We start from the raw sequence: 55,628 nt of genomic DNA on the forward strand, positions 1-55,628 counted from the left end.
ACGCCAGCGAGACGCCGGGTGGCCACAAACAAGGTCGCGCCCACGGGCAAGGCAGGGGGCGAGACCGGTGCGGAGTCAGCCCGTCGCTGCAGCAAGACAAACTGTGGCGAGAACGGGTCTTCCGCGGCAGGAGGCCAGGGCTCCCTGAGCAGGCCCGCCGGCAGCAGCCATCCGTTGCCGGTGCCCCGGTCATCGAACACCGCGATGGCGATGTCACGTCCCAGTGCCAGATGCTGCAACCCATCGTCGCACAGCAGCAGGTCCACCTCGGGGTGCGCCGCCAGCAGTGCACGGGCAGCGTGCGCACGACGCCTTCCCACCACGACCGGCACGCCTGTGCTCCGGTGAATCAGGGTGGGTTCGTCCCCAGCCTCCGAGGCCGTTGTCCCGGATGTGAGCTCCAGCAGTCCTTCACCCAGCCTCCCGTGCCCCCGGGACACCACGCCCGGCGACCAGCCCCGCGAGCGCAGATGGGAGATCAGCGCCATCACCGTGGGCGTTTTGCCCGCGCCACCGACCACCACGTTGCCGATCACGATCACCGGCACGGGCAGGCGTTCCACTGGCCATTGACCCTGTGCGTAGCGGCGCCGCCGCAAGCCGACCAGCGCCCGGTAGATCTGGGACATCGGCCACAGAAGGCGGGCTTTCCAGCCCCGCTGCGCCCAGATCGCTTGCCACCGGGCTTCGGCGTCCGGGCGTGTCATGGCGGGGGGGTCAGGACTTGCCGCGCGAGGGGGCCGAGCCGGACTGCTGGGTGGCGAAGGTGATCTGCACCAGCCCGGCGCGCCGCGCCGCATCCATCACGTTGATCACCGACTGGTGGGTGGCCGCGGCATCTGCGCTGATGATGATCACCATGTCGCGTGTGTCCTGCGTTGCTTCTTCGAGCGCACGGGTGAGCGACTCGACGGACGAGCCGTCCAGCATCGACTGGTTGATCGCGTAGCGGCCGTCGCTGCTGACCGAGACGATGACTTCCTTCGGGGCGCTGCGCTGGGCCTCGGAATCGGCCACCGGCAGATTGACCTGCAGCTGCGTGTACTTGCTGTAGGTCGTGGTCAGCATCAGGAAGATCAGCACGACCAGCAGGATGTCGATGAAAGGGATCAGGTTGATCTCCGGCTCATCACGGGTTCCAGGACGGAAGTTCATGCGGGGTTCCCGGGCGCTGCTTACTTGTTGCGCAGTGTCACCAGGTGGCGGACGAACCGCTCCGTGGCGACTTCCATGGCCAGCAGGTAGTCGTCGACCCGGGCGCGGAAATAGCGCCAGAAAATCAGCGCGGGAATGGCCACCATCAGGCCAAAAGCGGTGTTGTACAGGGCGATCGAGATGCCGTGCGCCAGCTGGGTGGGATTGCCGCCGCCCGGCATGGTGCCCATGCCACCGTCGCCACCCTGGGAGCCGAAGATCTCGATCATGCCGATCACCGTGCCCAGCAGACCCAGCAGAGGGGCTGCGGAGGCGATCGTGGCCAGCGCCCCCAGGTAGCGTTGCAGCCGCGAACCGGCGATGCGTCCCGCGCCCTCCAGTGAAGATCTCAGGTCGTCTTCGGTGGCCCTGGGGTTGTTGTTCAGGGTCCGAAAGCCGCTGGCGAGCACCTCGCCAAACACCGAGTTCTGCTCCAGCTGGGTGACCACATCCGGGTTGGGGACGCCGTTGCGGGAAACCATGATGGCTTCCTCGAGCAGTTGTGGAGGCAGAACCTTGGCCGCCTTGAGGCTGACAAAACGCTCGATCACGAGGGCGAGAGCGATCACTGAACAGAAGATGAGGGGCCAGATCGGCCAGCCAGCGGCTTGTATGATGGAAAACAAATCAGGGCTCCGGTGCAATCTTTTGATTATGTCTCAGCCCCTGCGACCGCCCGCAGCAGTCCTGCGCCGATGCACCAGCCTCTCCACCCGAACCCGACCCTGGGGTCCATGCACAGATTCTGTGGATAACTTTGTGCAGAACCGTGCCTCGATGGCGGCGCATCCCGCCAAACGTCTGCGTTTCAACAGTTCGATGACAAAACAGGCAGCCCAAAGTGCTTTGAAATCAAGCCACTTCCCGCAGGTCCTAGATGACACGGGGGTAGAGGGCACGGATTCCAGCAACGGCGCGCCTTGTGGACAGGTTCGCCCCGGAGATGCCAGTGTCTGAGCCGTTTTTCACCCAGGACGACGGCTCTGCGCGGCGCGTGTGGGCGGTTGGGCCGCTGATGCAAGCGATTGCGGACGCCTTGTCTGTGCGCTTCAACCCCGTGGCAGTTCGTGGCGAGATCTCGGGCTTCTCCCGTGCTGCCAGCGGACACTGCTACTTCTCGCTGAAGGACGAATCGGGGCAGTTGCGTTGTGCCATGTTCCGCCGTGCGGCGGATCAGTTGCAGTTTGTTCCGCGAGATGGACAGCTGGTGCAGGCTCAGGGCCGGCTGGATGTCTATGGTCCGCGTGGGGATCTGCAGCTGATCGTTGAGGCGCTCAAACCGGCGGGGCAGGGCGCTTTGTTCGAACAGTTCATCCGGCTCAAGGCGAAGCTGGAGGCGGAGGGTCTGTTTGACCCCCGGCGCAAGCGGGTTCTGCCCTCGCAGCCCCGGAGCATCGCGGTGGTGACCTCGCAGGGAGCGGCCGCGCTGCGCGACGTGGTGACCGCCCTGCGGCGGCGGGTGCCCCACATTCCGGTGCTGGTGCATCCGGCGTCGGTGCAGGGTGCACAGGCGCCGCAGGAAATCTGCCGGGCGCTGGAGCAGGCCTACCAGCGCTTCAGGGACTCCGGCGAAGGCGATGTGCTTCTGCTGGTCCGTGGTGGGGGATCGCTGGAAGACCTCTGGGCGTTCAACGACGAATCGGTGGTGCGCACGGTCGTGCGCGCGCCCATGCCGTTGGTCTGCGGCGTCGGGCACGAGACCGATTTCACGCTGTCCGACTTTGCGGCCGACCTGCGGGCCCCCACGCCTACGGCGGCGGCCGAGCTGTGCGCACCGGCCCGGCAGCAGCGGCTTGACGAGCTGGAGCAGCTCGAAACCGATCTCAGGGATGTGGTCTGGCGGGGGCTGGACCTGCGGGTGCAGCGGCTGGACCGGCTGGCCCAGCGGCTGGGGCGCCCCTCCGGCCGCCTGCACGACGGCAGCCGGCAGCTGTCGGCCCTGCAGCACCGGCTCACGTCGGCGGTGCAGCTGCGCCAGCAGCGCCACGCCCTCCATCTCGAGCGGCTGTCCTCCACGCTGCCCCAGGCGGTCGCACGCGCGCTGTCGGCGCACGTGCAGCGGCTGGATCGTTGCGGTGCGGCGCTCGGCCTGCTGGATCCGATGCTGGTGCTCGAGCGCGGCTATGCATTTCTCACCGACCGTGATGGGCGAGCCATCACCAAGGCCGCGCAGGTGCAGCCCGGCCAGTCCGTCACGGCGACCCTGGCGGACGGTTCGGTGGATCTGACTGTGGACCGTTGAGGGGCGGACCTCTTTTCCCCTGAGGGCAGCAGCGGTTCAATGTGTTGCCTACAATGCGCCGGACTTTTCCCACTCAACAGACGAGGACCCCACATGGAACACACCCTGCCCGCACTGCCGTACGCCATCGATGCCCTGGCACCGCACTACTCCAAGGAAACGCTGGAGTTCCACCATGGCAAGCACCACAACGCCTATGTGGTCAACCTGAACAACCTGCAGAAGGGCACCGAGTTCGAGTCCATGGACCTCGAATCGATCGTCAAGAAGTCCAGCGGTGGCGTCTACAACAACGCCGCCCAGATCTGGAACCACACCTTCTTCTGGAATTGCATGAAGCCCAACGGCGGCGGTGAGCCTTCCGGTGCGCTGGCCGCTGCGATCAACGCCAAGTGGGGCAGCTACGCGGCTTTCAAAGAAGCCTTCGTCAAGTCCGCCGTGGGCAACTTCGGTTCCGGCTGGACTTGGCTGGTCAAGAAAGCGGACGGCACCGTCGACATCGTCAACATGGGTGCCGCAGGTACGCCCCTGACAACCGGCGACAAGGCCCTGCTGACCGTGGACGTCTGGGAGCACGCCTACTACATCGACTACCGCAACCTGCGCCCGAAGTTCGTTGAAACTTTCCTGGACAAGCTGGTCAACTGGTCGTTTGCCGAAAGCAACTTCGCCTGACGGCGACGGACCAATCCGGTTCGGCGAAGCCCGAAGGTGTCGTGCCTTCGGGCTTTTTTCATGGCCTCGGACCCATGCGGTCAAGGCAACGGTGAAAAAAAGTTGGAGTTTTTGATGTTCAATTTTGTTATGTGAGATAACACTTCGAATTTTGAAGCCGAGGTCAGAGGACTGAAAGCAAAATCCCACACCATCGACCGCTTGCCCCGAGTTCGTCGGGAGCGGCGGATTTCCAACAACGACATCAGGAGCCATGCCATGAGCCAACCGTCCTCGACCATCGTTTACACCCTCACCGACGAAGCGCCCCTGCTGGCGACGGCGTCGTTCCTGCCCATCATCCGCACCTTTGCCGCCCCTGCGGGCGTCAATGTGGCCACCAGCGACATCTCCGTCGCCGCCCGCATCCTGGCGCAGTTCCCCGAATACCTGACCGAAGAGCAGCGTGTGCCGGACTACCTGGGCGAGCTGGGCAAGCTGACGCTGCGCCCCGAGGCCAACATCATCAAGCTGCCCAACATCAGCGCCTCCGTGTCCCAGCTGGTGGCGGCCATCAAGGAGCTTCAGGCCAAAGGCTACAAGCTCCCCGACTACCCTGAAAACCCGAAGAACGACGAAGAAAAGGCCATCAAGGCGCGTTACGCCAAGTGCACCGGCTCGGCCGTGAACCCGGTGCTGCGCGAAGGCAACTCGGACCGCCGCGCCCCCCGTGCGGTGAAAGAGTTCGCCCGCAAGAACCCACACAGCATGGCCGAATGGAGCCAAGCTTCGCAATCGCACGTGTCTCACATGCACGCCGGCGACTTCTACCACGGTGAGAAGTCGATCACGCTGGACAAGGCACGCGACGTGAAGATGGAGCTGATCACCAAGAGCGGCAAGACCATCGTGCTCAAGCCCAAGGTTTCCCTGCTCGACCGCGAAGTCATCGACTCGATGTTCATGAGCAAGAAGGCCCTGCTGGCTTTCTACGAGAAGGAAATCGAGGATGCCCGCAAGACCGGCGTGATGTTCTCGCTGCACGTCAAGGCCACCATGATGAAAGTCTCGCACCCCATCGTGTTCGGCCACTGCGTGAAAATCTTCTACAAGGAAGCCTTCGAGAAGCACGGCGAGCTGTTCAAGGAGCTGGGCGTCAACGTCAACAACGGCATGGTCGATCTGTACAACAAGATCGCCAAGCTGCCGCAGTCCAAGCAGGACGAGATCAAGCGCGACCTGCATGCCTGCCATGAGCACCGTCCCGAGCTGGCCATGGTCGACTCGGCCAAGGGCATCACCAACTTCCACTCGCCCAATGACGTGATCGTCGACGCCTCGATGCCGGCCATGATCCGCAACGGCGGCAAGATGTGGGACGCGAACGGCCGCCTGAAGGACGTCAAGGCCGTGATGCCCGAGTCGACCTTCGCCCGCATCTACCAGGAGATGATCAACTTCTGCAAGTGGCATGGCGCTTTCGATCCCAAGACCATGGGCACGGTGCCCAACGTCGGCCTGATGGCCCAGCAGGCCGAGGAATACGGCTCGCACGACAAAACCTTCGAGATCCCCGAGGACGGCATCGCCAACATCACCGACCTGGAAACCGGCGAGGTGCTGCTGAGCCAGAACGTGGAAGAGGGCGACATCTGGCGCATGTGCCAGGTCAAGGATGCCGCGATCCGCGACTGGGTCAAACTGGCCGTCAACCGCGCCCGCAATTCCGGCATGCCGGTGGTGTTCTGGCTGGACGCGTACCGCCCGCACGAAGCCCAGCTGATCCGCAAGGTCAAGATGTACCTGCACGAGCACGACACCAACGGTCTGGACATCCAGATCATGAGCCAGGTGCGCGCGATGCGCTACACGCTGGAGCGCGTGATCCGCGGCCTGGACACCATCAGCGCCACCGGCAACATCCTGCGCGACTACCTGACCGACCTGTTCCCCATCATGGAACTGGGCACCTCGGCCAAGATGCTGTCCATCGTGCCGCTGATGGCCGGTGGTGGCATGTACGAAACGGGCGCCGGTGGTTCGGCACCCAAGCACGTGCAGCAGCTGGTGGAAGAGAACCACCTGCGCTGGGACTCGCTGGGTGAATTCCTGGCCTTGGCCGTGTCGCTGGAGGACCTGGGCCTGAAGACCGGCAACAGCAAAGCCAAGCTCCTGGCCAAGACCCTGGACAGTGCCACGGGCAAGCTGCTGGACAACAACAAGAACCCGTCCCCCAAGACCGGCCAGCTCGACAACCGGGGCAGCCAGTTCTACCTGGCGCTGTACTGGGCACAGGAACTGGCCGCGCAGACCGAGGATGCCGAAATGGCTGCCAAGTTTGCGCCGCTGGCCAAGCAGCTGGCGGACAACGAGCAGGCCATCGTCGCAGAACTGATCGAGGTCCAGGGCAAGCCGGTGGACATTGGCGGTTACTACAAGCCCGACTTCGACAAGCTCTCCACGGTGATGCGTCCGAGCAAGACGCTCAATGCTGCGCTGGAACTGGTGGCCTGATTCTGGTTTGGCCGTTACCCACCATCCAAAAAGCCCGCCTCACGGCGGGCTTTTTTATTGGCGTTGTGGTTCAGCGCCGTCCTTCGAAGGGCAGCCCGCCAAGACGAGACCCCGCCTGAATGCCGCGCTTGGCGAACCAGCCCTGGTGCATCTCCAGCACGTACCGCACCGGCTTGGCGGAACAGTGGGAGTCCAGCGTCCTGGGTTTCATGTCCGCCAGGTTGACGATGGTGCCGTCGTCGGCCACAAAGGCAGCGGTGAGGGGCAGCAGGGTGTTCTTCATCCAGAAGCACTGCCCCGCGGACTCCTCGAAAACGAACAGCATGCCTTCGTTGGCGGGCATCTCAGAACGGAACATGAGACCCGTCGCCCGCTGTTCAGGAGTGGAGGCCACCTGGGCGTGAATCAGGTGCATGCCCGCCTTCAGCGTGACCTTGGGCAGGTCGAGTTGCGGAGCAGTCTGCGACCAAGCAGGAGAGACGAACAGGGCCAGCAGGCCGAGGAGGGTGGTCCGGCGAATCATAGGGAGGTTCTCGTGTCGTGCAAGCGCGCATTGTGCGCGATCAGTCTTGTCAGGCGGAATAGAATTTCCGGCTGTCTGAGCCGATTCCGGCCTCAGAGTTGCCGCATCCATCATTCCACCGGAGATCGTTTTCCATGTATCAGCACATCAAGGTGCCGGCCCAGGGCCAGAAGATCACTGTCAATCAGGACATGTCGCTGAACGTGCCGGATGAGCCTATCGTTCCCTACATCGAAGGCGATGGCACCGGTCTGGACATCACACCGGTGATGCTCAAGGTGGTTGACGCGGCCGTGGAGAAAGCCTACGGCGGCAAGCGCAGGATCCACTGGATGGAGGTGTTCGCGGGCGAGAAGTCGACCAAGGTGTATGGCCCCGACGTCTGGCTGCCGGAAGAGACGCTGGCCGCGCTCAGGGAGTATGTGGTCTCGATCAAGGGCCCTCTGACCACGCCGGTTGGGGGCGGGATCCGTTCCCTGAACGTGGCACTGCGGCAGGAGTTGGACCTGTACGTGTGTCTGCGGCCGGTGCAGTACTTCAAAGGCGTGCCGTCGCCGCTGAAGGAGCCTGAGAAGACCAACATGGTGATCTTCCGAGAAAACTCGGAAGACATCTACGCCGGCATCGAATACGCCGCCCAGAGTGACAAGGCGAAGAAGCTGATCAAGTTCCTGCAGGACGAGATGGGCGTGACCAAAATCCGCTTCCCTGAAACCTCGGGCATCGGCATCAAGCCGGTGTCGATCGAGGGCACCGAGCGGCTGGTGCGCAAGGCGATCCAGTATGCGATCGACAACGACAAGCCCAGCGTGACCCTGGTCCACAAGGGCAACATCATGAAGTTCACCGAGGGCGGTTTCCGCGACTGGGGTTATGCCCTGGCCCAGAAGGAATTCGGCGCCGAGCCCATCGACGGAGGCCCGTGGTGCCAGTTCAAGAACCCCAAAACCGGCCGCAACATCGTGATCAAGGACTCGATTGCGGACGCCTTCCTGCAGCAGATCCTGCTGCGGCCGGCCGAATACTCGGTGATCGCCACGCTCAACCTCAATGGCGACTACGTCTCTGACGCCCTGGCGGCCCAGGTGGGCGGCATTGGCATCGCCCCGGGCGCCAACCTGTCCGACTCGGTGGCCTGCTTCGAAGCCACCCACGGCACCGCGCCGAAATACGCCGGCAAGGACTACGTAAATCCCGGATCCGAGATTCTGTCGGCTGAAATGATGTTGCGCCACATGGGCTGGACGGAGGCCGCCGACCTGATCATTTCGGCCATGGAGCAGGCCATTCTCTCCAAGAAGGTGACCTACGACTTCGCTCGGCTGATGGACGGGGCCACCCAGGTGTCCTGTTCCGGTTTCGGGCAGGTCATGATTGACCACATGTAGGTCCGGTCTTTCCCCCTCCGGGGAAAGGGCACAAAAGCCGCCAGGAATTGCCATTCCTTGGCGGTTTTTTCTTGGCATCCAGGCGGACAATGGCGCCATGGAAAGGGTCAGCAACAGAGACACCAGGCACCCGGCAGGCGCAGCCCGCCCGCCGGAACTTGCCTGGACATGTCCACAGCCCGACTTGCGAGTCAGCTGGCCGCTAGAATCATTTTCATGGCCACGCAGATACCGAAGAAACCCCCAGTTCCAGCCGCTCCGACAGGCGTCGGCAGCGATGACTCGGTGGTGCTTGAGCGGCGCACCCAGCGAACCAAGCCACCACAGATGTTTCAGGTCGTGTTGCTCAACGACGACTTCACGCCCATGGAGTTTGTCGTGCACGTGATCCAGGAGTTTTTCAGCAAGGACCGGGAGACGGCCACCCAGATCATGCTCAAGATCCACCTGGAGGGCAAAGGCATCTGCGGCATCTACACCCGGGACGTGGCCAGCACCAAGGTCGATCAGGTGCTGGCGGCATCCCGAGCCGCTGGTCACCCGCTGCAATGTCTGAGTGAACCGGTTGAATAAAGGCGGGTCTACCCCAACTGATGGTCTCTTCCCTGTAAACCTCTACCCGAACGCTTGCGTTTCAGATTCTCACCAGCCCAAAGGAAGCGTCCATGATTGCCCAGGAACTTGAAGTCAGCTTGCATATGGCCTTCGTTGAGGCTCGCCAGCAACGACACGAATTCATCACGGTTGAGCACCTGCTCTTGGCGCTGCTGGACAACCCCAGCGCGGCCGAGGTGCTGCGCGCCTGCTCGGCCAATATCGACGACCTGCGCAAGTCCCTGACGAACTTCATCAAGGACAACACCCCCCAGGTGGCCGGCACCGACGAAGTGGACACGCAGCCCACGCTGGGCTTCCAGCGGGTGATCCAGCGAGCGATCATGCATGTGCAATCCACCGGGAATGGCAAGAAAGAGGTGACCGGTGCGAACGTGCTGGTGGCCATCTTCGGCGAGAAGGATTCGCATGCCGTGTACTACCTGCACCAGCAAGGCGTGACGCGCCTGGACGTGGTGAATTTCATCGCCCACGGCATCCGCAAGAGCGATCCTCCCGAGTCGTCCAAGCCTGGCGAAAGTGCTGCGGACAATGAAGAGCAGGGTGCTGAGGCCAAGAGCAACGAAAAACAATCACCGCTGGAGCAGTTCACCCAAAACCTCAACCAGGCGGCCAAGGAAGGAAAGATCGACCCGCTGATCGGCCGCGAGTACGAGGTCGAGCGCACGATCCAGATCCTGTGCCGCCGCCGCAAGAACAACCCGCTGCTGGTCGGCGAGGCTGGCGTGGGGAAGACGGCGATCGCCGAAGGCCTGGCCTGGCGCATCACCCAGAACGATGTGCCCGATATCCTGGCCGAGGCCACGGTGTATTCGCTCGACATGGGCGCACTGCTGGCAGGCACCAAGTACCGGGGTGATTTCGAACAGCGCCTCAAGGCGGTCCTCAAATCATTGAAGGACAAGCCCAACGCCATTCTGTTCATCGACGAGATCCACACGCTCATCGGGGCCGGTGCGGCTTCGGGCGGGACGCTGGACGCCTCGAACCTGCTCAAACCGGCGCTGTCCAGCGGCCAGCTCAAGTGCATCGGCGCCACCACCTTCACCGAGTACCGCGGCATCTTCGAGAAGGACGCGGCGCTGTCCCGCCGCTTCCAGAAGGTGGATGTGGTCGAACCGACGGTGGAGCAGACGGTGGATATCCTGAAGGGGCTCAAGAGCCGTTTCGAGGAGCACCACAGCGTCAAGTACGCGGTGGCCGCCCTTCAGGCCGCCGCAGAGCTCTCGGCCAAGTACATCAACGACCGCCATCTGCCGGACAAGGCCATCGACGTGATCGACGAGGCCGGTGCGGCGCAGCGCATCCTCACGCCTTCCAAACGGAAGAAGACCATCGGCAAGGCTGAGATCGAGGAAATCGTGGCCAAGATCGCGCGCATTCCGCCTGCGAACGTGTCCAATGATGACCGAGGCAAGCTGCAGACCTTGGAGCGCGACCTCAAGAGCGTCGTGTTCGGCCAGGACAAGGCGCTGGAGGTGCTGGCCGCCAGCGTCAAGATGGCGCGCTCGGGGCTGGGCAAGGCCGACAAGCCGATCGGCGCCTTCCTGTTCAGCGGCCCCACCGGCGTCGGCAAGACCGAAGCCGCCAAGCAGCTGGCCTACATCATGGGCATCGACCTGATCCGCTTCGACATGTCGGAGTACATGGAGCGGCACGCGGTCAGCCGCCTGATCGGCGCGCCTCCGGGCTATGTCGGTTTCGACCAGGGCGGTCTGCTGACCGAGGCCATCACCAAGAAGCCGCATTGCGTGCTGCTGTTGGACGAGATCGAGAAGGCGCACCCCGACATCTTCAACGTGCTGCTGCAGGTGATGGACCATGGCACGCTGACGGACAACAACGGGCGCAAGGCCGACTTCCGCAACGTCATCATCATCATGACGACCAATGCGGGCGCCGAGACCATGAACAAGGCGACCATCGGCTTCACGAACCCGCGTGTGGCCGGCGACGAAATGGGCGATATCAAACGCCTGTTCACGCCAGAGTTCCGCAACCGGCTGGACGCCATCGTCAGCTTCAAGGCGCTGGATGAGCAGATCATCATGCGCGTGGTGGACAAGTTCCTGCTGCAGCTGGAAGGCCAACTGGCCGAGAAGAAAGTGGAGGTCACCTTCACCGACACGCTGCGCAAGCACCTGGCCAAGAAGGGTTTCGACCCGTTGATGGGGGCGCGTCCGATGCAGCGCCTGATCCAGGACACCATTCGCCGCGCGCTGGCCGACGAGCTGCTGTTCGGACGCCTGACCGAGGGCGGGCGCCTGACGGTGGACCTGGAGTCCAAGGTCGGCGAGGACGGCAAGGAAACGCAGGAGGTCAAACTCGACATCCAGCCGCTGCCCAAGAAGGAAGGCAAGGCCAAGCCCGAAGAGGCCACAGCGGGCTGATCGCCGCCGGCATGTTCAAAAAGAAACCCGGCAATGCCGGGTTTCTTTTTGGGCGCAGCGAGCCGAAGACCCGGCGATCACTGAGTCCGCCAGGCGAGCACGGCGTCCGCCCAGCGGTTGCCCAGCTTGGACTCCCCGCTGACATTGGGATGGACGCCGTCGTAGTTGTCGCCGGTGGAATACCCACTGGCCTGGTTGACCACCGCGATCGGCGATGTGGCGCTGGACCGGCCGGACGCGACGCCGTCGATCAGGCGGTTGAGGGCTGCGGTGCCGGAGGGGTCGGGTGCCGCCGGGATGATTTTGGCCAGCAGGATATGGGCGTCCGGCTTGCCTGCGCGGATCGCGTCGATGACGCCGCCGAGCTCGGCGGCGATGCCACTGGCCGACTGGCCTGCGAGCACGTCGTTGGTGCCCAGATGCACCAGAACGACATCGGGCTGTGCCTGGGCCACCAGCCCGCCCACCCGGGGCGCGAGCTCGTTGACCGAATAGTCCCAGTAGCCTTCGTGGTCCAGGTCGAAGTCGGCGTTGGGTGGGTTGACCGACCCGCTGTCGCGTGAGCCTCTGGACACGCCCGATTTGCTGCCGACCAGGTTGACCGAGCAGCCCGCGCCGTTCAGGCGCTGCCACAGCACCCGGCGGTAGCTGTTGTGGCCGGCTTCGCCCTCGGTGATGGAGTCGCCCAGAGGCATGATGCGCAACGGGCCGCCACTGAGGCCACAGCTGGCCACCTTCTCGGCCGAGCTGCCACCACCTCCGGCGTCGTCGCCACTGTCGCCGCCGCCGCAGGCGCTCAACAGGGCACTGAGGCCGACCAGGCAGGCATGAGCTAAAAAGCGCTGGGGCATATGTAAGGTCCTTGGCGAATGGTTTGAAGGTTCAGCGCTTGCCGCCGAGCAGACTGCCCAGCACGCCGCGCACGATCTGGCGACCGATGCCGCTGGCCACGCTGCGGGCGGCGGTCTTGGCCATGGTCTGGACGATGCCGTCGTACTGTCCACCGCGCGGGCCGGTCCGACCAAACAGCGCTTCGTTCAGCATGCCGCCGATGCCGCCGCTTTCCGCTTCGGCTTTCTTGCCTGCAGCGCCGGGGATGCGAGGGGTCTTGGGTGCATCTTGCGGTGCGGCGTCGGCATCGTCTGCGGCACCCGCATGCTTGCGGAACATCTCATAGGCGCTTTCGCGGTCCACCACCTTCTCGTACACGCCGGCCACCAGCGAACCCTGGAGCAGCGCTTTGCGCTGTTCGGGGGTGATGGGCCCGAGCTGGCTGCCCGGGGGCAGCACGAACACGCGCTCCGTCTCGCTCGGGCGTCCTTTGCTGTCGAGCAGGCTGACCAGCGCCTCGCCCACCGCCAGCTCGGTGATGGCGGCTTCGATGTCCAGTCCGGCTTTTGGGCGCATGGTCTCGGCGGTCGCCTTGACGGCCTTCTGGTCGCGCGGGGTGAAGGCGCGCAGCGCGTGCTGCACGCGGTTGCCCAACTGCCCGAGCACGGAATCCGGGATGTCCAGCGGGTTCTGCGTCACGAAATACACGCCGACGCCTTTGGAACGCACCAGGCGCACCACCAGTTCGATGCGCTCGACCAGGATCTTGGGCGCTTCGTCGAACAGCAGGTGGGCTTCGTCGAAGAAGAACACCAGCTTGGGTTTCTCGGGGTCGCCGATCTCGGGCAGGCTCTCGAACAGCTCCGACAGCATCCACAGCAGGAAGGTGGCGTACAGGCGCGGCGCGTTCAGCAGCTTGTCGGCGGTCAGCACGTTGATCACGCCCTTGCCACCCACGGTCTGCATGAAGTCGCTGATGTCGAGCATGGGCTCGCCAAAGAACTTGTCGCCGCCTTGCTGCTCGATCTGCAGCAAGCCGCGCTGGATGGCGCCGATGCTGGCGGCGCTGATGTTGCCGTACTCGGTGGTGAACTGCTTGGCGTTGTCTCCCACATGCTGGAGCATGGCGCGCAGGTCTTTCATGTCCAGCAGCAGCAGGCCGTTGTCGTCCGCGATCTTGAACACCAGGTTGAGAACGCCGGCCTGGGTTTCGTTGAGGTCCAGCATGCGCGAGAGCAGCAGTGGGCCCATGTCGGACACGGTGGCCCGCACCGGATGGCCCTGCTCGCCGAACACGTCCCACAGCGTGGTGGGGCAGGCTTGCGGTGGGGTGGGGGTGAGGCCCCGGTCGGCCAGGATCTTGCGGACTTTGTCGGGCAGGTTGCCGGTCTGGCTGATGCCGGTGAGGTCGCCCTTGACGTCGGCCATGAACACCGGCACGCCGATGTTGGAGAACTGTTCGGCCAGGGTCTGCAGTGTCACCGTCTTGCCGGTACCGGTGGCGCCGGTGATCAGCCCGTGGCGGTTGGCCAGACCGGGCAGCAGGTGGCACTGTGTACTGGCGTTCTGGGCGATCAGCATCGGTTCGGCCATGTCGGGCATCCTTGCAGAGAGAGGAGAGGGTGGGTCGTAAAATCGAGAGTTATTACACCAAATTCTGGTCAGAAAAAAGGACTCTCTCGTGGCTGGACACAGCAAATGGGCCAACATTCAACACCGCAAGGGCCGGCAGGATGAGAAGCGGGGAAAGATCTGGACGCGCGTGATCCGAGAGATCACGGTCGCAGCCCGCACGGGCGGTGGCGACCCGGCCATGAACCCGCGCCTGCGGCTGGCGATTGACAAGGCCAAGGCGGCCAACATGCCGGCCGACCGCATCAAGTACAACGTCGACAAGGCTTCGGGCAACCTCGAAGGCCAGGCGCTGGAAGAGATCCGCTACGAGGGCTACGGCATCGGTGGCGCCGCCATCATCGTCGACACCATGACCGACAACAAGGTGCGCACCGTGGCCGAGATCCGCCACGCGTTCAGCAAGTACGGTGGCAACCTGGGCACCGAAGGTTCGGTGGCCTTTCAGTTCAAGCACTGCGGTCAGATCATCTTTGCGCCCGGCACGAGCGAAGACAAGGTCATGGAAGTGGCGCTGGAAGCCGGGGCTGAAGACGTGATCACCGACGACGATGGCGCCATCGAGGTGCTGACCGCCTACACCGACTTCGAAGCGGTGAAGAACGCGCTGGAAGCGGCTGGCCTCAAGCCCGAAGTGGCCGAGGTGACCATGCGGCCCGAAAACACCATCGAGCTGACCGGCGACGACGCCGCCCGCATGCAGAAGCTGCTGGATGTCATCGAAGACCTGGACGATGTGCAGGACGTGTTCCACAACGCCGAGATCAACGAATGAAAGTCCTGGTGATTGGCGGCGGTGGCCGCGAGCACGCGCTGGCGTGGAAGCTCAAGCAGTCTGAAGGCGTGGAGCAGGTGTTTGTCGCACCGGGCAATGCGGGCACCGCGCGCGATGTGCAGCTGACGAACCTGCCCATCACCGACAAGGTGGCGCTGCGCGAATGGGCGCAGGCCAACGGCATCGGCCTGACCGTGGTCGGCCCCGAGGCGCCGCTGGCGGCCGGTGTGGTGGACGAGTTCCGTGCCCATGGTCTGGCCATCTTCGGTCCGACGCAGAAGGCCGCGCAACTCGAAAGCTCCAAGGCCTTCAGCAAGGCCTTCATGCAGCGCCATGGCATTCCCACGGCCGAGTACCAGACCTTCACCGACGCGGCGCAGGCCCATGCCTATGTGGACGCCAAGGGCGCGCCCATCGTGATCAAGGCCGACGGGCTGGCAGCGGGCAAGGGCGTGGTGGTGGCGATGTCGCTGGTCGAAGCGCACGAGGCCATCGACTTCATGCTGCTGGACAACAAGTTGGGCGTGGCGCACAACGAAGGCGGCGCTCGTGTGGTGATTGAGGAGTTCCTCGAAGGCGAAGAGGCCAGCTTCATCGTGCTGTGCGACGGAGTGAACGCGCTGGCGCTGGCCACCAGCCAGGACCACAAGCGCCTGCTGGACGCCGACCAGGGTCCGAACACCGGCGGTATGGGCGCCTATTCGCCTGCGCCGGTGGTGACGCCCGCGGTGCACCAGCGCGCCATGGACGAGGTGATCCTGCCCACGCTGCGTGGGATGGCGGCCGACGGCATTCCTTACACCGGTTTCCTGTACGCCGGCCTGATGATCACGCCCGATGGCCGTGTGAAGACGCTCGAATTCAACTGCCGCATGGGCGACCCGGAGACCCAGCCGATCATGATGCGGCTGCGTTCCAACCTGGCCCAGGTGCTGCTCTCGGCCACCCGCGCCGAGCTGGACCAGGTGACGCTGGACTGGGACCCGCGCGTGGCGCTGGGCGTGGTGCTGGCCGCCGCCGGTTACCCCATGAACCCGCGCAAGGGCGACGCCATCAGTGGCCTGCCAGCCGACGAGGCCGACCGCATGGTGTTTCACGCCGGAACGGCCGATGCCAACGGTCAGGTGGTGGTCTCGGGCGGCCGCGTGCTGTGCGTGACGGCGCTGGCCGACACGGTGGCCGCCGCGCAGCAGAAGGCCTACGGCGTGGTCGATGGCATCCGCTTCGACGGCATGCAGTGCCGCCGCGACATCGGTTATCGGGCGCTCTGACCATGAAAAATCCCACCCAGAGGGTCCGCGACTACCTCGTCAACCTCCAGGACCGCATCACGTCCACCATTGCCGTGGTGGATGGCGGGAGCTTCGTCGTGGACCACTGGAAAAAGCCGGCGGGCGAGCGCCTGCAGGGCAGCGGGATCACGCAGATCCTCGAAAACGGCCCGGTGTTTGAGCGGGCGGGGTGCGGGTTCTCCCATGTCACAGGGCTCGCCTTGCCGCCATCGGCCACCCAGCACCGGCCGGAACTCTCGGGGGCGCCTTTCGAGGCCGTGGGCGTCTCGCTGGTGTTTCACCCGCGCAACCCCATGGTGCCGACGGTCCACATGAACGTGCGCATGATCGCTGCCACGCCGAAGGGCGGGCAGCCGGTGTGCTGGTTCGGCGGTGGCATGGACCTGACGCCGTACTACGGTTTCGAGGAAGACGCCGAACACTTCCACCGCACCTGCAAGGCCGCGCTGGACCCGTTTGGCGTTGACAAGTACCCCCGCTTCAAAAAGTGGTGCGACGAATACTTCTACCTGAAGCACCGCGACGAACAGCGCGGCATCGGTGGCGTGTTCTTCGACGACTTCTCGGAGCTGGGCTTCGAGGGCAGTTTCGCCATGATGCGATCGGTGGGCGATGCGTTCCTGGACGCTTACCTGCCCATCGTGGACCGTCGCAAGACGCTTCCTTCTGGTGAGCGTGAGCGGGAGTTCCAGCTCTACCGCCGTGGCCGCTATGTGGAGTTCAACCTGGTCTGGGACCGTGGCACCCACTTCGGCTTGCAATCTGGCGGGCGCAGCGAGTCCATCCTGTTGTCCATGCCCCCCCTGGTGAGCTGGTCCTACCAGCGCCAGGAAGCGCCCGGCTCCCACGAGGCACGGCTCTACAGCGACTTCCTGGTGCGCAAGGACTGGGTTTGATGTCTTCTGGGCGGTCGAACGACCGGACGGTGCCCGTACGAAGGGTCGGCCTGTTCGGCGGCGCATTCGATCCGCCGCACCGTGCGCACCGACTGTTGGTGGAGTCTGCGCTGGATGTGCTGCGGCTCGACCGCCTGCACATCCTGCCCACCGGGCGTGCCTGGCACAAGGCGCGCGCGCTCAGCCCGGCGGAGCACCGGCTGGCCATGTGTGAGCTGGCCTTTGGCGACCTGGGGCGCGTGTGCGTGGACCGCCGCGAAATCGATCGCCCGGGCGACTCGTACACCATCGACACCCTGAACGAACTGGCGCGTGAATATCCGGGTGCCGAGCTGTTCCTGATCATCGGCGAAGACCAGCTGGCCGCATTCAGGACCTGGAAGCGCTGGCCAGAGGTGCTTGACCTGGCGCGGCTGGTGGTGGCGGGACGTCCCGGCTTCCCGTCTCCTGCGACCCGCGTATCTGGTGATGCCAGCGACGACCCGCCCGTGCCCCACCTTCGGCTTCCGTTGCCGCTTTTGCCCATCAGCTCCACCGCCCTCCGCTCGATGGCGTCTGCCGGCGCGGCGCCCCAGGAACTGGCCGCGCTGGTGCCCGAAGCCGTCGCCGGCTATATTTCCACCCATTCCCTTTACCAACAGCCTTCATGACCAGCGAAACCACCGCCAAAAAAGACATCCAGAAACTCCAGCGTGCCATCGTCGACGGTCTGGAGGACGTCAAGGGCCAGGACATCGTGGTCTTCAATACCGAAACGCTGTCCCCGCTGTTCGAACGCGTGATCATCGCCAGCGGCACCTCCAACCGGCAGACCAAGGCGCTTGCGTCCAGCGTTCGCGACGCTGTGCGGGAGGCCGGCTTCGACAAACCCCGCATCGAGGGCGAGGACAACGGTGAGTGGATCATCATCGACTGCGGTCAGGCGGTCGCCCATGTGATGCAACCGGTGATCCGGCAGTACTACCGCCTCGAAGAGATCTGGGGCCAGAAGCCGGTACGACTCAAGAGTGCTGCCGAGAAGGCCGCCGAGGCGCGCGCGGCCGCCAAGCCGGCGAGCAAGACCACCCGCAAGGGCGTCGAGAAAGAGGTCAAGCCGGTGGACGCCAAGTCCGTGGCCCGCAAGCAGGCCAAGGCGGCCGCTGCTGCGGCGGCACCCGCGAAAGCGCCAGCCAAGAAGGCCACAGCCAAGACTGCAGCCGTCAAGACACCCGCGGCCAAGGCGACACGCAAGACCGCTGGCTCGGCCAAGACGGCCCAACCCAAAGCGGTGCTGCCCAAGCTGGTCGTGAACAAGCCCAAGCCGGCGGCGAAAAAACCCGCCGCCGCGAAAAAGGCCGCGCCCAAGAAGAAGGCATGAAGCTGGTGATCGTCGCAGTCGGGCAGCGCATGCCCGACTGGGCCCAGACCGCCTACGACGACTACGCCAAGCGCTTTCCGCCCGAGCTCCGGGTGGAACTCAAAACCGTCAAGACCGAGCCGCGCGGCGCCAAGACGGTGGAAACCGTTATGGCCGCCGAACGCGAGCGCATCGTGGCCGCGCTGCCCAAGGGCTGTCGCGTGGTGGTGCTCGACGAACGAGGTGCGCAGCTGACCACCAAGGCGCTGGCCCAGCAGCTCAAGGCCTGGCAGCTCGGTGGCGACGATGTGGCGCTGGTGATCGGTGGGCCGGACGGTCTCGAACCGGCGTTTCGGGAGGCGGCCCACCAGCGCATCCGCCTGTCGGACATGACGCTGCCCCACGCCATGGTCCGGGTGCTGCTGATCGAGCAGCTCTATCGCGCATGGTCGATCAACGCCAACCACCCTTACCACCGGGAATGATCCGCCGTGAGTGACTTCATCTACCTGGCTTCCCAGAGCCCCCGCCGCAAGCAGTTGCTTGAACAGTGGGGTGTGCGCTGCGAGCTGCTGTTGCCCGATGCCGACGAGGATGTCGAGGCCCTGGAGGCGGTGAAACCCGGCGAGGCGCCTGCCGCCTACGTGCAGCGGGTCACCGCTCTGAAGCTGGAGGCGTCCGTTGACCGGCTTCGGCGCAGGGGATGGCTGCTGGCGCCGGTGCTGTGCGCAGACACCACCGTGACGCTCGGGCGCCGCATTCTGGGCAAGCCTGCCGACGCCGCCGAGGCCCGGCGCATGCTGTCCGATCTGTCCGGCCGTCGCCATCGCGTGCTGACGGCGGTGGCGGTGGCGCGACCCGGGGTCCGGGGTCCGGGCCGCCAGTGGGCGGCGCTGTCCACCTCGCAGGTCGAGTTCGACCCGTGGAGCGGCGCGGACATCCGGCGCTACGTGGACAGCGGCGAGCCCATGGGCAAGGCTGGTGCCTATGCCATCCAGGGCGCGGCGGCCCTGCACATCCGGCACATCAGCGGCAGTTACTCGGGCATCATGGGTTTGCCGGCCCATGAAACCGCGCAACTCCTGCGGTCTGCGGGCGTGCGGCTGGCCTGCTGAACCCTGAACACAATCACGAGGCATCGATGAGCCAGGACATCCTGATCAACTGGGCACCCCAGGAAACCCGCGTGGCGGTGGTGGAGCAGGGCGCGGTGCAGGAAGTGCACCTCGAACGCACGCTGGAGCGCGGCCTCGTGGGGAACATCTACCTGGGCAAGGTGTCTCGCGTGCTGCCGGGCATGCAATCGGCCTTCATCGACATTGGCCTGGACCGTGCGGCCTTCCTGCACGTCGCTGACCTGATGCCCAACATCAACGCCAAGCACGCGGCGCCGCGCGAGCGTGCCGCCGCCCAGCCGGGGTCCGAGGCCCCCAACGGCGGCGCCAACCGCGTGCTGACCCCTGACCCGGTGCAACCGATCGAGCGGCAGATCTTTGAAGGACAGGCGCTGATGGTCCAGGTCCTGAAGGACCCGATTGGCACCAAGGGCGCGCGCCTGACCGCTCAGATCAGCATCGCGGGCCGGCTGCTGGTGTTTCTGCCGCAGGACAACCACATCGGCGTGTCGCAGAAGATTCCCTCGGCTCAGCGCGAGTCGCTGCGCCAGCGCCTGCTGACGCTCACGGCCATGCCCGATGGCAGCGCGGCCGGTGGCTTCATCCTGCGCACCAACGCCGAGGACGCCAGCGACGAAGAACTGGGCGAAGACATCGCCTACCTGCGCAAGACCTGGCAACGCATCAAGGATGCGGCTTCGCGCCAGCCTGCGGCCACCGTGCTGCATGTGGACCTCAACCTGATGCAGCGGGTGTTGCGCGACCTGGTGGGCGCGCAGACCCACTCGATCCGTATCGATTCCCGCGAGCAGTTCGGGCTGCTGCACTCCTTCGCTGCGGAGTTCATGCCCGATACCGCCAGCAAGCTGCAGCTCTACACCGGCGAGCGACCGATCTTCGACCTGTTCAACATCGACGAGGAAATAACGCGCGCGCTCAGTCGTCGGGTCGACCTCAAGTCTGGTGGTTATCTGGTGATCGACCAGACCGAAGCGCTGACCACGGTCGACGTGAACACGGGCGGGTTCGTCGGGGCCCGCAATTTCGATGACACCGTCTTCCGCACCAACCTGGAAGCCGCGCAGGCCATTGCGCGGCAACTGCGGCTGCGCAATCTGGGCGGCATCGTCATTGTGGATTTCATCGACATGGTGCGCGAAGACCACCGTGACGCCGTGCTGACCGAGTTCCGCAAGCAGTTGTCGCGGGACCGCGTCAAGACCATGACCGGCGGCTTTTCGCAGCTCGGTCTGGTGGAGATGACCCGCAAGCGCACCCGCGAGTCCCTGGCCCACATGCTCAGCGAACCGTGCCCGTCCTGCGATGGCAAGGGTGTGGTGAAAACCGCGCGCAGCGTGTGCTACGACATCCTGCGCGAAATCCTGCGCGAGGCGCGTGCCTTCAGCCCACGCGAGTTCCGGGTGGTGGCTTCACCCCGGGTGATCGAGCTTTTTCTGGACGAGGAGGGGCAGCACCTGGCGGGTCTTTCGGACTTCATCGGCAAGCCCATCTCTCTGCAGGCCGAGAGCTCGATGACCCAGGAGCAGTACGACATCGTCCTGCTCTGAGTCCAGGTTCACGCCGCCTCGGGCTCCGGCGAGAAGCCCTGGGCGTGCAGACGTGCGTAGAGGCCGCCCGCGCGCAGCAGCACCTGGTGGGTGCCTTGCTCCTCGATGCGGCCGTTGGCCAGCACGACCACGCGGTCGGCGTGCTCGATGGTCGAGAGCCGGTGGGCGATCACCAGCGTCGTGCGGCCTTTCATGAGGCGGGCCAGCGCTTCCTGCACCAGCCGCTCGGACTCGTTGTCCAGCGCCGAGGTGGCTTCGTCGAGGATCAGGACCGGCGCATCCTTGTAGATCGCCCGGGCAATCGCCAGGCGCTGGCGCTGTCCGCCCGACAGCTCGGCGGCGTTGTGTCCGACGCTGCTGTGGATGCCCCTCGGAAGCCTTGCAACCAGTTCGCCCAGGTTGGCCGAATGCAGGGCGGCGAGCACCTTCTCCTCGTCGATGGCACCTTCCGCGGCCCCCAGCGCCACGTTGGCGGCGAGCGTGTCGTTGAGCATGATCACGTCCTGGCTGACCATCGCGAACTGCCTGCGCAGGCAGTGCAGGTCCCAATCCGTCAGGACCACACCGTCGAGCAGCACGTCGCCGTGCAGCACCTCGACAAAACGGGGCAGCAGGTTGGCGAGGGTTGTCTTGCCGGAGCCGGACGGGCCGACCAGCGCCAGGACCTCGCCGGGCTGCACCTGCAGCGACACGCCGCACAGCGCCGTGCGGTTGACCTCGTCGTCGCTGGTGTTTTCGTCGTCCCGCGACGGGTAACGCACCCAGACGTCCTTCAGCTCGATGGCGCCCTGGACGCGCTCGGCCTGGTGGGTGCCGCTGGACTGTTCGGGTGTGTCCTCGATCAGCTCCAGTCCGCGCTCCAGGGCCGCCAGGCCCCTGGTGATGGGGCCGGCGATCTCGGCCAGGTGCCGGATAGGCGCCACCAGCATCAGCATGGCCGTGACGAAGGCCACAAAATTGCCGACAGTGACGCCGCTGCGGCTGCTCTGCCACAAGGCCACCGCGATCACCGCAGACAGCGCCACCGCCGCCAGCATCTGCGTCAAGGGTGTCATTGCGGCCTGCGCGATGGTCGACTTCAGTGCCAGCCGCCGCAGGCGCACGCTCAGCGACTCGAAGCGCTCGGACTGACGCTCCTGCGCGCCGTGCAGACGGACCATGCGGTGGGCGAGGGCATTCTCCTCGACCACATAGGCCAGCTCGTCGGTGGCTTGTTGGCTGGATTTGGTGAGGCTGTAGAGGCGGCGCGAGAGCACCCGCATCACCACCACCAGCGCCGGGAACAGGAAGAGCACGATGAGGGTGAGCTTCCAGTTCAGATACATGAGATAGCCCAACAACGCCAGCAGTGTGAGGCTGTCCTTGGCCAGGGTCAGCAGTGCGTTGACCAGCAGGGTTGAGCCTGTCTGCACTTCGTAGACCAGTGTGTTGGAGAGCTTGCTGGCGCTCTGGCGGGCGAACAGCGTCAGCTGCGCGTCGTTGAGCTTGGCAAACATGGCGCGTCGAAGATTGAGCAGGCCCAGGCTGGCGGTGTAGGACAGTGCGTACTGCGCGAGGAAGCCGGCCAGCCCGCGGATGCCGAACAGTCCCACCAGAGCCACAGGGACCATCCAGAGGTCGATGTTTCCTTCAGAGAAGCCACTGTCCAGCAGCGTCTTGAGTAGCGCGGGAATCATCGGCTCGGTGAGTGCTCCGATGATGGTGCAGATCACCGCCAGCACGATGCCCGCCGACGCCGAGCGGAAGTAAGGCCAGAACCTCACCAGGCGCTCACGGATGGTGGCGGAGGGTGGTGCAGCAGGGGTGGAAGGCGAGGTCAAGGCGGCGGTCGGTGGTTCGTGAGGCTCGGCGAGAGGGCTCCGGGCCCGGGTGCAGCAAGGATATGGCACATCTTGTCACGGTCGGGGAATGCGCTTCCGGTATTATCCGACGGCAGCGCTTTCTGTCGCTGACACCAACACCCGACGCATGCTGGATTTGAATCGACCCGAATGGCTGCCCACGCGGCGGCATCTGTTGTCCCAAGCCGCCGTCCTCCCGCTGGCGGCACTTCCCCTCCAAAACGCTCTGGCGCAGTTTCGCGTCGAAGTCTCCGGCGCTGGTGTGACCCAGATTCCGATTTCTGGCGTGGCTTTCCGCGACAACGGTCTGGCCAATCAGGACATGATCGCGATTGTCCGGGCCGACCTCGAGCGCAGTGGGCAGTTCAAGTTCATCGAGCCGCTGCCGGTCCGTCTGGACGAGACCTCGAGACCCGATCTGGCTGCCTGGCGCGAGAAAGGCACGGACGCTCTGCTGACCGGCAGCGTGTCCAAGCTTGCCGATGGACGCTTCGACATCCGCTTCCGGCTCTGGGATTCGGTTCGCGGACAGGACCTTGGAGGGCTCAGCTACCCGGTCAACGCCAGCGATCTGCGTTACGCGGCGCACCGTATCGCCGACTACGTGTACGAGAAGCTCACGGGTGAAAAAGGGGTGTTCGCCACCCGCATCGCGTACGTGACCAAGAACGGTCCGCGCTACACCCTGCTGGTGGCCGACTCCGATGGTGAAAACGCGAAGGCCACACTGAGCAGTCCTGAACCGATCATTTCCCCGAGCTGGGCGCCCGGTGGTGGGCAACTGGCCTATGTGTCGTTCGAATCGCGCAAACCCGTCATCTACTCGCACGATGTAGCCACCGGAAAAAGGCGCCTGCTGGCCAACTTCCGCGGCTCCAACAGTGCGCCCTCCTGGTCGCCGGATGGTCGCCAGGTCGTGGCCACACTGTCTCTCTCGGGCAATGCGCAGGTGTATGCCATGGACGCCAATGGCGGCCAGCCGCGCCGGCTGACCCAGTCGGGCAGCATCGACACCGAGCCAGTGTTCAGTGCCGATGGTCGCTCGATCTTCTTCGTGAGCGACCGTGGTGGCTCGCCCCAGATCTACCGCATGGGTGCCGGCGGCGAAAACCCTCAGCGCCTGACCTTCACCGGCAACTACAACATCTCTCCGGCACCCAGCCCGGACGGGCGCTGGCTGGCTTTCATCTCCCGCGTGGGCGGGGCATTCCGCCTGCACGTCATGGAGCTGTCCAGTGGCAATGTCACTGCGCTGAGCGATGCGAGCGCAGACGAAAGCCCCAGTTTTGCACCCAACAGCCGACTCATCGTGTACGCCACCCGTGATCGAGGCCAAGAGGCTCTGATGACGTCGACCGTCGACGGTCGTGTCAAGACGCGGCTGACCGGTGCCCAGGGCGACATCCGAGAGCCCGAGTGGGGTCCGTTCGTCCGCTGACCCCTGCCGCTTTGGTGCCTTGCCTCTTTTCAAAACCAACCAACCCGATTCAGAAAGGGACCTGTCAATGAACAACACCTCGACCCCGGCTGCGCAACGCAAAACTTCCCAATGGGCCTCCCGGCTCGGCGCCTTGATCCTGGTGGCATCGCTCGCGGCCTGCGGCTCCAGCGTGAAGCTGGATGAAGCGCCGGTCGAAGACCGCAACACCACCACTGGCCAGGCCGGTCAGGATGGCACCGGTTCCGGCGTCGATCCGCGTGGCGTCACCGGGGTGCAGGTTCCTGGCATGGACTCTGAGCAGCCTGCTGCGCTCTCCCGCATCGTCTATTTCGACTACGACAGCTTCGAGATTCGTGCCGAATACACCGCGGCTCTGGAAGCCAACGCCCGCTATCTCAAGGCCAACCCGAACCGCAAGGTGGCGCTAGAAGGTCATACCGACGAGCGCGGTGGCCGTGAGTACAACCTGGCGCTGGGCCAGAAGCGCGCAGAGGCCGTTCGCCGTTCGCTGGCGCTGCTGGGTGTGAGCGAGTCCCAGATGGAGCCGGTGAGCTTCGGGGAAGAGAAGCCCGCCGCGATGGGCATGGACGAGACGTCCTATGCCAAGAATCGCCGCGTGGAAATGACCTACCGCTGACATGACCGTGCGCACATCTGCTGTCCTGTCTGTTCGAGTCGCAGCTGCCATGGCGCTGGTTGGCGCTTGCCTGTGGCCGCTGCAGGCCCATGCCTTGTTCGACGACGATGAGGCGCGCAAGGCGATCCTGGACCTTCGGCAGAAATTTGACGCTTACAAGCTGGAAATCGATGCAAAGCTCAATCGCATGGCAGCAGAGTCGCGCGATGCGGGCTCGGCCGGCCAGCGGAGCCTGCTGGAGCTCTCCAACCAGAACGAACAGCTCAGGTCTGAGATTGCCCGTCTGCGTGGCCAGAACGAGCAACTGGCTCGCGAGGTGTCCGAGCTGCAGCGCTTGCAGAAGGATGTCCAGGCGGGTGTTGATGCGCGTCTGAAACAGGTTGAGCCCAGCAAGGTGTCGGTCGACGGCGCGGAGTTCTCTGCGTCACCAGAGGAGCAGCGCGAATACGACGCAGCCATGGAACTGCTGCGCAAGTCGGACTTCGCCGGAGCCGCCTCCGCCTACTCGGCCTTCCTGCGGCGTTTCCCCGGCAGTGGTTACATCCCTTCTGCCCTGTACTGGCAGGGCAATGCCTTGTACGCCACCCGTGCCTACAAGGAGTCGATTGACAGCCACCGGCGTCTGGTGAGTCAGTACCCGACCCACATGCGCACCCCTGAAGCCATGCTCGCGATGGCCAACAGCCAGGTTGAACTCAAGGACAGCAAGTCGGCCAAGCGCACGCTGGAGACCCTGGTCCGGACCTATCCCCAGTCCGAAGCAGCTGCAGCGGGCCGCGAGCGTCTGTCGCGTCTGCGCTGATCCTGCCAGAAGCCTCCACCCCGCCTGGGGTGGAGGGCCGCTTCTACAATCGCCGGATGGACCTCGCCGGCATTCAAACTCTTCAAACCACTGTTCTCTGGGCCGCATTCGCGGCCTCTTGTCTTTTCGGCTTCATCGCCCAGCGGACGCAGTTCTGCACCATGGGGGCGGTGAGCGACATCGTCAACATGGGGTCCTGGACCCGCATGCGGATGTGGGGCATGGCGGTGGGTGTGGCCATGATCGGCTTCTACGGCATGGGCTGGCTGGGCTGGATCGACACCGGCAAGACCATCTACAGCTCCGGGCGCATCATCTGGCTGTCCGCGCTCGTGGGCGGCCTGCTGTTCGGCTTCGGCATGGTGCTGGCCTCCGGCTGCGGCAGCAAGACGCTGGTGCGCATCGGAGCGGGCAGCCTGAAGTCGCTGGTGGTGTTCTTCGTCATGGGCTTTTTTGCGTTCGCCACCCTGCGCGGAGTTTTTGCCGTGCTGCGCGTGAATACGGTTGACAAGGTCGCCGTGGACATTGCTGCTGGCGGGAGTGTGCCCATGTGGTTGACGCAGTTTTTCGGTTTTGCTCCCGACGTGTCCGGTCTGGTTGCCGCGCTGCTGGTGGGGGGCGCGCTGATGTTCTGGGCGCTGCTAGGGAAGGACTTCCGCACGCCGGACGGATTGCTGGCCGGTGTCGGGCTGGGCGCGGTGATCGCATGGATGTGGTGGATCAGTGGCCACCTTGGCTTTGTGCCAGAGCATCCCGAGACGCTGGAATCGGTGTATCTCGCGACAAACAGCGGGCGCATGGAATCGCTGACCTTCACGGCGCCGATGGCCTACCTGCTGGATTGGCTCATTTTCTACAGTGACACCTCCAAGGTGCTGACACTGGGCGTGGTGACGGTGGTCGGCGTGGTCGTTGGCTCGTTCGTTCAGTCGCTGCTGTCTCGCAGCTTTCGCTGGGAGGGATTTCGCGACACCCAGGACACGGCGTTGCACCTTGCTGGAGCCGCCTGCATGGGTGTGGGCGGCGTGACCGCCATGGGTTGCACGGTCGGCCAGGGACTGTCGGGTCTGTCCACGCTGAGCCTGACCAGTGCCATTGCAGTGACCGGCATCATGATCGGGGCTGTACTGGGCTTCCGTTTCCAGATCTGGCTGCTTGAACGCGAATGAACGCAGATTTCGACAGGCGCTTCGGCGGCATGCGCCGCCTCTACGGCGTTCAGGGCGCACAAGCGGTGTTTGACGCGCATGTGATGGTGGTGGGCATTGGAGGGGTGGGGTCCTGGGCCGTGGAAGGCCTCGCGCGCAGCGGCGTGGGGCGCCTGACGCTGGTCGACATGGACCATGTGGCCGAGTCCAATATCAATAGACAGATCCATGCGCTGACCGACACCTTGGGCATGGCCAAGGTCGCGGCCATGCGCGAGCGGATTGCGCAGATCAACCCTGCATGCGTGGTCGAGACAGTCGACGACTTCGTGACGGAGGAAAACTGGCCTGTGCTCGGCGCTAGGCTGCTGGAGCATGCAGGACCGGTCGCAGTCATCGATGCCTGTGATCAGGTGCGTGCCAAAACGGCCATGGCGGCGTGGGCCATGGCGTGCGGGGCCAACTTTGTGTCCGTGGGCGCAGCGGGGGGCAAACGCAAGCCGCAGGCCGTCGAGGTTGGAGACTTGGCCGAGGTCACCCACGACCCGCTGCTAGCCCAGTTGCGGTACAGGCTGCGCAGGGCACACGGCGCGCCACGCACCCGTCGCATGGGTGTGAGCTGTGTGTTCAGCCGCGAGGCCGTGGCGCCGCCCGATGCGTCGTGCAATCTTTCGTCATCCGATGGATCGCTCAACTGCCATGGTTACGGGTCGGTGGTCAGCGTGACGGCAAGCTTCGGGCTGTGTTCGGCGGGGAGCGTGCTCAACGCTCTCGCAGATTGCGCATCAAACAAACTGGGCATGCTTTCGAAACGGCCTGAAATGACGCTATAATTTGAGGCTTCGCGCTATCCGATTCGTAAGACAACGGAATGTGTGCGGGGCGTTAGCTCAGTTGGTAGAGCAGCGGACTCTTAATCCGTAGGTCGAGTGTTCGAGTCACTCACGCCCCACCAGTTTATTTGGTATGTGAAGCTCCTGGCTGAAGTCAGGGTCACCGTTCGATTTGATGGGACGTTAGCTCAGTTGGTAGAGCAGCGGACTTTTAATCCGTTGGTCGGCAGTTCGAGCCTGCCACGTCCTACCAAAATCCCCTTGTGGGACAAGGAAAGCCCGCTACTAAAACGGTAGCGGGCTTTTTTGTTTGTTGCTCCGTTACCAGAGCATTACCAGTTTCGCGACGAGTGCTCCTGTGTGTGGCATGGGCGCATCACACTCGTGTGGTGTCTTCCTTCGCTCAGCGCGCCAGGGGCAGCGAGTCAATCAGGGCCTCGATATCCGACGCCCTCCAGGCCACTGAGCGCTCACCGAGCTTGACCGGGGCAGGGTACTTGCCTGCTCGCACTCCGCTGTACCAGTCAGAACGCGAAACGGGGAATCGCTGAAGCACCTTGGGCAGGCGCAGCAAGGTTTCAGGATTGATGATTGTTTGGCTCATGGGGCTCCGTGTTGAATGCCCGAAGCCCGGAAGATGTTCCGCGGGCAGACCCACTCCGCGCCGCCACAACCACCACGTTCTCACGCCCAGCCTCAGGCCACTGGTGTAGCCCCTGCCTTTAAACGCTGGCAGGGTGGTTCTGCGAAAGCCTCCCACAGTGGCCCGTCCCACGAAAAGACTCAACCACCTGTTTTCATGAAAGGCACTTGTGCCAAAATGTTTCTAGGATCAACCGAGGGAGGGAACATGCGCAAGCTAGCTTTGACACTTGTATCGGTGGTCGCCTTGTCTGCATGTGGCGGCGGTGGTGACGACTCGAAAGACTTGTTTAGCCTGTGGACCCGAGATGGTTCAAACACTCCGCTCGACTTGAGCACCGCAGGCTTTGGTTCAGAGAACCACCTGAACCTGTACACCGCAGACGGAACGCGCTGCATCTGTGACCTTGCCATTATCGGAACACAGGACAGCGGGTCTATTGCCATCACTGGATGCATCTCTGTTCCCTACAACTCAACCAGAGACAGGCAGTGCCAAGCAGCGAACGGGTCAGGGACCTACAGCAAGACGAGCAACGTTTTGACGATTACGCGTAACGGCCAGACAGGAACGTTCCGCTAGGTCATCAAAGCCTTCCTCTTGCGTACTCTTCAAGCGCCTGAGGAGGTAAGCGAGACGCGGATTTGCTGGACGCAGTTGCTCCGCGAACAGGCGCCAGGCGTGGAAGATCAGCGACCTCCGCTGCAACGGACGCAGAGCGCCCTTCCAATCGAGAAGCTGTTCACCTGATGTCTAAAGAGAGCCGCAAGTCTTCTCCGCAAGGTGACACCGGATAGTCTGTTCGTACGCGAATATGGGAGGTTGAATGAGCAATCACATCAGGTCGTCCGCACTCGTCTTTGCGGTGACTGCACTAGCGTACGGTCCGGTCTGGGCGGTAAACAAGTGCATTGATCCAAGTGGGGCTGTAGTTTTTCAGGACGCACCTTGCGTTGGAAAGGGTGAAACCCTGACCGTTAGACCCGCCAGTGGTGCTGTTCCGAAGGCTCAATCTGCTGATGCGGCAGGACCAGATGGGTCGTCCCAATCGAAGCCTATGACGGAAGCTCAGCGCATCGAACGCCAAGTGGCGGCGAGTCAACAAGACCGACGAAAGCAGGAACTGGAAGTGAGACTTGTGCCTGATGCCGAGGGTGCAATCCTCCGCCACCGCGCCGCCTGTGACCGCGACATGAAAGCATTGCAGGCAAAGAAGGCCTTAGCAAACAACAACCTTGCGGGTGCTACCTGGGAGGGGTCGATCTCAGGAGAGATGACCGCTCTTGCGACTACCTGCGACACCAGAAATCGAGAGTTGCGAGAGGATGCGGCAGCACTTCGAGCCGAATGTCAGAAGCTCGGCGGGTGCAGGTAGCGCCTGTCTTTTTGGCCCAAGATTTGAGGATGCGCGGGGGCAGCACCGCATGCGACACTTCGGCTTCCTCCTAAGGTGTGACAGCCTTTGGTTATGCCCGGCAAGTCCGGGCTTCTTTTTTCCTCGAAATACTGTATAAACACACAGTACAAGATAGTCCCGTGAAGTCCCGTGCAAGCCACTGTGTACCGCCTCCGCGACCGAGGCATCAAGCTGCCCAGGCCGTTCCCGCCTGTCGCTGGTGATGTGCTCTTGGCAAAGGTTGACCGGGGGGATTTGAAGTACCTGCAGGCCCGGCTAGTTGTGGACTCAAGGGAGGTACTACCCCCACTGCATCAAGCGGTGGTGTCTCGGGTCACAAGAAACGGGATGGTGATCCACGGGGCAGAGATGGTGCAGCGTGTCCCGGGCAGTGGAAAAACGCAAGTGTCGAAGCATCCCCAAACATGGTGGGTGCTAGTGATGGCAGAGGCACCTGTCGGCGTTGATGTTCTAGAGGAGATGGCAAATGGAGACGATCCAATCAGCGGCTTGCCCTACGCTGCTTCGTTGCCCCCGGCTTGGCAGCGCGCTAGGGGCACAAGAGACGATGATTCCAGGTGATCCTGCCGACTACGTTATCCAGCAGCACGGCGCCTGGTGGATGGTCACTCGGCAAGACAACCAAGAGACGATTTACGCAGGCCCTGGTCCCGTTGAGCTTCTGCGCTCGCGAGCCCCGTTTTAGATCGGGAGGCGCAGTGCATACGCCTTTTCAGGCTCGGCGGGTCCATGGCGGAACAGTTCCACAGGAGGGACGCGGATCAAGGCTTCCGCTGCTTCCTTCGGGCCATGCAGCCACAGGTCCCAATCCTCCAGCTCGATGGGCACCACAGTCCGTTTGTCCTGCTTGTCGGGCGGTTTCGTGGGGTCTGGCCTATGCATCAGCGCGAGCAACGGGTGGCCGTCACAGTTCTGGGTCAGCATTGTGTAGTTCGGCACCACCTCGCCGGTTACCGGGTCGGTCCATTCGTTCCATATCCCTGCCAGCATCCACGGCTGGCCATCTGCGCGCCAGAACCGCCACCAGGTGTTCTTCGTCATCCCCATGGGGTCGGTATGCGAGATTCCCCAATAGGGCTCTTGAAACCACTCCGCAGGTATCAAACACCGCTGTCCGCGTGACCACGGGAAGCGGAACGTCCAAGCGGTCGCCACAGTCTCGCGCCTTGCGTTGTTCGTGCTCAGGCGTCGCCCCTCGCGTGTCTTGGGGGTGCGCTCCTTCGAGTTGGGCGGGATCATTCCCCATTGCCCCACCTGTGCGCGGTTGTCTTGCCGGATGTAGACCCCTTTCCCCAATGGGGCGACCGTCTGATCCCAGCTCAGATTGTCGAGGTCGAGAAACAACTGTGAGCGCAGCGTCTGCGCATCAGTTGACCCTGTCAGGTTGCACATGCTCAGCAGTCCTCGAACATCTCAACCACATGCACAGGCACGGTTGGCGGAAGATCATGCGAAAACCAGTTTGCAGGCTTCCAGTCAGTCGGAGGGGCCTTCGCGATCTCTTCTGCAGAGCGGTTTTCAAGAAGGTCATTCAAAAGGCTAGGACCAAGCGCAAACGGGACGTTGTGCCCCATCTCTGGTTCGTAGTTCAGGGACCTTTTGGAGATGTGATACGTCTCGTCCCACGGGCCGACCAAGTCACCGATGCCAGCACGGACTCGAATGTCCATAGACCCATTGTCATTGAACAGTGTCAGCCACTGAAACCGCAGACCACGGTAGTTCTGGACTGCGCTAAGCACGGCGGATTTGATCTTCATGAAAAAAGCATACGCCAGGAGCAGCCCACGGCAAACCGGAAACCTCACCCGCAGCACTTCTGCACGCACCACCGAAAGGAAGCACCATGAGCACGGAAGAAATCAAGGAACTTGACGAGAACCTCAAGCTCCAGACAGCGGCACTTGTCTCGACAAACCTCATGCTAGGGGCGTTGATCTCTGTCATCACAGAGGAACAGTTTTTGAAGATGGCCCATCGCTACGTGCTAGACACACAGCAGCACAACGCAAACTTGATGGCCTCCAAGAGGCCAGATGCGAAGGAGTGGCATGCACTCATGGAAAAAATGCAGCAACAGCTTTTCGGCCAAGTTATGTTGACGAGAGAGCAGCACAACTCTTCAAGGAACTAGAGGCCTGAGCGCCTTTGCTTACGCCAGTCCCAAGGGGCAACAGGATCAGGGCTCGACCACAGGCCACGCCGGTCAGCCTTCGCGCCACTCTGCAGGGGGTACAGGTGCTCATAGCCCTCGGAGTACCTATCAAACACCCAGGCCATCCCTGCACGCACCTGTGACGTTGCAACGTCCTTCCCCTGGCATTCAACGTCGGCCAGGGTGCGGCGGTACTTGTCACGCGCGTTCGCTCTGATAGTTGCTGTCTCCCGAAAGCAGAGGTCGGACAGGGCTTGCTTAGAACGCTGCCCAAACGCCTGGGCCTTCTCAGGTGCATCGATTCCCGATATGCGCACCTTCACCTGTTCATAGGCTCCCGGCTCTCCACAGCGGGCTGTGAGGGTGTCCCCATCGGCGATGGCAACGATCAAACAAAACAAAACAGCACTGGTCACTTGACTACACCTCAAACGGTCGAAGTGTCGCCACAAACACCTCGCGCGCCAGTGCCAGAGCCTCCTTGGCATCCTCTTCCAAGACGACATAGGGGCTCATAGATGCTTTCTTCGCTCTCGCGACGATTACGTTTTCATCCCGTCCCAAGCGGAAGTGGGCTAAAGCGTTGCGCTTCTCCCTCAGTGCATCGCAGCGGTTCAGCAAGTCCTTCGGTAGCGTTCCTGCTTCCTCTGCAAGAGGGATTGCATATCGCTTGCGCTCGCCCTTTTTGGGCTTGTCTGCCGAGGTCTTGCCAATTGCGAAGAGCGACTCTTCATCGAGAGAGTGCTCAACCACCGAGAACGAGAGGATGAGTGTGGCGGCGTACAGGCCTTCGATGTAGCAGCTACGCGCCTCGTCCATTAGTCGGAACTGCTCGAAACGCCCCACCATCGCAGACGGCAGGCGCGGGAGAAAGTTCGCCCAGACATACCTATCCGCTCTTGCCTCTCTGGACTTGTTGTCTTGGACTTCTAGTCCACTCAGAACTCGTTCACGGAACTGTTCTCGTGTTTCATTTGGATCAATCATTCCAGTAGCGTACACCTGGGGCGTGGCTCACAGCACTGAATGTTTGTGGCATATTCGCAATTGATTTCGTATTCTGAAAGGCTGCATATGCCAAAAGGCGGTTATCGGTTTGGAGCGGGACGGCCATCAACTAAAGCCAAAGCTGAACAGCTTCCGAGGATCGACCTAAGAGAGCTTAGGCAAAAGGGATTGCTTAACTTTGGGGATGCCTTTACCTGGCGATGGTCGAAATTTGGGGAAGTCATTGGCTCTGTTTCGGCGACATTCACAGACACGCATAGCCTCGCCCTTAGGAATGCCTCTTGGACTCAGAGAATAGAACTTGATTACACCGAATGCCATTTCGGTGGACGCCGCCTTTGGATGCGTTGCAATCAGTGCAATTGCCGGTGCTCAGTGGTGTATTTGAGAGGTCAATCCTTTTCATGCAGGAAGTGCTCCAAAGTCTCTTACACATCACAGTCAGAGGACTATTGCGGCAGACTCTGGCGCAAGCAGGCGAAGCTAGAAAGCAAGTTGGGAGGTGGATGGTCAAGACCGAAGGGAATGCATCGGAAGACGCACAATGCCGTCTTTGAGAAGATCGTTAACTGCGAGGAACAAAGAGAAGAGGAGTTTGTGCGCTTCGCTCAAAGAATCATGCAGTCCGACCGCTATTAGATTTGCTAATTACACGAACGATAGCATTAGGGAATCGGAATTGACTTTCTGTTAGCAATTGCTAGTATCTAGGTGCTGAGTTTCGGCCCGCCAGCAGCCACGCAATTAGTGAGGCTGCAATGCTTGTCGAACAGAGTCAGCGAATTGAAATTGATCCGGACGCACTAGAGACCTATCTCGTCACTATGCCGCAGGCGCCGTGCCCTGTGGTACATCACTTTGGCCCCGGCGTCTATATCCGCGAAGTCACCATTCCCAAGGGTGCTATCGCGATGGGGCACAAGCAGCGCCATGAACACCTGAACATTGTCCTTAAGGGCTCAGTCGCCATCATTGGCGATGATGGGCAAGTCAAGGTCATTTCTGCGCCTGCAATCTTCGTCGGTCAACCTGGGCGCAAGGTTGGCGGCTGCATTGAAGAATGTGTTTGGCACAATGTTTATCCGAATCCTGATAACTGCCGAGACATTGAAACGCTGGAGGCCCGCTGGCTTGAAAAGTCAGAGATTGCGCTTGAGTATGAACGGCTTTACGTTGAGTGTCTCTCAAGTCATTACGAGAAGGATCGTCAAGACTACGCTGTAATGCTGGAAGAGCTTGGTCTTTCGGATGAGTTTGTTAGGGCGGAATCCGAAACAGTTCAAGACTTGATCGAACTTCCGGGCGAGTACGCAACTCGCATATCTGTTCGCAGTTCGGCGATTGAGGGGAAAGGGCTGTTTGTCTCCTGCCCTGTAAATACGGGTGACTTCATTGCCCCAGCAAGGATTGGCCGCTTCAGAACCATTGCGGGACGCTATACAAATCACGCCGCCATTCCGAACTGTGAGTTTCGAGAAGCCCCTGATGGTGATCTCTATTTGGTTGCGCTCGCTAATTTGAACGGTTCAATTGGTGGGTCGTTCGGAACGGAATTGACGGTCAACTATCGCGATGCATTGAAGTTGTCTCGTCACAAGGAGGCACTGCAATGAGTGCCATCTATACCGCAGTTGCGACTGTTGCTGTTGGAGCCTACTCAGCAGATCAAGCACGAAATAGCGCGAACCGAGCAACAGCAGCGGGCCTAGAGGCCAATGCAGCAGCACTCGCGCAGAGCCAACAGCAATTCGAGGCTTCCCAGCGCCTGCAGCAATTGATTGCAAGCCAGCAGATGGCGACACAGCGTCACATCGCAGGAATGCAGATCGGTGAGTCTCGCAGGCAATTCGCGGAAGTTCAAAAGGTCCTGGCACCGTTTATTACGGCAGGAAACGAGGCGCTTGGCCCTCTGAGGCAGTACCAAGCCACCGGCTTGGAGGCCATGGGCGACCAGCGCGATTTGCTGGGGATGAATGGATCGCAAGCCCAGCAAGCGGCTATTTCTGCGCTGTCCAACTCGCCAGAGATGGCGGCTTATCTCCAGCAAGGGGAGGGCGCGATTCTCCAAAACGCTGCCGCTACCGGTGGTCTACGTGGCGGGAATACACAGGCCGCACTCGCTGAGTTTCGCCCGTCTTTGCTGGCGGGGATGATTTCTCAGCAATACGACCGCCTGGGAGGGCTGACTTCGCTCGGAGCTAATACATCATCCATGTTGTATCAGACTGGTCAATCAGCAGCGGCTGGACAGGCTAATGCAGGCATGCAGGTTGCCGGTCAAATCGGTTCTGCACTGGCGGGATATTCCGAGGGTGTTGGTAACGCGTATGGGACCCTGGCGCGGACCACTTCCGCCAACAGCGCGGGGATGGCCGGGGCATACAACCAGTATTACAACAACCTCGGTTCCATGAACGCCGGGAACGCTCTCGCCATCGGCAGCGCCAACCGAGACTTTGCGAACACGGTGGCTGGTGCCCTAGGGTCCTACTCCTTCATGCAACAGATGAAGGGCAACGGGATGGGAAGCAACCCAAGCACCGCAGGCCTAGCAGCCTCCTACACAGGAGGGGGAGGGTACTCCCTTGCGAGTGGCTACCAGGGCGGCGGCCTTGGCCTAAAGGCCAGTTTTTGACCTTCCAAGCGCCCTCGCACTTGCAGTGCTCGGATACCTCTTGAAGTAGTCCAGTAAGTCGGCCTTGTCCTGTGCGGGGGTACTCAGAATGTCCTGGCGCATCTGTTCGCGGGCAGCTTCTGAGTCTCCCCATTCTTCGCATGCGGTCATGGCCGCTTCAACGATTTCACCCGTCAACGCGTGAGCATCAACAATGAAGTCGTGAAGCGCATCCCGGTTGGCCCGGATCAATTCTCGGTGGGTGTCGGTCAGGTGCGCGGCCGGCCATGCCCGCAGAGTTCCGTCCTCGCGTAGATGCAGGGCGATGCCATCGGCCGCGAGTTTCTTGAGAATGGTTTTTGCATCCATTTCAGAACACCTCGCTATCTTCCGATGGGTCCGATGAGGCGGCGGCAAGAGTTGGGACAGACGCGCCATTTGCGAACTCCGCCACCGAAGAACCCGAAGACCGCCACTCTCCAAGGGTGGCATTCTTCGCATTCTTCGTGGCGTTCTTCGGCAGGCTCCAGTACCAACCGCCGTCCATGCCGTGTTTTCGCTTTTCGATGTCCAGGTCCTTCGAGGCCCGCTCGATAGTCCTCCAGGCATGCCCGGCCGTCGTCGCCTTGCTCTTGACCGTTGCCGATGGGATCGGCCCGCCTTGAAGCAGGTTGAGCAAGAAATCAGACGCTCCGTCGCGGGAGGTCTCTGGTTGCTCTGCAGCGTCGGCCAGCAGCTCCCGCGCTGATCCTTCAACCTGCTCCATCCACTCGACCCGCGAAGCGTAGATTCCTGGCAGGGCTTCAACCTGCCTGAGGTCATACCGCACGCCCCCGTCATCCGGGCCAATATTCGACTTCGAGCGGGCGAGAATTCGGCGGTCGTCGCCGTCCTCCTGCTTCACCTTTGCCGCGACCAGAACAACCCGCGCAACGGCAGCGAAAGCGATTGAACCCACCACCCGTTGAGCCGGGTCGTTTCCTGCACCTCCTTTGCTGAAGTGGGAGATACCCAAGACCGCACAGCGGCATTTCGCAGCCAGGTCAACCAAGGGTTGCAAAGAGCGGCGGACCACGTTGTTACTGTTCCCGTCCCCTGTGACTGCCGAGACGACGGGATCAACCACCAGCAGTCGGACATTGCCGATGCGCTCCAACTCTGCTTCGAGGTGTGGGAGGTCGGTTGATGGGTCAAAGGCCGACACCCCATCAGCTCGGCGTGTTCCCTCTACGAAAAACACCCGGTTGCGATCCCCACCGCTTGCGATGAATCGGGGCAGCAGGGTGTCCGCGGGGTCGTCTTCTCCGCTCCAGATGACAACGTTTCCGGGCTCTGTCACCCACTCTCCATCCGGCCATCTGCCCCCGACAGTCACAGTAGCGGCGAGGGCTCCGGCTGCAATGGTTGTCTTCCCCTGTCCGGGCATCCCCGCGAGGACATGGAGCTTTCCAAGCGCCAGCCAGTTGGGCCAGAGCCATGAAACCGGCTCAGGGTTCAAGTCTGCGCCGCTTGTGAGCACAACAATTGGATGGTGGTCGTGCATCGATGGCGCAGAGTTTCCAGGCGCGAAGAGTCGGTCAAGGTCTGGTGGACTAGCTGCAATGTCCTGATCCAGCGCAGAGAAAGCCCGCTCTAGTGATTTGCGGTCATGAGTCATGCGAACACCTCCGACACCCGGGCAATTCGGTTCGCGGCCACGAGCAAACGCAGTCGGTCGTCCTTCGTCAGTGCCTTCCCGTCCGCAAGGCCGGCAGCAGTGATAGCCACGAGGTTTGATTCCTCGGTGAGCACCTGAAGCGCCGCGCGTGCAGATATCGGGGTTGGCTTGTGCTGGGGGTTGGGCTTCCCATCCTCAACCCAGGCACCCAGGTCCTTTGCCGCCTCGACAAACTCAAGACCGTGGGCGTCCATGTGGTACGCCAATACATCCCCGCCAGATGCACCGCAGCCCGCCATGCACACATACCCTCCGGTGTCGAGGTTGATGCGCATGGAGTCGCTGCCCCCGTGAAAAGTGCATGCAGCGGTGCGCCACTTTCCGCGTCCGGTCGGGATCAGTCCTTGACTCTCGAAATAGGCGAGAGGGTCGGGAAGGTGTGAGCGTTCAAACCCCATGACTCACCCCCACCAGCTTGGCGAAGTCCTGCAGGGCTTCGAGGTCCTTGCAATACCGCGACAGGCCATATCGCGAGACGTAGAAGCCGCCGTCTTGCCCTTTGTGGACTGTGTGACCCTTGAGGGCAAATGCAGCGCTCAGTGATGCCTCAGGTTTCGTCAGGGCGAGTTCATCCCTCGCGGTGAAGCGATGTGCATTCATCGTGGGGACTCCTTACGCCTTGGACAGCGAGGCGATCAGCGCGGAAATGTCCGACTCTTTCCAGGCCACGGCGCGGGGGCCAAGCTTCACCGGCTTGGGGTACTTGCCGTCTCGAATTCCTTCGTAGAACGCTGACTTGGAGACGGGGAGGCGCTGCAGAACTTTGGGCAGCTTCAGCAGGGTTTCAGGTTGCGCGTCTTGGGCCATGTTGGGCTTCCTTTCGATCAAGCACCCGGACGAGCGGGGTTCTGACCGTCAGGAACATGCAACATGCAGACTAGCTACCGCGCATCTTCTTGTGCTAAGGTCTCAGAGTCGGTTCAAGACACCTCGGCCCTAGTGGTCGAACCCCTGACACCCCATTCGATTGCTCTGCGAAAGCAAACGTTTGGGGTGTCGCCTTTTGTGGGTCCGAAAATTCCAACAAAAGGACTGACATGGAGTCTATTTGACTTCCTCGGAACGACCAATCAGGCACCCAATGGTTTGACCTATCGTCTTGCATGGGCTGGATGCATGATCAGTGCCCCCCGGAAATCGCGGCCGATGGTATGCGATGTGCTGCACCGTGTAAATAGGGCGGCTGAAAAACTATCAAGACCGCTAACGTCCGGGATGGTTGAGCGACATTTGGCAAGCAAGACAAGTGGGAAAAAACGTTCAAAATCAATAACTTATATGATTTGATTGCGAACGTTTGGCGAATGAAGTGCCACTAATCACTTGCCAGTTGTTGTGTCGTTATGCCTCCACGTGGGTAGCATCTCCACCACTTTTCGACAAGATTGCTGCCAGTTGTGCGCGCATAAATAGAGAGGCTGTCAAGGTTGGTGCAGATCTCTCCGTCCTCTTCGATCTTGCCTCGCCTGTAATTGCTTAAGTTGTCTTGGTTCTCGCCCATGTTGGCGTCTTAGTTCTAGCCTTCGTCTGCGAAATGCTTGGGATAGATGCGAGCATTTTCTGGAGCCCGGAATCGGTAAGTGCGGCCTTACGCAGCTTCAACGCTTGCACGCCATCGGGCCGGTGGGTGACAGCGCCCACGCGAAGAAGGGTCCTGATTTCGCCGACCTTCTCTTCTATGGCGTGAGCGATGCCGGGTGCATATGCCCAAGCGTGCCCGCTCCGTAGATCATTCTGACAAGCTGTCCAGCCAAGCAGAACGTGCCGCTCCAACTGCGCGCGAAACTCTGTCTCGGTGAGGTCAAGGGCGCGCAATTCCCGGTCAATCTCCTTCACCTCTTGATCGACGCGCCGTTTGTTTGCTCGTGCCCGTTTCTCTTCGGGGAGGGCATGGACAACAAGGCGGAAGTGATCCGCCGTCCCGTCTCCTTTCGACAGGACAAAGCGGCGGTTTTCACCGTTGCGCCACCGCACCCCGCGAGGTGCCTCGCATTCGTCAGGGAAGGGCGTCCCTGGCGGGATCAGGCCGGACACTTTCAGCAGGTCACGCGACCCCAACAGACCCACGCTTTCAATGTAGTTATGAAGCGTAAGCCCCTTTGGAGGATCTGAGCGCAGATCGTCCAGTGAGGTGATGTGCCGGTCACTTGGAAATACCTGGGTGCCTTTGGGTTGCGTACCTTCCTTTCTCATGATCCACCTCAGTCCCGGAAGAGGATGCAATTGCGCTCGCCGTACTTGGCCTGCATTAGTGCCAGTGCTTGTTGAGCGCGTTCGGGCGTGTAGAACCATGGAGACTGCTTCTCACGCCTGTTGACGACATACAGGACGCAAAGCTTGTTGCTTGATAGCGGCGCCTGGCATGCGGTGCGCATCCGGTCACGGGCCCGCAAGTGTTGAAGGTGAGTTATCTCCCGGCGTCGCGTGACCCACTCGCCGCTTTCGTCGACGAAACCGCCGCAGACCTCGAAGTACTGGCGGGTTACATTTTGCTTAGCCATTTCAATGCTCCTTCATTGCTGTGGTTAGGGGAGGGAGGGTGTTCCACCACCTTCTCGCCCCGACTTGTCGCCTCGGATGATCTGCGCCGAGGCGTCGCAGCCGTTACGCTTTCTTGCGCTTCGGGAACTGGATGACGGTTTCTTTGGGTTGGTTCAGCAGGCGCAGCAGCTTTTCCATGCTTTGCCGCTTTTCGTCCAAGTAGTCGTGCCCGTCATAGTGGGTTGCCTGAACGCCCGTGATGCCGTGAGACTGAAGGCGACCGCGAAGGTCTTTGGATACCTTTGCGGCGGCAAGGGCGGTCTCGACTCCACTACGTACCCTCTTGAGCAGGAACCCCGGAATCTGCGTGCCTACAGCTTCAGCAGCCCATTTGCCGAGGTTTCCGGGCGAGATGTGCGTCTTTCCGCCATCGGTTGACAGGCGATAGGGCGCATTGCCTTCGCACGTATCAAGCTCCCTTTTCAGTGCCTTGGTGATGGGGATGGGATGGGCTCGCGGCGGCTTTCCTGGCCGTCCTTTGCCGTCGTAGATGGTGAAGCAGTCTTCAGACACCTTGTCATCAAGCAGGCGGACAAGCTGGGCCACCCGCTGCCCACCTGACAAGAGGTGGATGCGCAGGGCTACTCCCGGCATTCCTTCCACAGTCTGCAGAACACCCCAATAGGTGCGCAGTTCATCGAGAGAAAGAGGGTGCTTGTCCGGGCGGTTGGCAGACTCGTCCGGGCTGGTCTCAGCGGCCGGATTGGAGTTGATGTTGTAGCCTTTGAAGGCAAGCGGAATGCTCGGCTTGGACTTTGCCGCCTTTGCTACTTGGTAGGCCGCCCGGACATAGCTGCGCAGCTTGTTGGCGGTTCGGTCTTTTCCTGCCTCAATGAGCTTGCGCATCATGTCGGCTATCTCTTCGGTCGTGACCTCTGATGCAGGCTTTGCCGATGTGGTCGGGTAGGCGTCGAACACATGGTTCTTGAAGATGGACAGGGCGTCAGTGTGGGACTGCCTCCCCAGGTTCTGCAGGTATCCGCAATAGTCCCTGAGCAAGGCTTCGAGGGTGAACTTTGAACGGGCCTCAACTTGGCGGCGCTGCTCTTCAAGCGCGGCAAGTTCTGCCGCTTTCTCCTTCTCCGCGTCGGCCTCTTGCTGCCTGCGTAGAGCTGCAATCCCGCCAATAGAGAGGTATTGCCGGTGAAGAGTGGCAATCTCTGCTGCCTTGATGGCAGCGGCGCGGCGAGAGTAGCCGAAAGCAGTTGGCTCAACGGATAGGGGTGGGCTCTTCGGGTCGAAGACGCCTATCAACTCACGGGCGTCACGCTCGTTCAGCGTGTAGCGCCAGAAAAAAGCGACAAGCCCATTTGCCTGCTTGCGAGCTTGAAGCGTCCCTGAGGGGTGAATCTTCTCAAGGGTGATGAATTTGCCGGGCTCAAGGTTGCTCAGCGATTTGGGGGTGGTAGCCATCCGATCCTTTCGTTACCAGTTGATTACCAGTCTAGTAACGGATGCTATCGGACTTTGTTGGATGGCGCTACACCATAAGTGAATCAAATCAACGGGTTATGACTTGTACGTATGTCCAGTGTCATCCAAAGTCGTCCAAAATATCGGACTTTTAATCCGTTGGTCGGCAGTTCGAGCCTGCCACGTCCTACCAAAATCCTCTCTCTGAGGACATAGAAAGCCTGCTACTTTTTTTGGTAGCAGGCTTTTTTTGTTGGCGTTCCCGCTGCCTGCGCAGGAATGGCCGGGTTTGGCTGTGCTCATTCGGCCTTCAGTCCGTGCCAGGGTGTCCGATATTCCAGAAACCCATTGCCATCTTGGCGTGCTTCCACCATACAGAGGCATTGTCGGAGTGGGGAAGGTGGAGCTGCTCCTTGCGACGCATACAGCTCTGTTCGGACGGGCAGTGAATCAAACGGGGACACCACATGGGACTGATCATCAAGGCCCTGCGCCAATGGCGAATCCGCACACGCATGGTTGCCCTGCTTGTGATCGCACTGACTCTGGTGTGCCTTGTGGCCGCGGCCGGGGTCCTGTCCCTGCAACTGCAAAGCCAGCGCACCGACGAGTTCATCAACCGCTCGCTGCATTTGTCTCACCAGCTCAGTGAGATCAACCGAAAGGTCGGGGACATCAATCGGGCGGAAAAGGACATGGTCATCTACTACGACGACCGCATCACGCTCAACCAGCACCGGGATCGGTGGACAGCCGCGGTGGCTGCGGTGCAGAAGCAACTGGGCGTTCTGCTGGACGGCGCCGGCGAGAAGGCGGCCCCACCGCTCAAAGAGGCGCTCACCAGGCTGGAGGCGTATGAAGCCGCCACCAAACAGATCGTGTTGCAGGTAGAGGACGGTGCCTACGACAACAGCCACACGGCCGACAAGATGCTGGGACAGGCCAAGGAACAGATGCGCCTGATCGAGGCGGCGTTGCAGGCGCTGGCGCAGGTGCTGGATACCGATGCCGTCGAAGCGCGCGCCGCGCGAGAGCAGGGCGTCCAGCAGGCCACCATGATCAGCCTGGGCGTGCTGGTTGCCGTGGCGCTGCTGCTGGTGCCATTCGTCTGGCTCAACATGCGCAGCATCTGTGTCCCACTGGACCAGGCGCGCGAACTGGCCAGCGCCATTGCCCAAGGTGATCTGACCCGCCATGTGGACACTGATGGGCGCGACGAAACCGCCGCCATGTTGACCTCGTTGCAGTCCATGCAGGTGTCGCTTCAGGCGGCTGTGACGCAGGTGCGCCAGGCCAGCGACAGCATCGGCACGGCGAGCGCGGAGATTGCATCGGGCAACCAGGACCTCTCCAGCCGCACCGAGCAGGCGGCCAGCAACCTGCAGCAGACCGCGGCCTCCATGGAGCAGCTGACCAGCACGGTCAAGAACAGCGCCGATGCGGCCCGCCAGGCCAACCAGCTGGCCGCCAGCGCCTCGGAGATCGCGGTGCGTGGTGGTCAGGTGGTCGACCAGGTGGTGCACACCATGCAGGAGATTCACCGCAGCAGCCAGAAGATCAACGACATCATCGGCGTGATCGATGGCATCGCCTTCCAGACCAACATCCTGGCACTCAATGCGGCGGTGGAAGCGGCTCGGGCCGGCGAGCAGGGCCGCGGCTTTGCGGTGGTGGCGGCCGAGGTGCGCAGCCTGGCGCAACGCAGCGCCGAGGCGGCCAAGGAAATCAAGGGGCTGATCAGCGCCAGCGTGGACAGGGTCGAGACCGGCAGCCGTCTGGTGGGCGACGCGGGCCAGACCATGGGCGAGGTGGTGGCCAGCGTGCAGCGGGTGACCGACATCATCGGTGAGATCAGTGCGGCCGCGGGCGAACAGAGCGACGGCATCGGCCAAGTGAACGTGGCGGTGGCGCAGCTGGATCAGATGACGCAGCAGAACGCCGCGCTGGTCGAGGAAAGTGCAGCAGCGGCCCAGAGCCTCAAAGACCAAGCCACTGTGCTGACCCGCACGGTGCAGGTGTTCCGGGTGCAATGACCACGGTCAGCCGCAGGAGCGGAGTCTTTGCGGTCGCGGCCTTCGCTCTCGACCGGGCGCCTGCGCTCAGGCCTTCTTCTTGAGCAGGCCGTAGAGCGCCAGCAGCACGATGGCGCCGACGACGGAAGCGACGAATCCCGCCGGTTGACCCGGCGCATAGAGCCCCAGGGCGGCGCCTGCGTAGCTGGCCAGAAACGAGCCGGCGACGCCGAGCAGGGCCGTCATGATCCAGCCCATGCTGTCATCGCCGGGCTTGAGCATGCGTGCGACGAGGCCTGCGATCAGGCCGATGAACAGGGTGCCGAGAATGGACATCATGCGAAAGGCTCCTTTCAGAACGCAGAGACAGGCCTCTGAGTGTCGGTCACTGTAGCGCCATTCTTTCGATGGCGCAGCCTGTACCTGGCGCCGTCGCCCGGTGTGTGCAGGACGTCATCCCGCAGCAGCCTTCAGGCGACAGAGTTCGCCGCTTCAATCGCTTCGGTCAGTTCAAGCCACCGCGCCTCGACCGTCTCGATCTCGTCGTTCACCGCCTTGAGCTGCCGACCGGCGTCGGCCAGGGCTGCGGGCGTGGCCGGCTGGCTCAGGGTGTCTTCCAGCCGCTGCTTGTCCTGGGTCAGCGCGGCGAGACGTTTCTCCGCCTGTTCCAGCGATTTCTTCAGCGGTCGCAGGCGCTCGGCCAGTTGCTGGCGCTTCTGTGCATCGAGCTTGCGCTGTTCGGCGCTGCTGGGCGCCGGTGCGGCGGCCACGGCCGGGGCGGGGGCTGACGCCACCACCGGTGCCGGGGCCGGTGCAGTCTCTGCCCGCGCCTCCTGCCGGCGCGCCTCGCGGGCCTGCTTGGCCACGTCCAGCAGGTAGCGCTGGTAGTCGTCGAGGTCGCCGTCGAACGGGGCGATGCCGCCCCGCGAGACCAGCCAGAACTCGTCGCACACCGCGCGCAGCAGGGCCCGGTCGTGGCTGACCAGCATCACCGTGCCTTCGAACTCGTTGAGCGCGACCGACAGCGCCTCGCGCGTGGCCAAGTCCAGGTGGTTGGTCGGTTCGTCCAGCAGCAGCAGGTTTGGGCGCTGCCAGACGATCATGCACAGCACCAGGCGCGCCTTCTCGCCGCCGCTCATGCTGCCCACGGCCTGCTTGACCATGTCGCCGCTGAAATTGAACCCGCCCAGGAAGCTGCGCAGGTCCTGCTCGCGCGTGGCCTGGCCACTCAGGCGGCCTTGTGCCGTGCAGTCCTTGACCAGTCGGATCATGTGCTCCAGCGGCGTGTCGGCCGGGCGCAGCACGTCCAGTTCCTGCTGCGCGAAGTAGCCGATGTTCAGGCCCTTGCCCTCGATGATCTCGCCGCTGATCGCGGCCAGGTCGCGCGCGATGGTCTTGACCACGGTGGACTTGCCCTGGCCGTTGGCGCCCAGGATGCCGATGCGCTGGCCGGCCAGCACCGACTTGCTGACGCCGCGCACGATGGTGATCGGGTCGCCGCCGTCCACCGCCGGCGGGTAGCCGAAGCTCACGTCGTGCATGGCCAGCATGGGGTTGGGCAGGTTCTGCGGTTCGGCGAACTCGAAGTTGAACTCCGCCTCGGCCAGCACCGGGCCGATCTTCTCCATGCGCTCCAGCGCCTTGACCCGGCTCTGCGCCTGCTTGGCCTTGCTGGCTTTGGCCTTGAAGCGGTCGATGAACTTCTGCAGGTGTGCCATCTTCTCCTGCTGGCGCGCGTAGGCCGTGGCCTGCAGCGCCATCTGCTCGGCGCGCATGTCCTCGAAGCGGCTGTAGTTGCCGCCGTAGCGGGTCAGCAGGGCGCGTTCGATGTGCACGGTGACATCGGTGACCGCGTCGAGGAATTCGCGGTCGTGGGAGATCACCAGCAGCGTGCCCTGGTAACGCTTGAGCCAGTCTTCCAGCCAGACCAAGGCGTCCAGGTCCAGGTGGTTGGTGGGTTCGTCGAGCAGCAGCAGCTCGCTCGGGCACATCAGCGCGCGCGCCAGCTGCAGGCGCATGCGCCAGCCACCAGAGAAGCTGTTGACCGGGCGCTCCAGTTCGTCGCTGCGAAAGCCCAGGCCCAGGATCAGGGCCTGCGCCCGCGCCGGCGCATCGTGCGCGCCCGCGTCGTGCAGCGCCATGTAGGCGTGGGCCATGCGCTCGCCGTCGTCGCTGGCCTCGGCCGCGGTCACTTCCTGCTGGGCGGCCAGCAGGGTCACGTCGCCTTCGATGACGAACTGTGTCGCGGGCATGTCGGTCTCGGGCATGTCCTGCGCCACCTGGGCCATGCGCCAGTGGGTGGGCACGCTGAAGTCGCCCTTGTCTTCGTGCAGCGTGCCGTCGAGCAGGCGGAACAGGCTGGATTTGCCGGCGCCGTTGCGGCCCACGAGGCCGACTTTCTCGCCGGGGTTGATGGTGCAGGAGGCGCCATCGAGCAGGACCTTCGTGCCGCGACGAAGGACCAGGTTTTTCAGGGTGATCATGGGGAAACGGAAGCGGGAGAAGTGGCGGCGCGCAGGGCGTCGGCGGTCAGCAGCAGCACCTGGTCGTCACCGGCGCTGGTCGAGAGCCAGACCACCTCCAGCTGCGGGAAGGCGGCTTCAAAGAAGGGGCGCTCGTGGCCGATTTCGAGCACCAGCACGCCGTGCGGGGACAGGCGCGGGGGCAGGTCGCGCAGCAGTGCGCGCACGAAGTCCATGCCGTCGGCGCCACCGGCCAGCGCCAGCTCGGGCTCGGCGCGGAACTCCGGCGGCAAGGCGGACATGCTGTCGGCGTTGACGTAGGGCGGGTTGCACAGCACCAGGTCCCAGGGACCCGGGCAGGCGGCAAGTCCGTCGGACTCGATCAGGTGGACTCGATCCTGCAGCCCGTGGCGGTCGACGTTGATGCGCGCCACCGCCAGGGCTTCGGGGGAGAGGTCGGCGCCGGTTACCTGCACCTCGGGCCAGGCCATGGCCGCGAGCACGGCCAGGCTGCCATTGCCGGTGCACAGGTCGAGCACCTGCCGGGTGTCCTCACCGAGCCAGGCGTCGAAGCCGCCGTCGGCGATCAGCTCGGCAATGAAGCTGCGCGGCACGATGGCGCGTTCGTCGACGTAGAAAGGCACGCCTTGCAGCCAGGCTTCGCGCGTGAGGTAGGCGGCGGGCTGGCGGGTTTCGATCCGACGCCCGATCAGGGCCTCGGCCTCGCCGACCTGGGCGGCCTGCAGCTCCTGGCACCCGATGGCGTCCAGATCGCTGTCCAGCGGCATGCCCAGCGACCAGAGCACCAGCCAGGCCGCTTCGTCGCGCGCGTTGGTGGTGCCATGGCCGTAGACGAGGCCGGCGGCCTCCAGCCGGTCCTGGGACCGGTCCAGCAGTTCCTGCAATGTCATGGTGTTCAGCCGGCCAGCGCCGCGCTGCGGTTCAGGCGTTCGAGCACGCCGCGGTAGATGGCCGTGAGCGGCTCGATGTCGGCCACGGCCACGTGCTCGTCGACCTTGTGGATGGTGGCGTTGGGAGGACCGAGTTCGACCACCTGCGGGCAGATTTGCGCGATGAACCGGCCGTCGCTGGTGCCGCCGGTGGTGGAGAGCTCGGTCGCGATGCCGGTGGCGTCCTGGATGGCGGCGCGCACGGCATCGACCAGGGTGCCTGGCGTGGTGAGGAAGGGCAGGCCGCCCAGGGTCCACGCGAGGTCGTAGTCGCTGCCTGGCCGCAGACCATGCCGCGCCAGCACCTCGGCCACGCGGCCCTGCAGGCCTTCGGGCGTGGACTCGGTGGAGAAGCGGAAGTTGAAGTCGATGACCACGGTGCCGGGAATCACGTTGCTCGCGCCGGTGCCGCCGTGGATGTTGCTGACCTGACAGCTGGTGGGCGGAAAGAAGGCGTTGCCTTCGTCCCAGACCGTGGCCGCCAGTTCGGCCAGTGCAGGGGCCACCAGGTGGATAGGGTTCTTCGCCAGCTGCGGGTAGGCGATGTGGCCCTGGATGCCCTTGACCGTGAGCTTGCCGCTCATGGTGCCGCGGCGGCCGTTCTTGATCATGTCGCCGGTGCGCTCGACCGAGGTCGGTTCGCCCACGATGCACCAGTCCAGCCGTTCACCGCGTCGCTGCAGTTCCTTGCAGACCACCACCGTGCCGTCGTTGGCCGGGCCTTCCTCGTCGCTGGTGAGCAGGAAGGCGATGTCGATGGCCGGCCGCGGCGTGGCGGCGAGGAACTGTTCGCAGGCCACCACCATCGCCGCCAGCGAGGTTTTCATGTCGCTCGCGCCGCGTCCGAAGAGCCTGCCGTCGCGGTGGCTGGGCACGAAAGGGTCGCTGGTCCAGGCGTCCAGCGGGCCGGTGGGCACCACGTCGGTGTGGCCCGCCCAGACGAGGGTGGGGCGCCGACCGGTGCCGCAGCGCGCCCACAGGTTGGCAACGCGGAAGGCGTCCGGTCCGCTGTCCATGCGCTCGCATGCAAAGCCCAGCGTTTGCAGCCGCGCCGCGATGATGTCCAGGCACCCCGCGTCATCGGGGGTGACCGAGGGGCGGGCGATCAGTTCTTCGGCAAGGCGCAGCGTGGCGGTCATCAGAATTTGACGTCGAGCGTGAACTCGGTGAAGGTGGCCTGGTCGCTCTGGTCGTCGTCCGACGGCGTCGCCGCCTGGCTGGCCTTGGAGGCGTTGAAGTCGTTCTGCAGACGCCAGAGCAGGTTGTTGGGCGAATCGGCATGCACCAGTGCCTCGTTGCGCGTGACCAGGCCGTCGAGCACCAGACGCGCGAGGTCCTGCTCGAAACTCTGCGAGCCGACCGCCAGCGACTTTTCCATCGCCTCGCGCACCCCCGAGAAGTCGCCCTTCTGGATCAGGTCGGCCACCAGGGCGGTGTTGAGCAGCACCTCCATCGCAGGCACTCGTCCGCCGGTGTGGGTGCGCAGAAGGCGCTGCGACACGACGGCGCGCAGCGCCGCGGCCAGATCGCCCAGCATCGTCGGGCGCACCTCGACCGGGTAGAAACTCAGGATCCGGTTGAGGGCCTGGTAGCTGTTGTTGGCGTGCAAGGTGGCCATGCACAGGTGGCCCGACTGGGCGTAGGCAATGGCGGCCGACATGGTCTCGCGGTCGCGGATTTCGCCGATCAGGATCACATCCGGCGCCTGGCGCAAGGCATTCTTCAGGCCGACCTGCAGCGAGGCGGTGTCCCGGCCGACCTCGCGCTGGTTGATCACCGACCGCTTGTTGCGGTACATGTACTCGATGGGCTCCTCGATGGTGAGGATGTGGCCGGTGGCGTTCTCGTTGCGGTGGTCGATCATGGCCGCCAGCGTGGTCGACTTGCCTGCGCCGGTGGCACCGACCATCAGCACCAGCCCGCGCTTTTCCATCACGATCTCGTTGAGGATCGGGGGCACGTTCAGCGAGTCCAGCGACGGCACGTCCGCCGGAACAAAACGGATCACCACCGCGTAGTTGCCGCGCTGACGCATGGCACTGACCCGGAAGTTGCCGATGCCGTCCAGCGGCACCGCCATGTTGAGCTCACCGGTTTCCACCAGTTCCTCGATGCGGGCCGGCGGCACGATTTCGGACAGCAGGTTGCGCGGCGCCTCGGGCGGCAGTACCTGGCTATTGATCGGGATGGTCTGGCCGTTGATCTTGATCATCGCCGGCGCATGGGCCGACAGGTAGACGTCCGAGGCCTTCTTGTCGGCCATCAGGCGCAGGATGCGCTCCATCGTTCCGCTGCTCATGTCGGCTCCCGGGTCAGGCGTTGAGATCAGTCGCGCAGCAAGTCGTTGATGCTGGTCTTCGAGCGCGTCTGGGCGTCCACGCGCTTGACGATGATGGCGGCGTACATGCTGTAGTCGGCGCCGTTGGCGGCCTTCTTGGGCAGGTTGCCGCTGACCACCACCGAGCCCGAGGGCACGCGGCCGTAGCTGATCTCGCCGGTGGCGCGGTCAAAGATCGGGGTGCTCTGGCCGATGTACACGCCCATGCCGAGCACCGAGTTCTCTTCCACGATCACGCCTTCGACCACTTCGGAGCGGGCGCCGATGAAGCAGTTGTCCTCGATCACGGTCGGGTTGGCCTGCAGCGGTTCCAGCACGCCGCCGATGCCGACGCCGCCGGAGAGGTGCACGTTCTTGCCGATCTGTGCGCAGGATCCCACGGTGGCCCAGGTATCGACCATGGTGCCCGAGTCGACATAGGCGCCGATGTTCACATAGGAGGGCATGAGGATCGCGCCCGACGCGATGAAGCTGCCGCGGCGGGCCACGGCCGGGGGCACCACGCGCACGCCGGTGGCCTTGAGTTCGGCCTCGGAGAGGTGGGCGAATTTGGTCTGCACCTTGTCGAAGAAAGCCAGGTCGCCGGCCTTCATCACCGCGTTGTCCTTCAGGCGGAACGACAGCAGCACAGCCTTCTTGATCCACTGGTGCACCGTCCATTGGCCCACGCCTTCGCGGGTGGCCACGCGCAGCTTGCCGCTGTTGAGTTCGGCAATCACGTGCTCGACCGCGTCCAGCACTTCTTTCGGGGCGGAGGCGGGCGAAAAGTCGGCGCGCTGTTCCCAGGCGTTGTCAATCAGGGTTTGCAGTTGTTGGGTCATGAGACGGGTCGGCTTTGGGGTTGAAATGGGTGATTCAGCGGTACTGTTCGCGGCAGAAGCGCACGATGCGTTCGGCGGCTTCCAGGCATTCGGCGGGTTCGGCCACCAGGGCCATGCGCACGCGGCCGGCGCCGGGGTTGGCGCCACCACTGGCTCGCGCCAGGTAGCTGCCGGGCAAAACGGTCACATTGTATTGAGCCAGCAGTTCCCGGGCGAAGGCCTCGTCGGCGCTCAGGCCGGCCACCTTGCCCTCGAACGAGGCCGGCACGCCGGCCCAGAGGTAAAAGGCCGCATCGGGCAGCGCCACATCCAGCACCTCGGCCAGCATGGGTGTGACGGCGGCGAACTTCTCGCGGTACTGGCGGCGGTTGTCGATCACATGCTCCTCGTCGCCCCACGCGGCCACGCTGGCGGCCTGCACGGCCGGGCTCATGGCGCCGCCGTGGTAGGTGCGGTAGAGCAGGAAGCTCTTGATGAGCGCGGCATCCCCCGCCACGAAGCCGCTGCGCAGGCCGGGCACGTTGCTGCGCTTGGACAGGCTGGTGAACATCATGAGGTTCTTGAAGTCCGGACGGCCCAGTTTCACGGCGGCTTCAAGGCCGCCCAGCGGCGGTTCGTCGCGGAAATAGATCTCGCTGTAGCACTCGTCGGACGCGATCACGAAGCCGTGGCGGTCGCTCAGCTCGAACAGCTTCTGCCACTCGTCCAGCGGCATCACGGCGCCGGTGGGGTTGCCGGGCGAGCAGACGAAGATCAGCTGCGTGCGCGCCCAGACCTCGTCGGGCACGCTGTCCCAGTCCACCGCGAAGTTGCGCGCCGGCACGCTGGGTACGTAGAAGGGCTGGGCGCCGCCGAGCAGGGCCGCACCTTCGTAGATCTGGTAGAACGGATTGGGAAAGGCCAGCGTGGCGCCGGGCTTTGAGGCGTCCAGTACCGTCTGTGCAAACGAGAACAGGGCCTCGCGCGAACCGTTCACCGGCAGCACCTGGGTGGCGGCGTCGACGGGGACGCCATAGCGGCGCTGCATCCAGGCGGCGCAGGCCTGTCGCAGGGCGGGTTCGCCGGCGGTGGCCGGGTAACCGGTCAGGCCGGTGTCCAGCGCGGCGGCCAGCGCGTCCTTGAGCATCTGCGGCGTGGCGTGTTTGGGCTCGCCGATGCCCAGGCTGATGGGACGCAGGTCGGGGTTGGGCGTGACGCCCGCGAAGAGCCGGCGCAGCCGTTCGAAGGGGTAGGGCTGCAGGCGGGAGAGCAGGGGATTCATGGGCCGCGATTATCGGCCATGGCCTGCGGCCCGCCGGCTGCAGGTCTTACTGTTTGGGCAGTCCCAGCTTGCTGATCATGGCGCCCCATTCGTCGTGGGTTTTCTGCACGAGCGCGGCGAATTCCTGCGGTGTGTTGCCGCCCGCCTCGTAGCCGCCATCCCGGTAGAACTTGGCGACTTCGGGCATGGCCAGCACCTTCACCAGCGCATCATTGAGCTTCTTCACGACGGCGGGCGGCATGTTGGCCGGGCCGAAGAAGCCAAGCCAGCTGGGCAGGTCCATGCCGGTGTACCCCTGTTCGGCAAACGTGGGCACGTCGGGCAGGGCGCTGACGCGCTGGGACGCCGCAATGGCCATGATCTTCACCTTGCCGCTCTGTGCAGCAATGATCGCGGAGGGTGCGGAATCGAACATGTACTGGACCCGACCTCCGATCAGGTCCTTGGCCGCGTCGGAGCCACCCTTGTAGGGGATGTGCACCGAGTCGATCTGGGTCTGACGGGTGAACGCCTCACCGTAGATGTGCGACGAGGTGCCCAGTCCGAAGGATGCATAGCTGGTCTTGCCGGGATTCGCCTTGATGTAGGCGACCAGTTCGCGCACGTTGTTCGCCGGCACGGAGGTGCTCATCGACAGCACCAGCGGGCCCCGCCCGCCCACCGACAGCGGGGTGAAGTCCTTGAACGGGTGGTAGGGCACCTTGGCAAACATGTGGGGGTTCTGCGCAAAGGTGGAGGATGGCGAGTACATGAGCGTGTAGCCATCCGGTGCGGCGCGGGCGACCTCGCTGGCGGCGAGCATGGTGCTGGCGCCTGGCCGGTTGTCCACGACCACATTGGTGCCCAGCACCTCGCCGAGCTTCTGGGCCACGGTGCGGGCCTGGGCATCGGTGCCGCCACCTGCGGTGAAGCCCACCACCAGGCGGATCGGACGGTCTTTTGTCGGGAAATCCTGGGCGAATGCGGGCAGCGTGCTGCCGGCCAGTGCGGCGGCTGCCAGCAGCGTCACGACCTGACGGCGTGTGCGCGAGGCCGTACGAGAAGGGGTGGTGGGGCCAAGTTCGGGCATGTTGTCTCCTGTTGTGGTTGCGATGAAAATGGACTGTATATCCATAAAACACTTTCAGTAAGCGTGTTTTATCGGTGTTAACCCTTATAAACGCCTATTTGGATTGTAAAAATGAAAACACAGTCCATAATTAGAGCAACCAAGGAGAAGATATGAAAGTGCAGACCCTCACGCGGACCGACGAACGCTTCCTCACCTCGGATGTGTTCGATCGCGACCAGCGGGTGGCGCGGCCGGATCACGGCACCTGGGACGAGCCCGGGCGGCGCATCCCGATTTACCACCGTTGTGGTGTGCTGGTCGTGGGTGGGGGGCCTTCGGGTACCGCCGCCGCCGCCTCCGCCGCCGCCGCCGGTGCCGACGTGGCACTTCTGGAGCGCTACAACCACCTGGGCGGGCTGTCAACCGGCGGGCTGGTGATCTGGATCGACCGCATGACCGACTGGGAAGGGCAACTGGTTGTGCGAGGTTTCGCCCAGGAGGTGTTCGAGCGGTTGCCGGCGGATGCCATCGCCGGGCCGACCCGGGAGGACTGGGGGTCCCAGGAGCCCGACAAGGCGGGCTACTGGTCGCACCGCACGGCGGGCTTCCACGGCGTCGTGACCTGGTCGCCCACCATCGACCCCGAGCGTCTGAAACTTCTGTCGCAGGAAATCGTGATCGAGCGTGGCGTCAAGCTGATCTACCACTCATGGGCCGCGCTGCCCATCGTGGATGAAAAGGGGGTCGTCAAAGGCGTGGTCTTCGAGAGCAAGGAAGGGCGCATGGCCATCATGGCCGACGTGGTGGTCGACGCCACCGGCGACGGTGATCTGTTCGCGCGCGCCGGTGCGGCGTTCGTCAACGACATCGAACAGGCCGACGTGCACCACTGCATGAACACCTCCTGGCTGTTCGGGGGCGTTGACATGAACCGCTGGATCGACTTCAAGACTGGGCGACCCGACGATCACGCGGCCTTCATGGCCCGAGGTCGTGAGCAGCTCAAACTGTTCGAACGCCCGTTTGTGTCCTGGCGCAACGACATCGCGCTGTTCATGGGGCCGCGGCAGTCGGGGTACTCGGCGCTCGATGTGGACGATCTGACGGCGGTTGAAGTGCGTTCGCACCGGGCGATGGCCGCCCATCTGGACTATTTCAAGGCACACGCGCCGGGCTTCGAAGACGCCTATCTGCTGCAAAGCGCGCCGCAGATCGGCGTGCGCCACGCGCGCCGGCTGGTCGGCACGGACGGCGTCTGGCGCCACCGCTGGCCCGAGGGGCGTGCGCTGCCCGACGAGGTGGCGGTTTCGCCGGCGGTCTCGCCCAAATTCCCCAACATCTCCGTGCCCTACGGTGCGCTGGTGCCCGAGAAGCTCGACGGGCTGCTGGCCTGTGGCCGCCACATTTCCTGTGACCGCAATTCGCACGGATTCATGCGCGAGATTCCGCAATGTTGGCTGACCGGCCAGGCCGCCGGAGTGGGGGCCGCGCTGGCGGTGCGCCACGGCGTCGCACCGCGCGCGGTGGACATCGGTGCCTTGCAGGCCGAGTTGTTGCGCCAGGGGGTGTATCTGCGACCCGGCGCGGCCGCGCAGCCCGAGCCGTTGGTCGCGTCGGCGTGAGCGCATCCTCATGAAGGCACCTCTTATATTGGCGGGTTTCCAGGAGGAGACCACCATGGCGAACGATCGTCCAGGCATCCACGACGCGCCGCGAGCCGAGCGTCCCGATACCGTGTCCGCGCTGGAGCGTGGCATTTCTGTGTTGCGCTGTTTCTCTGAGGAGCGGCCAGTGCAGGGGTACGCCGAGCTGGTGCGCATGACGGGCATTCCCAGGCCCACGCTCAACCGCATCGTCGGCACCTTGCTGGGGGCTGGCATGCTCAAGAACGCGCCCATGGCCGACCGTTTCATGCTGGGGCCGGGGGTGGTGTCGCTGGCGCGGGTCTTTCTCGGTAGCCTGGACGTCCGGGGCGTGGCCAGGCCCCATCTCCAGGCACTGGCGGAGGAGGTGGGCGTGTCCACCTATCTGGCCGTGCGCGACGGCATGGAGATGGTGATCATCGAGGCATGCCGTCCGCGCTCGTCGATGCTCACCGCGCGGCTGGACGTGGGCTCGCGCGCACCACTGCCGGTGTCGGCGCTGGGGCGGGCCTTCCTGTCGGCCATCGACGATGCACAGCGCCAGCAGCTGATCGACTCGCTGCGGCTGTTGCGCGGCCCCGAATGGGACAGCGTGGCCCCGGCCATGCACCGTTCGATCGACGAAGCCCGGCGGCTGGGCTACTGCCTGTCGCTCGGCGAATTCCACCGCGAGATCAATTCGGTGTCGGTGGCGCTGTACGGACCGTCCGGCGAGGTCATGGCGCTCAACTGCGGTGGCGCCGCGTTCATGTTCACCGAACAGCGCCTGCGCGAAGAACTGGCGCCGCGCCTGCGGGCCATTGCCAAAGACATCGCACAGGCCATTGGCGGGCGCGTGCCCGAACTGCGGCCGTCCTGAGGCGGCCTGCGACCACCCACGATACGGAGACCTCATGCAACTGAGCGACGAAGAGAAAGCCATGTACGACGGCCGCGACGGGCCGGCCGTTCAGAAGGCGATGGACCTGCTGGTGCGCTACGGTGAAGCGCTGGATGCCGAGTGCCTGGTGCAGACCCGCAACGTCTGCGCCACCATCACCTCGACCACCCCGTTCCAGCGCGAGTTCGCGCTGGCCAAGGGCGGCATGGACGCGGTGTTTTCCGAGTTCAGCCTCGACAGCCAGGAAGTGGTGCAGATTCCGAAGTTCAAGGTCTTCACCAGCCATCTGCAGCTGGGCTTCGATCCCGGTCAGCCCGAGCGCATGGGCGTGAACGAGGAGACCGTGCGGTTCTATGAGCAGAGTGAGCGCCACGCTGCCGGTCTGGGCGCCCAGATCATGAACACCTGCACCCCGTATCAGGTGGGCAACATTCCCACCCGCGGCGAGCACTGCGCATGGATGGAGTCGTCCGCGGTGGTCTACTGCAACTCGGTGCTGGGGGCGCGCACCAACACCGAGGGACGCGAGAGCTGTGGTGCGGCGATGCTGACCGGGCGCATTCCCTACTGGGGCTATCACCTTCCCGAAAACCGATACGCCACACACCTCGTGGAACTCGACATCGAGGTCGAGTCGGTGCAGGACTGGGGACTGCTGGGCTACTTCATCGGCGAACATGTGCAGGATCGTGTGCCGGTGCTGCATCGGCGAGGGGGGCTGGAGCAGGTGCCCAACCTGCCGCGCCTCAAGCACTTTGGCGCCGCCGCCGCGTCCTCGGGCGGGGTGGAGCTTTTCCACATCGCCGGCATCACCCCTGATGCCCTGACGCTGGAACAGGCGCTTGGGGGGCGGGCGCCGCGCGAAGTGCTGCGCTACGGTGAGGCCGAGCGCCGCCTCGCTTACGAGAAGCTCAACATGACCGCGCAGTCGGCCGAGATCCAGTACGTCATGCTGGGCTGTCCGCACTACACGATCGAGCAGATCTGGGAAGCCGCGCAACTGCTGGAAGGACGGCGCGTGCATCCGGACTGCGA

54 protein-coding genes and 2 tRNA genes (2 of these 56 only partly in view) are annotated in these 55,628 nt (G+C 63.4%); 28 read left to right on the forward strand and 28 right to left on the reverse strand.

Translation table 11 applies throughout. The features are described from left to right. The 3 genes in view from lpxK to BC358_RS10690 are tightly spaced (at most 20 nt apart) and all read right to left on the reverse strand, a layout consistent with a single transcriptional unit that may run on beyond the window. Positions 1-707: the 5' portion of a tetraacyldisaccharide 4'-kinase gene (lpxK, locus tag BC358_RS10680; protein WP_079365790.1), read on the reverse strand. It extends 400 nt beyond the left edge of the window; the window shows 707 of its 1,107 coding nt (coding positions 1-707); the start codon lies at positions 705-707; the stop codon falls past the left edge of the window. A 10-nt stretch (positions 708-717) separates the two neighbouring features. Further along, a complete protein-coding gene (locus BC358_RS10685) occupies positions 718-1,155 on the reverse strand; it encodes a biopolymer transporter ExbD (RefSeq protein WP_079365791.1) in 438 nt (145 codons plus the stop codon). A 20-nt stretch (positions 1,156-1,175) separates the two neighbouring features. After that, complete coding sequence (locus tag BC358_RS10690) at positions 1,176-1,820, reverse strand: MotA/TolQ/ExbB proton channel family protein (protein ID WP_066151043.1); 645 nt, start codon at positions 1,818-1,820, stop codon at positions 1,176-1,178. Between the two features lie 317 nt (positions 1,821-2,137). On the opposite strand from BC358_RS10690, the gene xseA reads away from it, so the two are divergent. From xseA to BC358_RS10705, 3 genes are all read left to right on the forward strand, one after another. After that, positions 2,138-3,436: an exodeoxyribonuclease VII large subunit gene (xseA, locus tag BC358_RS10695; RefSeq protein WP_079365792.1), complete on the forward strand. Its 1,299-nt coding sequence runs from the start codon at positions 2,138-2,140 to the stop codon at positions 3,434-3,436. 93 nt (positions 3,437-3,529) lie between these two features. Further along, a complete protein-coding gene (locus tag BC358_RS10700; RefSeq protein WP_079365793.1) occupies positions 3,530-4,111 on the forward strand; it encodes a superoxide dismutase in 582 nt (193 codons plus the stop codon). A 258-nt stretch (positions 4,112-4,369) separates the two neighbouring features. Continuing rightward, positions 4,370-6,604 carry an NADP-dependent isocitrate dehydrogenase gene (locus BC358_RS10705; protein WP_066151034.1) on the forward strand — a complete coding sequence of 745 codons (2,235 nt, stop codon included), beginning with the start codon at positions 4,370-4,372 and terminating at the stop codon, positions 6,602-6,604. 70 nt (positions 6,605-6,674) lie between these two features. Here BC358_RS10705 and BC358_RS10710 read toward each other — a convergent pair whose 3' ends face one another. Next, a complete protein-coding gene (locus tag BC358_RS10710) occupies positions 6,675-7,127 on the reverse strand; it encodes a DUF192 domain-containing protein (RefSeq protein ID WP_066151031.1) in 453 nt (150 codons plus the stop codon). 134 nt (positions 7,128-7,261) lie between these two features. Between BC358_RS10710 and icd the strand changes: the two genes are divergently transcribed. The 3 genes from icd (at position 7,262) to clpA (ending at position 11,520) form a co-directional block, all read left to right on the forward strand. Beyond that, the gene (icd, locus tag BC358_RS10715) at positions 7,262-8,515 is read left to right on the forward strand and encodes an NADP-dependent isocitrate dehydrogenase (protein ID WP_066151028.1); all 1,254 of its coding nucleotides are present in this window, start codon (positions 7,262-7,264) and stop codon (positions 8,513-8,515) included. Between the two features lie 216 nt (positions 8,516-8,731). Continuing rightward, positions 8,732-9,088 (forward strand): ATP-dependent Clp protease adapter ClpS, encoded by a 357-nt coding sequence (gene clpS, locus BC358_RS10720; RefSeq protein ID WP_133156860.1) that lies wholly within the window; start codon positions 8,732-8,734, stop codon positions 9,086-9,088. 92 nt (positions 9,089-9,180) lie between these two features. Continuing rightward, a complete protein-coding gene (clpA, locus tag BC358_RS10725; RefSeq protein WP_066151025.1) occupies positions 9,181-11,520 on the forward strand; it encodes an ATP-dependent Clp protease ATP-binding subunit ClpA in 2,340 nt (779 codons plus the stop codon). A gap of 77 nt (positions 11,521-11,597) precedes the next feature. On the opposite strand, the gene BC358_RS10730 is transcribed toward clpA, so the two are convergent. Next, complete coding sequence (locus BC358_RS10730) at positions 11,598-12,371, reverse strand: SGNH/GDSL hydrolase family protein (RefSeq protein ID WP_079365794.1); 774 nt, start codon at positions 12,369-12,371, stop codon at positions 11,598-11,600. Between the two features lie 31 nt (positions 12,372-12,402). Further along, complete coding sequence (locus BC358_RS10735) at positions 12,403-13,944, reverse strand: helicase HerA-like C-terminal domain-containing protein (RefSeq protein WP_066151774.1); 1,542 nt, start codon at positions 13,942-13,944, stop codon at positions 12,403-12,405. A gap of 88 nt (positions 13,945-14,032) precedes the next feature. On the opposite strand from BC358_RS10735, the gene BC358_RS10740 reads away from it, so the two are divergent. From BC358_RS10740 to rng, 8 genes are read left to right on the forward strand one after another with little or no spacing between them, the layout of a single operon-like run. Further along, on the forward strand, positions 14,033-14,758 hold the full coding sequence (locus BC358_RS10740) for a YebC/PmpR family DNA-binding transcriptional regulator (protein WP_066151019.1): 726 nt from the start codon (positions 14,033-14,035) through the stop codon (positions 14,756-14,758). Beyond that, positions 14,755-16,029 carry a phosphoribosylamine--glycine ligase gene (purD, locus tag BC358_RS10745; protein ID WP_066151016.1) on the forward strand — a complete coding sequence of 425 codons (1,275 nt, stop codon included), beginning with the start codon at positions 14,755-14,757 and terminating at the stop codon, positions 16,027-16,029. Before BC358_RS10740 ends, purD begins: the two co-directional genes overlap by 4 nt. Positions 16,030-16,031: 2 nt before the next feature. Beyond that, a complete protein-coding gene (gene hemF / locus BC358_RS10750; RefSeq protein WP_079365795.1) occupies positions 16,032-16,946 on the forward strand; it encodes an oxygen-dependent coproporphyrinogen oxidase in 915 nt (304 codons plus the stop codon). Next, positions 16,946-17,596: a nicotinate (nicotinamide) nucleotide adenylyltransferase gene (gene nadD / locus BC358_RS10755; protein ID WP_079365796.1), complete on the forward strand. Its 651-nt coding sequence runs from the start codon at positions 16,946-16,948 to the stop codon at positions 17,594-17,596. Before hemF ends, nadD begins: the two co-directional genes overlap by 1 nt. Continuing rightward, entirely contained in the window at positions 17,593-18,303 is a 711-nt protein-coding gene (gene rsfS / locus BC358_RS10760; RefSeq protein WP_079365797.1) for a ribosome silencing factor, read from the forward strand. Before nadD ends, rsfS begins: the two co-directional genes overlap by 4 nt. Beyond that, entirely contained in the window at positions 18,300-18,767 is a 468-nt protein-coding gene (gene rlmH, locus BC358_RS10765; RefSeq protein WP_079365798.1) for a 23S rRNA (pseudouridine(1915)-N(3))-methyltransferase RlmH, read from the forward strand. Before rsfS ends, rlmH begins: the two co-directional genes overlap by 4 nt. 6 nt (positions 18,768-18,773) lie before the next feature. After that, on the forward strand, positions 18,774-19,397 hold the full coding sequence (locus tag BC358_RS10770; RefSeq protein ID WP_079365799.1) for a nucleoside triphosphate pyrophosphatase: 624 nt from the start codon (positions 18,774-18,776) through the stop codon (positions 19,395-19,397). Positions 19,398-19,423: 26 nt separating this feature from the next. After that, positions 19,424-20,965 (forward strand): ribonuclease G, encoded by a 1,542-nt coding sequence (gene rng / locus BC358_RS10775; RefSeq protein ID WP_079365800.1) that lies wholly within the window; start codon positions 19,424-19,426, stop codon positions 20,963-20,965. Between the two features lie 8 nt (positions 20,966-20,973). Here rng and msbA read toward each other — a convergent pair whose 3' ends face one another. Next, positions 20,974-22,785 carry a lipid A export permease/ATP-binding protein MsbA gene (msbA, locus tag BC358_RS10780; protein ID WP_079365801.1) on the reverse strand — a complete coding sequence of 604 codons (1,812 nt, stop codon included), beginning with the start codon at positions 22,783-22,785 and terminating at the stop codon, positions 20,974-20,976. A gap of 148 nt (positions 22,786-22,933) precedes the next feature. Here msbA and tolB point away from each other — a divergent pair, with 148 nt between their 5' ends. The 7 genes from tolB to BC358_RS10815 all read left to right on the forward strand — a co-directional run bounded on the left by tolB (position 22,934) and on the right by BC358_RS10815 (position 27,920). After that, positions 22,934-24,244, forward strand: coding sequence for a Tol-Pal system beta propeller repeat protein TolB (gene tolB / locus BC358_RS10785; protein ID WP_143434266.1), 1,311 nt, complete (start codon positions 22,934-22,936; stop codon positions 24,242-24,244). Positions 24,245-24,311: 67 nt separating this feature from the next. Then, a complete protein-coding gene (pal, locus tag BC358_RS10790; RefSeq protein ID WP_079365802.1) occupies positions 24,312-24,884 on the forward strand; it encodes a peptidoglycan-associated lipoprotein Pal in 573 nt (190 codons plus the stop codon). Positions 24,885-24,933: 49 nt separating this feature from the next. Next, positions 24,934-25,686 carry a tol-pal system protein YbgF gene (gene ybgF / locus BC358_RS10795; protein WP_241559549.1) on the forward strand — a complete coding sequence of 251 codons (753 nt, stop codon included), beginning with the start codon at positions 24,934-24,936 and terminating at the stop codon, positions 25,684-25,686. Positions 25,687-25,742: 56 nt separating this feature from the next. After that, positions 25,743-26,855 carry a YeeE/YedE family protein gene (locus BC358_RS10800; protein ID WP_066150989.1) on the forward strand — a complete coding sequence of 371 codons (1,113 nt, stop codon included), beginning with the start codon at positions 25,743-25,745 and terminating at the stop codon, positions 26,853-26,855. Continuing rightward, entirely contained in the window at positions 26,852-27,667 is an 816-nt protein-coding gene (locus BC358_RS10805; RefSeq protein WP_066150986.1) for a ThiF family adenylyltransferase, read from the forward strand. Before BC358_RS10800 ends, BC358_RS10805 begins: the two co-directional genes overlap by 4 nt. A 46-nt stretch (positions 27,668-27,713) precedes the next feature. Further along, positions 27,714-27,789: transfer RNA gene (locus tag BC358_RS10810), tRNA-Lys, on the forward strand. 55 nt (positions 27,790-27,844) lie between these two features. Further along, positions 27,845-27,920 (forward strand) — tRNA-Lys (locus tag BC358_RS10815). 150 nt (positions 27,921-28,070) lie between these two features. Here the strand turns inward: BC358_RS10815 and BC358_RS10820 are convergent. The 3 genes from BC358_RS10820 to BC358_RS10830 all read right to left on the reverse strand — a co-directional run bounded on the left by BC358_RS10820 (position 28,071) and on the right by BC358_RS10830 (position 31,487). Then, positions 28,071-28,271 (reverse strand): AlpA family transcriptional regulator, encoded by a 201-nt coding sequence (locus BC358_RS10820; RefSeq protein ID WP_079365804.1) that lies wholly within the window; start codon positions 28,269-28,271, stop codon positions 28,071-28,073. Between the two features lie 2,137 nt (positions 28,272-30,408). Beyond that, positions 30,409-31,119, reverse strand: coding sequence for an SOS response-associated peptidase (locus BC358_RS10825; protein WP_079365805.1), 711 nt, complete (start codon positions 31,117-31,119; stop codon positions 30,409-30,411). Between the two features lie 2 nt (positions 31,120-31,121). Further along, on the reverse strand, positions 31,122-31,487 hold the full coding sequence (locus tag BC358_RS10830; protein WP_079365806.1) for a hypothetical protein: 366 nt from the start codon (positions 31,485-31,487) through the stop codon (positions 31,122-31,124). A gap of 86 nt (positions 31,488-31,573) precedes the next feature. Between BC358_RS10830 and BC358_RS10835 the strand changes: the two genes are divergently transcribed. Then, positions 31,574-31,861 (forward strand): hypothetical protein, encoded by a 288-nt coding sequence (locus tag BC358_RS10835; RefSeq protein ID WP_079365807.1) that lies wholly within the window; start codon positions 31,574-31,576, stop codon positions 31,859-31,861. On the opposite strand, the gene BC358_RS10840 is transcribed toward BC358_RS10835, so the two are convergent. Further along, positions 31,858-32,388 carry a thermonuclease family protein gene (locus tag BC358_RS10840; RefSeq protein WP_306292793.1) on the reverse strand — a complete coding sequence of 177 codons (531 nt, stop codon included), beginning with the start codon at positions 32,386-32,388 and terminating at the stop codon, positions 31,858-31,860. The two genes, BC358_RS10835 and BC358_RS10840, sit on opposite strands and share 4 nt — an antisense overlap. Then, positions 32,303-32,869: a hypothetical protein gene (locus BC358_RS21830; RefSeq protein WP_143434267.1), complete on the reverse strand. Its 567-nt coding sequence runs from the start codon at positions 32,867-32,869 to the stop codon at positions 32,303-32,305. The genes BC358_RS10840 and BC358_RS21830 overlap by 86 nt, the downstream gene beginning before the upstream one ends. 779 nt (positions 32,870-33,648) lie before the next feature. Between BC358_RS21830 and BC358_RS21835 the strand changes: the two genes are divergently transcribed. Both BC358_RS21835 and BC358_RS10845 read left to right on the forward strand, forming a co-directional pair. Further along, on the forward strand, positions 33,649-34,503 hold the full coding sequence (locus BC358_RS21835) for a hypothetical protein (protein ID WP_143434268.1): 855 nt from the start codon (positions 33,649-33,651) through the stop codon (positions 34,501-34,503). Next, the gene (locus tag BC358_RS10845; RefSeq protein ID WP_143434269.1) at positions 34,500-35,525 is read left to right on the forward strand and encodes a hypothetical protein; all 1,026 of its coding nucleotides are present in this window, start codon (positions 34,500-34,502) and stop codon (positions 35,523-35,525) included. Before BC358_RS21835 ends, BC358_RS10845 begins: the two co-directional genes overlap by 4 nt. Here the strand turns inward: BC358_RS10845 and BC358_RS10850 are convergent. From BC358_RS10850 to BC358_RS10885, 8 genes are all read right to left on the reverse strand, one after another. Beyond that, entirely contained in the window at positions 35,508-35,873 is a 366-nt protein-coding gene (locus BC358_RS10850; RefSeq protein WP_079365809.1) for a hypothetical protein, read from the reverse strand. The two genes, BC358_RS10845 and BC358_RS10850, sit on opposite strands and share 18 nt — an antisense overlap. A 1-nt stretch (position 35,874) precedes the next feature. After that, positions 35,875-37,161 carry an AAA family ATPase gene (locus BC358_RS10855; protein WP_256861470.1) on the reverse strand — a complete coding sequence of 429 codons (1,287 nt, stop codon included), beginning with the start codon at positions 37,159-37,161 and terminating at the stop codon, positions 35,875-35,877. Beyond that, the gene (locus BC358_RS10860; RefSeq protein WP_079365811.1) at positions 37,158-37,619 is read right to left on the reverse strand and encodes a CHC2 zinc finger domain-containing protein; all 462 of its coding nucleotides are present in this window, start codon (positions 37,617-37,619) and stop codon (positions 37,158-37,160) included. The genes BC358_RS10855 and BC358_RS10860 overlap by 4 nt, the downstream gene beginning before the upstream one ends. After that, complete coding sequence (locus BC358_RS10865) at positions 37,609-37,821, reverse strand: hypothetical protein (protein ID WP_079365812.1); 213 nt, start codon at positions 37,819-37,821, stop codon at positions 37,609-37,611. The genes BC358_RS10860 and BC358_RS10865 overlap by 11 nt, the downstream gene beginning before the upstream one ends. A 12-nt stretch (positions 37,822-37,833) precedes the next feature. Then, on the reverse strand, positions 37,834-38,028 hold the full coding sequence (locus BC358_RS10870) for an AlpA family transcriptional regulator (protein ID WP_079365813.1): 195 nt from the start codon (positions 38,026-38,028) through the stop codon (positions 37,834-37,836). A gap of 669 nt (positions 38,029-38,697) precedes the next feature. Next, entirely contained in the window at positions 38,698-39,414 is a 717-nt protein-coding gene (locus tag BC358_RS21840) for a hypothetical protein (protein ID WP_143434270.1), read from the reverse strand. An 8-nt stretch (positions 39,415-39,422) separates the two neighbouring features. Next, complete coding sequence (locus BC358_RS10880) at positions 39,423-39,722, reverse strand: hypothetical protein (RefSeq protein ID WP_079365815.1); 300 nt, start codon at positions 39,720-39,722, stop codon at positions 39,423-39,425. Positions 39,723-39,825: 103 nt separating this feature from the next. After that, on the reverse strand, positions 39,826-41,175 hold the full coding sequence (locus BC358_RS10885; RefSeq protein ID WP_079365816.1) for a hypothetical protein: 1,350 nt from the start codon (positions 41,173-41,175) through the stop codon (positions 39,826-39,828). A 467-nt stretch (positions 41,176-41,642) separates the two neighbouring features. Between BC358_RS10885 and BC358_RS10890 the strand changes: the two genes are divergently transcribed. After that, positions 41,643-43,208, forward strand: coding sequence for a methyl-accepting chemotaxis protein (locus BC358_RS10890; RefSeq protein ID WP_079365817.1), 1,566 nt, complete (start codon positions 41,643-41,645; stop codon positions 43,206-43,208). A gap of 66 nt (positions 43,209-43,274) precedes the next feature. Here the strand turns inward: BC358_RS10890 and BC358_RS10895 are convergent, their stop codons facing one another. The 8 genes from BC358_RS10895 to BC358_RS10930 form a co-directional block, all read right to left on the reverse strand. Further along, positions 43,275-43,526: a GlsB/YeaQ/YmgE family stress response membrane protein gene (locus BC358_RS10895; protein WP_206610671.1), complete on the reverse strand. Its 252-nt coding sequence runs from the start codon at positions 43,524-43,526 to the stop codon at positions 43,275-43,277. 131 nt (positions 43,527-43,657) lie between these two features. Then, the gene (locus BC358_RS10900) at positions 43,658-45,670 is read right to left on the reverse strand and encodes an ABC-F family ATP-binding cassette domain-containing protein (RefSeq protein WP_066160377.1); all 2,013 of its coding nucleotides are present in this window, start codon (positions 45,668-45,670) and stop codon (positions 43,658-43,660) included. Beyond that, complete coding sequence (gene prmB / locus BC358_RS10905) at positions 45,667-46,560, reverse strand: 50S ribosomal protein L3 N(5)-glutamine methyltransferase (protein ID WP_079365818.1); 894 nt, start codon at positions 46,558-46,560, stop codon at positions 45,667-45,669. The genes BC358_RS10900 and prmB overlap by 4 nt, the downstream gene beginning before the upstream one ends. Positions 46,561-46,565: 5 nt before the next feature. Next, the gene (gene dapE / locus BC358_RS10910; protein ID WP_079365819.1) at positions 46,566-47,738 is read right to left on the reverse strand and encodes a succinyl-diaminopimelate desuccinylase; all 1,173 of its coding nucleotides are present in this window, start codon (positions 47,736-47,738) and stop codon (positions 46,566-46,568) included. Then, on the reverse strand, positions 47,738-48,898 hold the full coding sequence (locus BC358_RS10915) for a PilT/PilU family type 4a pilus ATPase (protein ID WP_066160364.1): 1,161 nt from the start codon (positions 48,896-48,898) through the stop codon (positions 47,738-47,740). The genes dapE and BC358_RS10915 overlap by 1 nt, the downstream gene beginning before the upstream one ends. A gap of 26 nt (positions 48,899-48,924) precedes the next feature. Continuing rightward, complete coding sequence (gene dapD, locus BC358_RS10920; protein ID WP_079365820.1) at positions 48,925-49,758, reverse strand: 2,3,4,5-tetrahydropyridine-2,6-dicarboxylate N-succinyltransferase; 834 nt, start codon at positions 49,756-49,758, stop codon at positions 48,925-48,927. Between the two features lie 34 nt (positions 49,759-49,792). Further along, positions 49,793-51,019 (reverse strand): succinyldiaminopimelate transaminase, encoded by a 1,227-nt coding sequence (gene dapC / locus BC358_RS10925; protein ID WP_079365821.1) that lies wholly within the window; start codon positions 51,017-51,019, stop codon positions 49,793-49,795. A gap of 46 nt (positions 51,020-51,065) precedes the next feature. Further along, a complete protein-coding gene (locus tag BC358_RS10930; RefSeq protein ID WP_079365822.1) occupies positions 51,066-52,088 on the reverse strand; it encodes a tripartite tricarboxylate transporter substrate binding protein in 1,023 nt (340 codons plus the stop codon). A 158-nt stretch (positions 52,089-52,246) separates the two neighbouring features. On the opposite strand from BC358_RS10930, the gene BC358_RS10935 reads away from it, so the two are divergent. The 3 genes in view from BC358_RS10935 to BC358_RS10945 are tightly spaced (at most 55 nt apart) and all read left to right on the forward strand, a layout consistent with a single transcriptional unit that may run on beyond the window. Further along, positions 52,247-53,692: an FAD-dependent oxidoreductase gene (locus tag BC358_RS10935; RefSeq protein WP_066160396.1), complete on the forward strand. Its 1,446-nt coding sequence runs from the start codon at positions 52,247-52,249 to the stop codon at positions 53,690-53,692. A gap of 55 nt (positions 53,693-53,747) precedes the next feature. After that, positions 53,748-54,572, forward strand: a complete 825-nt coding sequence (locus BC358_RS10940; protein WP_066160356.1) for an IclR family transcriptional regulator — start codon at positions 53,748-53,750, stop codon at positions 54,570-54,572. Positions 54,573-54,606: 34 nt separating this feature from the next. After that, positions 54,607-55,628 carry the 5' portion of an aconitase X catalytic domain-containing protein gene (locus tag BC358_RS10945; RefSeq protein WP_066160354.1) on the forward strand. Its footprint extends 271 nt past the window's final position, so only the first 1,022 of its 1,293 coding nucleotides appear in the window; its start codon is at positions 54,607-54,609; the stop codon falls past the right edge of the window.

The sequence above is a fragment of the Hydrogenophaga sp. H7 genome, from assembly GCF_002025745.1.
In the GTDB taxonomy this organism is placed as follows: domain Bacteria; phylum Pseudomonadota; class Gammaproteobacteria; order Burkholderiales; family Burkholderiaceae_C; genus Hydrogenophaga; species Hydrogenophaga pseudoflava.

Excerpts from the sequence above, each read along its gene's own strand:
- BC358_RS10820 (WP_079365804.1), bottom strand. The coding sequence starts at position 28,271 with ATGAGCCAAACAATCATCAATCCTGAAACCTTGCTGCGCCTGCCCAAG.
- BC358_RS10930 (WP_079365822.1), bottom strand. The coding sequence starts at position 52,088 with ATGCCCGAACTTGGCCCCACCACCCCTTCTCGTACGGCCTCGCGCACA.
- BC358_RS10805 (WP_066150986.1), top strand. The coding sequence starts at position 26,852 with ATGAACGCAGATTTCGACAGGCGCTTCGGCGGCATGCGCCGCCTCTAC.
- clpA (WP_066151025.1), top strand. The coding sequence starts at position 9,181 with ATGATTGCCCAGGAACTTGAAGTCAGCTTGCATATGGCCTTCGTTGAG.
- BC358_RS10705 (WP_066151034.1), top strand. The coding sequence starts at position 4,370 with ATGAGCCAACCGTCCTCGACCATCGTTTACACCCTCACCGACGAAGCG.
- dapC (WP_079365821.1), bottom strand. The coding sequence starts at position 51,019 with ATGAATCCCCTGCTCTCCCGCCTGCAGCCCTACCCCTTCGAACGGCTG.
- BC358_RS10870 (WP_079365813.1), bottom strand. The coding sequence starts at position 38,028 with ATGGCCCAAGACGCGCAACCTGAAACCCTGCTGAAGCTGCCCAAAGTT.
- xseA (WP_079365792.1), top strand. The coding sequence starts at position 2,138 with ATGCCAGTGTCTGAGCCGTTTTTCACCCAGGACGACGGCTCTGCGCGG.
- BC358_RS10900 (WP_066160377.1), bottom strand. The coding sequence starts at position 45,670 with ATGATCACCCTGAAAAACCTGGTCCTTCGTCGCGGCACGAAGGTCCTG.
- prmB (WP_079365818.1), bottom strand. The coding sequence starts at position 46,560 with ATGACATTGCAGGAACTGCTGGACCGGTCCCAGGACCGGCTGGAGGCC.
- rsfS (WP_079365797.1), top strand. The coding sequence starts at position 17,593 with ATGACCAGCGAAACCACCGCCAAAAAAGACATCCAGAAACTCCAGCGT.
- BC358_RS10685 (WP_079365791.1), bottom strand. The coding sequence starts at position 1,155 with ATGAACTTCCGTCCTGGAACCCGTGATGAGCCGGAGATCAACCTGATC.
- BC358_RS10890 (WP_079365817.1), top strand. The coding sequence starts at position 41,643 with ATGGGACTGATCATCAAGGCCCTGCGCCAATGGCGAATCCGCACACGC.
- BC358_RS10895 (WP_206610671.1), bottom strand. The coding sequence starts at position 43,526 with ATGATGTCCATTCTCGGCACCCTGTTCATCGGCCTGATCGCAGGCCTC.
- BC358_RS10940 (WP_066160356.1), top strand. The coding sequence starts at position 53,748 with ATGGCGAACGATCGTCCAGGCATCCACGACGCGCCGCGAGCCGAGCGT.
- BC358_RS21835 (WP_143434268.1), top strand. The coding sequence starts at position 33,649 with ATGCTTGTCGAACAGAGTCAGCGAATTGAAATTGATCCGGACGCACTA.
- nadD (WP_079365796.1), top strand. The coding sequence starts at position 16,946 with ATGTCTTCTGGGCGGTCGAACGACCGGACGGTGCCCGTACGAAGGGTC.
- BC358_RS21840 (WP_143434270.1), bottom strand. The coding sequence starts at position 39,414 with ATGAGAAAGGAAGGTACGCAACCCAAAGGCACCCAGGTATTTCCAAGT.
- BC358_RS10800 (WP_066150989.1), top strand. The coding sequence starts at position 25,743 with ATGGACCTCGCCGGCATTCAAACTCTTCAAACCACTGTTCTCTGGGCC.
- dapD (WP_079365820.1), bottom strand. The coding sequence starts at position 49,758 with ATGACCCAACAACTGCAAACCCTGATTGACAACGCCTGGGAACAGCGC.
- BC358_RS10735 (WP_066151774.1), bottom strand. The coding sequence starts at position 13,944 with ATGGCCGAACCGATGCTGATCGCCCAGAACGCCAGTACACAGTGCCAC.
- rlmH (WP_079365798.1), top strand. The coding sequence starts at position 18,300 with ATGAAGCTGGTGATCGTCGCAGTCGGGCAGCGCATGCCCGACTGGGCC.
- BC358_RS21830 (WP_143434267.1), bottom strand. The coding sequence starts at position 32,869 with ATGATTGATCCAAATGAAACACGAGAACAGTTCCGTGAACGAGTTCTG.
- BC358_RS10850 (WP_079365809.1), bottom strand. The coding sequence starts at position 35,873 with ATGGATGCAAAAACCATTCTCAAGAAACTCGCGGCCGATGGCATCGCC.
- BC358_RS10845 (WP_143434269.1), top strand. The coding sequence starts at position 34,500 with ATGAGTGCCATCTATACCGCAGTTGCGACTGTTGCTGTTGGAGCCTAC.
- BC358_RS10835 (WP_079365807.1), top strand. The coding sequence starts at position 31,574 with ATGAGCACGGAAGAAATCAAGGAACTTGACGAGAACCTCAAGCTCCAG.
- icd (WP_066151028.1), top strand. The coding sequence starts at position 7,262 with ATGTATCAGCACATCAAGGTGCCGGCCCAGGGCCAGAAGATCACTGTC.
- ybgF (WP_241559549.1), top strand. The coding sequence starts at position 24,934 with ATGGCGCTGGTTGGCGCTTGCCTGTGGCCGCTGCAGGCCCATGCCTTG.
- BC358_RS10865 (WP_079365812.1), bottom strand. The coding sequence starts at position 37,821 with ATGAATGCACATCGCTTCACCGCGAGGGATGAACTCGCCCTGACGAAA.
- dapE (WP_079365819.1), bottom strand. The coding sequence starts at position 47,738 with ATGACCGCCACGCTGCGCCTTGCCGAAGAACTGATCGCCCGCCCCTCG.
- tolB (WP_143434266.1), top strand. The coding sequence starts at position 22,934 with ATGCTGGATTTGAATCGACCCGAATGGCTGCCCACGCGGCGGCATCTG.
- BC358_RS10700 (WP_079365793.1), top strand. The coding sequence starts at position 3,530 with ATGGAACACACCCTGCCCGCACTGCCGTACGCCATCGATGCCCTGGCA.
- BC358_RS10730 (WP_079365794.1), bottom strand. The coding sequence starts at position 12,371 with ATGCCCCAGCGCTTTTTAGCTCATGCCTGCCTGGTCGGCCTCAGTGCC.
- BC358_RS10885 (WP_079365816.1), bottom strand. The coding sequence starts at position 41,175 with ATGGCTACCACCCCCAAATCGCTGAGCAACCTTGAGCCCGGCAAATTC.
- BC358_RS10860 (WP_079365811.1), bottom strand. The coding sequence starts at position 37,619 with ATGGGGTTTGAACGCTCACACCTTCCCGACCCTCTCGCCTATTTCGAG.
- BC358_RS10915 (WP_066160364.1), bottom strand. The coding sequence starts at position 48,898 with ATGAGCAGCGGAACGATGGAGCGCATCCTGCGCCTGATGGCCGACAAG.
- BC358_RS10825 (WP_079365805.1), bottom strand. The coding sequence starts at position 31,119 with ATGTGCAACCTGACAGGGTCAACTGATGCGCAGACGCTGCGCTCACAG.
- purD (WP_066151016.1), top strand. The coding sequence starts at position 14,755 with ATGAAAGTCCTGGTGATTGGCGGCGGTGGCCGCGAGCACGCGCTGGCG.
- pal (WP_079365802.1), top strand. The coding sequence starts at position 24,312 with ATGAACAACACCTCGACCCCGGCTGCGCAACGCAAAACTTCCCAATGG.
- rng (WP_079365800.1), top strand. The coding sequence starts at position 19,424 with ATGAGCCAGGACATCCTGATCAACTGGGCACCCCAGGAAACCCGCGTG.
- BC358_RS10710 (WP_066151031.1), bottom strand. The coding sequence starts at position 7,127 with ATGATTCGCCGGACCACCCTCCTCGGCCTGCTGGCCCTGTTCGTCTCT.
- BC358_RS10880 (WP_079365815.1), bottom strand. The coding sequence starts at position 39,722 with ATGGCTAAGCAAAATGTAACCCGCCAGTACTTCGAGGTCTGCGGCGGT.
- BC358_RS10840 (WP_306292793.1), bottom strand. The coding sequence starts at position 32,388 with ATGTCGTCTTGGAAGAGGATGCCAAGGAGGCTCTGGCACTGGCGCGCG.
- BC358_RS10830 (WP_079365806.1), bottom strand. The coding sequence starts at position 31,487 with ATGAAGATCAAATCCGCCGTGCTTAGCGCAGTCCAGAACTACCGTGGT.
- BC358_RS10855 (WP_256861470.1), bottom strand. The coding sequence starts at position 37,161 with ATGACTCATGACCGCAAATCACTAGAGCGGGCTTTCTCTGCGCTGGAT.
- clpS (WP_133156860.1), top strand. The coding sequence starts at position 8,732 with ATGGCCACGCAGATACCGAAGAAACCCCCAGTTCCAGCCGCTCCGACA.
- hemF (WP_079365795.1), top strand. The coding sequence starts at position 16,032 with ATGAAAAATCCCACCCAGAGGGTCCGCGACTACCTCGTCAACCTCCAG.